Source organism: Oceanisphaera marina (assembly GCF_014643915.1).
GTDB lineage: Bacteria > Pseudomonadota > Gammaproteobacteria > Enterobacterales > Aeromonadaceae > Oceanimonas > Oceanimonas marina.
This window is the reverse complement of record NZ_BMKE01000026.1, coordinates 1-46,066: the sequence shown is the minus strand read 5'-3', so window position 1 is coordinate 46,066 and position 46,066 is coordinate 1. Positions and strand designations below refer to the sequence as shown.

Annotated in this window: 41 protein-coding genes and 4 tRNA genes; 20 read left to right on the top strand and 25 right to left on the bottom strand. The window is 53.3% G+C overall.

The window, feature by feature from the left end; translation table 11 throughout:
* Positions 1-517 precede the first annotated feature (517 nt).
* Genes rapA through IEW52_RS13640 form a run of 4 tightly spaced genes read left to right on the top strand, consistent with a single transcriptional unit; the run spans position 518 to position 5,829 of the window.
* Entirely contained in the window at positions 518-3,391 is a 2,874-nt protein-coding gene (gene rapA / locus IEW52_RS13655) for an RNA polymerase-associated protein RapA (RefSeq protein WP_188630630.1), read from the top strand.
* 12 nt (positions 3,392-3,403) lie between these two features.
* Positions 3,404-4,069: an RluA family pseudouridine synthase gene (locus IEW52_RS13650; RefSeq protein WP_188630629.1), complete on the top strand. Its 666-nt coding sequence runs from the start codon at positions 3,404-3,406 to the stop codon at positions 4,067-4,069.
* A 4-nt stretch (positions 4,070-4,073) separates the two neighbouring features.
* On the top strand, positions 4,074-4,925 hold the full coding sequence (locus IEW52_RS13645; protein ID WP_188630628.1) for a DUF3530 family protein: 852 nt from the start codon (positions 4,074-4,076) through the stop codon (positions 4,923-4,925).
* Positions 4,879-5,829: a D-2-hydroxyacid dehydrogenase gene (locus IEW52_RS13640; protein WP_188630627.1), complete on the top strand. Its 951-nt coding sequence runs from the start codon at positions 4,879-4,881 to the stop codon at positions 5,827-5,829. Before IEW52_RS13645 ends, IEW52_RS13640 begins: the two co-directional genes overlap by 47 nt.
* A 59-nt stretch (positions 5,830-5,888) precedes the next feature.
* Here IEW52_RS13640 and djlA read toward each other — a convergent pair whose 3' ends face one another.
* On the bottom strand, positions 5,889-6,695 hold the full coding sequence (djlA, locus tag IEW52_RS13635) for a co-chaperone DjlA (protein ID WP_188630626.1): 807 nt from the start codon (positions 6,693-6,695) through the stop codon (positions 5,889-5,891).
* A gap of 249 nt (positions 6,696-6,944) precedes the next feature.
* On the opposite strand from djlA, the gene lptD reads away from it, so the two are divergent.
* Genes lptD through IEW52_RS13605 form a run of 6 tightly spaced genes read left to right on the top strand, consistent with a single transcriptional unit; the run spans position 6,945 to position 13,632 of the window.
* Complete coding sequence (gene lptD / locus IEW52_RS13630; protein WP_188630625.1) at positions 6,945-9,299, top strand: LPS assembly protein LptD; 2,355 nt, start codon at positions 6,945-6,947, stop codon at positions 9,297-9,299.
* Positions 9,300-9,323: 24 nt separating this feature from the next.
* Complete coding sequence (gene surA / locus IEW52_RS13625) at positions 9,324-10,640, top strand: peptidylprolyl isomerase SurA (RefSeq protein WP_188630624.1); 1,317 nt, start codon at positions 9,324-9,326, stop codon at positions 10,638-10,640.
* Positions 10,637-11,626 carry a 4-hydroxythreonine-4-phosphate dehydrogenase PdxA gene (gene pdxA, locus IEW52_RS13620; protein WP_188630623.1) on the top strand — a complete coding sequence of 330 codons (990 nt, stop codon included), beginning with the start codon at positions 10,637-10,639 and terminating at the stop codon, positions 11,624-11,626. The genes surA and pdxA overlap by 4 nt, the downstream gene beginning before the upstream one ends.
* Positions 11,619-12,425, top strand: a complete 807-nt coding sequence (gene rsmA, locus IEW52_RS13615; protein ID WP_188630622.1) for a 16S rRNA (adenine(1518)-N(6)/adenine(1519)-N(6))-dimethyltransferase RsmA — start codon at positions 11,619-11,621, stop codon at positions 12,423-12,425. The genes pdxA and rsmA overlap by 8 nt, the downstream gene beginning before the upstream one ends.
* A 2-nt stretch (positions 12,426-12,427) precedes the next feature.
* Positions 12,428-12,802, top strand: coding sequence for a Co2+/Mg2+ efflux facilitator ApaG/CorD (gene apaG, locus IEW52_RS13610; RefSeq protein ID WP_188630621.1), 375 nt, complete (start codon positions 12,428-12,430; stop codon positions 12,800-12,802).
* Entirely contained in the window at positions 12,802-13,632 is an 831-nt protein-coding gene (locus tag IEW52_RS13605) for a symmetrical bis(5'-nucleosyl)-tetraphosphatase (protein ID WP_188630620.1), read from the top strand. The genes apaG and IEW52_RS13605 overlap by 1 nt, the downstream gene beginning before the upstream one ends.
* Before the next feature lie 82 nt (positions 13,633-13,714).
* Here the strand turns inward: IEW52_RS13605 and folA are convergent, their stop codons facing one another.
* The 4 genes from folA to rplU all read right to left on the bottom strand — a co-directional run bounded on the left by folA (position 13,715) and on the right by rplU (position 16,078).
* A complete protein-coding gene (gene folA / locus IEW52_RS13600) occupies positions 13,715-14,197 on the bottom strand; it encodes a type 3 dihydrofolate reductase (RefSeq protein WP_188630619.1) in 483 nt (160 codons plus the stop codon).
* Positions 14,198-14,200: 3 nt separating this feature from the next.
* Positions 14,201-15,373, bottom strand: a complete 1,173-nt coding sequence (cgtA, locus tag IEW52_RS13595) for an Obg family GTPase CgtA (RefSeq protein WP_188630618.1) — start codon at positions 15,371-15,373, stop codon at positions 14,201-14,203.
* Between the two features lie 118 nt (positions 15,374-15,491).
* Positions 15,492-15,749, bottom strand: coding sequence for a 50S ribosomal protein L27 (gene rpmA / locus IEW52_RS13590; RefSeq protein ID WP_188630617.1), 258 nt, complete (start codon positions 15,747-15,749; stop codon positions 15,492-15,494).
* Between the two features lie 17 nt (positions 15,750-15,766).
* Entirely contained in the window at positions 15,767-16,078 is a 312-nt protein-coding gene (gene rplU, locus IEW52_RS13585; RefSeq protein ID WP_188630616.1) for a 50S ribosomal protein L21, read from the bottom strand.
* Between the two features lie 237 nt (positions 16,079-16,315).
* On the opposite strand from rplU, the gene ispB reads away from it, so the two are divergent.
* Positions 16,316-17,290, top strand: coding sequence for an octaprenyl diphosphate synthase (gene ispB / locus IEW52_RS13580; RefSeq protein WP_188630615.1), 975 nt, complete (start codon positions 16,316-16,318; stop codon positions 17,288-17,290).
* Between the two features lie 246 nt (positions 17,291-17,536).
* Here the strand turns inward: ispB and IEW52_RS13575 are convergent, their stop codons facing one another.
* From IEW52_RS13575 to IEW52_RS13530, 10 genes are all read right to left on the bottom strand, one after another.
* On the bottom strand, positions 17,537-18,853 hold the full coding sequence (locus IEW52_RS13575) for an adenylosuccinate synthase (RefSeq protein ID WP_188630614.1): 1,317 nt from the start codon (positions 18,851-18,853) through the stop codon (positions 17,537-17,539).
* A 131-nt stretch (positions 18,854-18,984) separates the two neighbouring features.
* Positions 18,985-19,875 (bottom strand): protease modulator HflC, encoded by an 891-nt coding sequence (gene hflC / locus IEW52_RS13570; protein ID WP_188630613.1) that lies wholly within the window; start codon positions 19,873-19,875, stop codon positions 18,985-18,987.
* Positions 19,876-19,878: 3 nt separating this feature from the next.
* Positions 19,879-21,051, bottom strand: a complete 1,173-nt coding sequence (hflK, locus tag IEW52_RS13565; RefSeq protein ID WP_188630612.1) for an FtsH protease activity modulator HflK — start codon at positions 21,049-21,051, stop codon at positions 19,879-19,881.
* Between the two features lie 46 nt (positions 21,052-21,097).
* Positions 21,098-22,384: a ribosome rescue GTPase HflX gene (gene hflX, locus IEW52_RS13560; RefSeq protein ID WP_188630611.1), complete on the bottom strand. Its 1,287-nt coding sequence runs from the start codon at positions 22,382-22,384 to the stop codon at positions 21,098-21,100.
* A 75-nt stretch (positions 22,385-22,459) separates the two neighbouring features.
* On the bottom strand, positions 22,460-22,726 hold the full coding sequence (gene hfq / locus IEW52_RS13555) for an RNA chaperone Hfq (RefSeq protein ID WP_188630610.1): 267 nt from the start codon (positions 22,724-22,726) through the stop codon (positions 22,460-22,462).
* A gap of 35 nt (positions 22,727-22,761) precedes the next feature.
* Entirely contained in the window at positions 22,762-23,706 is a 945-nt protein-coding gene (gene miaA, locus IEW52_RS13550) for a tRNA (adenosine(37)-N6)-dimethylallyltransferase MiaA (protein ID WP_188630609.1), read from the bottom strand.
* Complete coding sequence (gene mutL / locus IEW52_RS13545) at positions 23,696-25,528, bottom strand: DNA mismatch repair endonuclease MutL (RefSeq protein ID WP_188630608.1); 1,833 nt, start codon at positions 25,526-25,528, stop codon at positions 23,696-23,698. The genes miaA and mutL overlap by 11 nt, the downstream gene beginning before the upstream one ends.
* 1 nt (position 25,529) lies before the next feature.
* Positions 25,530-26,843 carry an N-acetylmuramoyl-L-alanine amidase gene (locus tag IEW52_RS13540; protein ID WP_188630607.1) on the bottom strand — a complete coding sequence of 438 codons (1,314 nt, stop codon included), beginning with the start codon at positions 26,841-26,843 and terminating at the stop codon, positions 25,530-25,532.
* Positions 26,840-27,307: a tRNA (adenosine(37)-N6)-threonylcarbamoyltransferase complex ATPase subunit type 1 TsaE gene (tsaE, locus tag IEW52_RS13535; protein ID WP_188630606.1), complete on the bottom strand. Its 468-nt coding sequence runs from the start codon at positions 27,305-27,307 to the stop codon at positions 26,840-26,842. Before tsaE ends, IEW52_RS13540 begins: the two co-directional genes overlap by 4 nt.
* Entirely contained in the window at positions 27,273-28,814 is a 1,542-nt protein-coding gene (locus IEW52_RS13530; protein WP_188630605.1) for an NAD(P)H-hydrate dehydratase, read from the bottom strand. Before IEW52_RS13530 ends, tsaE begins: the two co-directional genes overlap by 35 nt.
* Between IEW52_RS13530 and queG the strand changes: the two genes are divergently transcribed.
* Complete coding sequence (queG, locus tag IEW52_RS13525) at positions 28,813-29,961, top strand: tRNA epoxyqueuosine(34) reductase QueG (protein ID WP_188630604.1); 1,149 nt, start codon at positions 28,813-28,815, stop codon at positions 29,959-29,961. The genes IEW52_RS13530 and queG overlap by 2 nt on opposite strands.
* Before the next feature lie 263 nt (positions 29,962-30,224).
* The gene (locus IEW52_RS13520; RefSeq protein WP_188630603.1) at positions 30,225-30,515 is read left to right on the top strand and encodes a hypothetical protein; all 291 of its coding nucleotides are present in this window, start codon (positions 30,225-30,227) and stop codon (positions 30,513-30,515) included.
* Between the two features lie 77 nt (positions 30,516-30,592).
* On the opposite strand, the gene IEW52_RS13515 is transcribed toward IEW52_RS13520, so the two are convergent.
* From IEW52_RS13515 to orn, 5 genes are all read right to left on the bottom strand, one after another.
* A tRNA-Gly gene (locus IEW52_RS13515) sits at positions 30,593-30,668 on the bottom strand.
* Between the two features lie 140 nt (positions 30,669-30,808).
* A tRNA-Gly gene (locus IEW52_RS13510) sits at positions 30,809-30,884 on the bottom strand.
* Between the two features lie 54 nt (positions 30,885-30,938).
* A tRNA-Gly gene (locus IEW52_RS13505) sits at positions 30,939-31,014 on the bottom strand.
* Positions 31,015-31,194: 180 nt separating this feature from the next.
* A tRNA-Gly gene (locus tag IEW52_RS13500) sits at positions 31,195-31,270 on the bottom strand.
* A gap of 158 nt (positions 31,271-31,428) precedes the next feature.
* On the bottom strand, positions 31,429-31,974 hold the full coding sequence (gene orn / locus IEW52_RS13495; RefSeq protein WP_188630602.1) for an oligoribonuclease: 546 nt from the start codon (positions 31,972-31,974) through the stop codon (positions 31,429-31,431).
* A gap of 88 nt (positions 31,975-32,062) precedes the next feature.
* Between orn and rsgA the strand changes: the two genes are divergently transcribed.
* From rsgA to IEW52_RS13475, 4 genes are all read left to right on the top strand, one after another.
* Positions 32,063-33,100, top strand: a complete 1,038-nt coding sequence (gene rsgA, locus IEW52_RS13490; RefSeq protein WP_188630601.1) for a small ribosomal subunit biogenesis GTPase RsgA — start codon at positions 32,063-32,065, stop codon at positions 33,098-33,100.
* A gap of 44 nt (positions 33,101-33,144) precedes the next feature.
* Entirely contained in the window at positions 33,145-34,005 is an 861-nt protein-coding gene (gene asd / locus IEW52_RS13485; protein ID WP_188630600.1) for an archaetidylserine decarboxylase, read from the top strand.
* A 63-nt stretch (positions 34,006-34,068) separates the two neighbouring features.
* Positions 34,069-37,413 (top strand): miniconductance mechanosensitive channel MscM, encoded by a 3,345-nt coding sequence (gene mscM / locus IEW52_RS13480; protein ID WP_188630599.1) that lies wholly within the window; start codon positions 34,069-34,071, stop codon positions 37,411-37,413.
* A 68-nt stretch (positions 37,414-37,481) separates the two neighbouring features.
* Positions 37,482-37,982: a DUF4136 domain-containing protein gene (locus tag IEW52_RS13475; RefSeq protein ID WP_229667959.1), complete on the top strand. Its 501-nt coding sequence runs from the start codon at positions 37,482-37,484 to the stop codon at positions 37,980-37,982.
* 1 nt (position 37,983) lies between these two features.
* Here the strand turns inward: IEW52_RS13475 and epmA are convergent, their stop codons facing one another.
* Together epmA and IEW52_RS13465 are read right to left on the bottom strand one after the other, a co-directional pair.
* Positions 37,984-38,958 (bottom strand): elongation factor P--(R)-beta-lysine ligase, encoded by a 975-nt coding sequence (epmA, locus tag IEW52_RS13470; protein WP_188630598.1) that lies wholly within the window; start codon positions 38,956-38,958, stop codon positions 37,984-37,986.
* Positions 38,959-39,116: 158 nt separating this feature from the next.
* Positions 39,117-39,545, bottom strand: a complete 429-nt coding sequence (locus IEW52_RS13465) for a VOC family protein (RefSeq protein WP_229667958.1) — start codon at positions 39,543-39,545, stop codon at positions 39,117-39,119.
* Positions 39,546-39,766: 221 nt separating this feature from the next.
* Here IEW52_RS13465 and IEW52_RS13460 point away from each other — a divergent pair, with 221 nt between their 5' ends.
* Positions 39,767-40,810, top strand: a complete 1,044-nt coding sequence (locus tag IEW52_RS13460) for a GMP reductase (protein WP_188630597.1) — start codon at positions 39,767-39,769, stop codon at positions 40,808-40,810.
* A gap of 585 nt (positions 40,811-41,395) precedes the next feature.
* Here the strand turns inward: IEW52_RS13460 and efp are convergent.
* Positions 41,396-41,962: an elongation factor P gene (gene efp / locus IEW52_RS13455; protein WP_188630596.1), complete on the bottom strand. Its 567-nt coding sequence runs from the start codon at positions 41,960-41,962 to the stop codon at positions 41,396-41,398.
* Positions 41,963-41,995: 33 nt separating this feature from the next.
* Here efp and epmB point away from each other — a divergent pair, with 33 nt between their 5' ends.
* Together epmB and IEW52_RS13445 are read left to right on the top strand one after the other, a co-directional pair.
* Positions 41,996-43,024: an EF-P beta-lysylation protein EpmB gene (gene epmB, locus IEW52_RS13450; RefSeq protein WP_188630595.1), complete on the top strand. Its 1,029-nt coding sequence runs from the start codon at positions 41,996-41,998 to the stop codon at positions 43,022-43,024.
* A 32-nt stretch (positions 43,025-43,056) separates the two neighbouring features.
* Positions 43,057-43,371, top strand: a complete 315-nt coding sequence (locus IEW52_RS13445; RefSeq protein ID WP_188630594.1) for a hypothetical protein — start codon at positions 43,057-43,059, stop codon at positions 43,369-43,371.
* Positions 43,372-43,457: 86 nt separating this feature from the next.
* Here IEW52_RS13445 and IEW52_RS13440 read toward each other — a convergent pair whose 3' ends face one another.
* The gene (locus IEW52_RS13440; RefSeq protein ID WP_188630593.1) at positions 43,458-45,392 is read right to left on the bottom strand and encodes an EAL domain-containing protein; all 1,935 of its coding nucleotides are present in this window, start codon (positions 45,390-45,392) and stop codon (positions 43,458-43,460) included.
* A complete protein-coding gene (locus IEW52_RS13435; protein ID WP_188630592.1) occupies positions 45,389-45,889 on the bottom strand; it encodes a putative pterin-binding protein in 501 nt (166 codons plus the stop codon). The genes IEW52_RS13440 and IEW52_RS13435 overlap by 4 nt, the downstream gene beginning before the upstream one ends.
* Positions 45,890-46,066: the final 177 nt, after the last annotated feature.

The following is a 46,066-nucleotide window of genomic DNA, read 5'->3' as shown; positions in this document are numbered from 1 at the left end:
CCGTATTGTTCGTCAAGCGTTGATTCAAACTTTGTTTCGTTCGTTTCAAACCCTTGTGACCGTTGGCGTGTTGCCCCGTGTCAGTGGATGCGCATTATAGGGAGCCAGAGATTTAGCGCAAGGGCTTTTGTGATAAAAACACGCCTTTCACACTCAACCGCTCAAACACCCAGCATCAACACATGTTATCTACAGAGTTACCCACAAAAAACCGCGGTAAGTCGACCGCTTTACGTCATACGAGATAAGCGACGAGCGAAGTGAGGTGTTCTTCTTTTACCTTACGGCGCAAGACGTATAACGGATATAACGGCGTTTTCTGAGGTAGTCTTTAATATCTATATATAGAGGGAGATATCCGAGCAAGTCAGAATGACAGCCACAGGAACGGTATTTATCCTTAAGCTTGGTGCTGAGCGTTTGGTGCTGTTCTTTTGGTTTTCGCGGGTGCGCCCGTGGGTTGCTTACGGTAAGATAGCGCCCCTTTTTTACTCCCCTCTTCAGCTTGGAGATTTGAATGCCTTTTTCCCTCGGCCAACGTTGGATTAGTGATACAGAAACCGATTTGGGACTCGGCGCCATCGTGGCTATCGATGTGCGTATGGTGACCATGCTATTCCCGGCCTGCGGTGAAAACCGTATGTATGCCATAGGTGATGCGCCCATTACTCGAGTCATGTTCAATCCGGGTGATGTTATCAGCAGTCATGAAGACTGGGAGCTGGAAGTCACTTCCGTTACCGAAGAAAGCGGCTTGCTAATCTACCACGGTACTCGCCTGGATAATGGTGAAGCTGCCAGCCTGAGGGAAACCTTTCTTAATCACTTTATCAAGCTGAACAAACCGCAAGAGCGACTGTTTGCCGGTCAGATTGATAAAATAGGCCGTTATAATTTGCGTTATCAGGCGCTGATGCATCAATTCAATCGCCGTCGTTCTCCACTACGTGGCATGGCAAGCGGCAAGGTCAGCCTGATCCCGCACCAGCTGCATATCGCCAAAGAAGTGGGCACTCGTTATGCGCCCCGCGTCTTGCTGGCCGATGAAGTGGGTTTGGGTAAAACCATTGAAGCGGGCATGATCATTCAACAGCAGTGGCTGTCGGGTCGAGCCAACCGTATTCTTATTCTGGTACCCGATGCACTTATTCATCAGTGGCTGATTGAGATGATGCGCCGCTTTAATCTGCATTTTGCCCTGTTTGACGAAGAACGTTGTGTTGAGGCCTTTGCCGATGCGGCCAACCCGTTTGATACCGAACAGTTGGTATTGTGCAGCCTCGACTTTATAACCAAGAAGCGTAAACGTTTTGAACAGTTGCATGAAAGCGACTGGGATCTATTGGTGGTCGATGAAGCTCATCACCTGATTTGGGATGCCGAGCAACCCAGCCGCGCATATCAGGTAGTGGAGGCGCTGGCCGAAGACACCGCCGGCGTCTTGCTACTGACCGCAACCCCGGATCAGCAAGGCCACGAGAGCCACTTCGCCCGACTGCGACTGCTCGATCCCGAGCGTTTCTATGATTACGACGCCTTTCTGGCAGAAGAAGAAGAATACCAGCCACTGGCCGCCGCCGCAGAAGCCTTGTTATCTGATGAAGCGATAGATGAAACAGCCTTGGCACGTCTGGCTCCGTTTATGGACGATATGGATGGCAGCGCGCTAAACGATGCAGCTGCACGCCAGCAGCTATTGGCACAGCTACTAGACAGACACGGCACCGGCCGTTTGCTGTTCCGCAATACTCGCCACGCCATTAAGGGCTTTCCGTCCCGTGTATTGCATTTGCATCCGCTGCCGTTACCCAGCCAATATAAAACCGCCATTCGTGTCGCCGGCATGATGGGTAGCCAGCAAGATACGGCGGCACAAGCCTTACAGGCCTTGTATCCGGAAGAAATCTATCGCCAGTTTGAAGGCGGTGACAGCTCCTGGACCCAGTTTGACAGCCGCGTGGAGTGGTTACTGGAATATACCAAGGCCAGACGTAACGACAAGATTTTGGTCATCACCGCCAAAGCAGGTGTAGCACTGGCATTGGAAGAAGCACTGCGGGTAAAAGAAGGCATTCGCGGTACCGTGTTTCATGAAGGCATGTCGTTGTTGGAGCGCGATAAGGCTGCGGCTTATTTTGCCCAGCAGGAAGGCGGCGCTCAGGTGATGATTTGCTCCGAGATTGGTTCGGAAGGGCGTAACTTCCAGTTTGCCCATCAGCTGGTGTTGTTCGATCTGCCGCTCAATCCCGATTTGCTGGAGCAACGCATCGGTCGTCTGGATCGTATTGGCCAGTTACACGACATTGATATTCATGTGCCCTACCTTGAAGGTACCGCGCAGGCGGCACTGACCCAGTGGTATTATCAGGGTATGGATGCCTTCGGCAAACCCAACGCCGTGGGTCATCCAGTGTATCAGCAGGTATCGGAGCCATTACTGGCGCTGCTTGCCGATCACGGACAGGACGAAACCGTGCTGGCACAGCTGATAGAAGAAACGCGCACCTTGACTCACCAGTTGAACAGCCAGATGGAGCAAGGCCGCGATCGATTGCTGGAGCTTAATTCCAGCGGGGTGATCCTCAAACGTGATCTGGCCGGTGAATTGAGCGAGGTTGATGAAGATCCCACTCTGGCCATCTTTGCCATCAAGTTGTTTGATGAAATTGGTATCCATCAAGACGACCGTGGTGAAAATGCCATTGTATTGCGCCCAACCGAGCAAATGCTGATCCCGAGCTTTCCAGGCTTGCCGGAAGATGGAGCCAGCATTACCTTCGACCGTGATACCGCATTGAGCCGTGACGACTTGCAGCTGCTGACCTGGGATCATCCCATGATCCGCGGCGGTATCGATTTGGTGTTGGGCTCCGAAATTGGTACCACTTCAGTGGCGATTCTCAAGAACAAGGCGCTGCCGGTCGGTACTCAGTTTCTGGAACTGATCTTTGTGGCCGAGTCGGCGCACAATGCTCAGCTGTATCGTTTCTTGCCACCCGCCCCTATTCGCTTGTTACTGGATAAAAACGGTAATGATCTGGCCGACAAGGTGACCTTTGAGTCATTTGATCGTCAGCTTAGCCCGGTGAACCGTCATTTGGCGAGCAAGCTGGTCAATGCTTCCCAGACCATTATTCATCATCTGTTACAACAGGCGGCCCCGAGTGCCGAGCAACAAATGCAGGTATTGGTCGATCAGGCGCGTAAACAAATGCATGAGTCGATTGGTCAGGAACTGGCTCGCTTGCAGCAGTTGGCCAAGGTCAATCCGAACGTGCGTGACAGCGAAATTACTCACGTACAGGAACTGCAGGACGAGTTGGACAGCTTGTTGAATAATACGCGCTTAAAACTGGATGCGATTCGCTATATAGTCGTCAGTCATCAATAAGGACATAAGTAAATGGCGTTATTGCATTACGATCCGCCGATGGATCCCCAGTTTGAGGTCTTGTATCAGGATGACAGCCTGATCGTACTGAACAAGCCAACGGGCTTGCTCAGTGTGCCGGGCCGTGACCCCGTTCATTTCGACAGCTTGTCGCTGCGGGTGATGCGGGTTTACCCTACCGCTCAGGTGGTACACCGTCTTGATATGGCGACCTCGGGGGTCATTGTGATGGCACTGCACCCCAAGGCGCACCGAGAACTGAGCCGGCAGTTTCGCGAGCGCGAAACCGCCAAGTGCTATTACGCCTGGGTGCATGGCAACCCCAAACGGAGTGCTGGCAGTATTGATTTACCCCTGTGTTGCGACTGGCCCAATCGGCCTCGACACATGGTGGATCATGAAAATGGCAAGGCGGCGCTCACTCACTGGCGCTGTCTGCGCCGGCTGGAAGACCGCAGCTTGATCAAGCTAACGCCCATAACGGGGCGCTCTCATCAGCTGCGTGTGCACATGAAAAGTATGGGGCACGTTATTTTAGGGGATAATCTGTATGCCGAGGGCGAAGCGCTTACCATGGCACCTCATTTACAGTTACATGCGGCCGAGTTGGAATTTCGCCATCCCAAGAGTAAAGAATGGATGAAGTTCACCGCGCCAGCTCCCTTTGATATTAGCTGATGTGATGATGTTCAGGCGCCAAGGATTAACGGGGTGGGCCTTGCTGGCCACCCTGCTGATATCGACTCCCGGTCAGGCCCAACTTGACTGGTCGGGTGTTGAACAATACAGCGTCAATGCTCGCCTGCTGCAATATCAAGCCCAGAGTCGACCTGCCGGCACCTTGCTTATCTGGCCCGAATTGAACCAGACCCACCACTGGCTGCCCATTGCCCACGAGTGGCAACGACGCGGCTGGCAAGTGCTGTTACTGCAAGCAAGAGCACAACAGCAACAATTTGATCCCACCAGTGAACAACCCTCACCTCGGCAAAACCAATGGCTCGAACAACTGGGCCTGCAGCTGAGCAACTTATTACCCGATCATCCCCTGCCTACTAAAGAGCTGGCTGGAGAAGAGGATAAGAACACAGAGCAAGCAGTGAGTTCCCCTTTGGTGGTGATCACCGAAGGCAGTGCCGCACTCTGGTTTCAGCAGTTGGTGGATGGTGGTGCAATTGCGCAGCCTCAAACATTGATTTTGTTTGACGCCTTGCCCTACCGCTTTAGTGAACAGCAAATGCTGGCCATCAGCCTGGCCCGCAGCCCCTACCCTATTCTCGATATCTTCAGTCGCCCCGACAGTCCTCTGGCCTGGCATAATCAACAACGCCGACAGCAGCAACTCAACCGGAGAGAGAAAACCGGTTATGCCATACAACGTTTTCATGACTCAGCACTGTTGAACAAGCAAATAGCGGGCTGGCTGGTACGGCTAGGCTGGATAGCTCTACCACCCAGTGCACCGGATTATTTAAAGGAGCAACGCCGTGAAATTGGTATTTCTAGATCGACAAACGCTGGCACCAGAAATTAGCCTGCGCACACCTGGCTTTCCTCATCAGTGGCAAAGTTATAACGCCACGGCTCCCGATCAGGTTGTTGAGCGTTTGCAAGACGCCGACATCGTATTGATTAACAAGGTGTGTCTTAACGCAGAGGTATTAATCCAGCTGCCCCGACTTAAGTTGGTAGCACTGGCGGCGACCGGGAGCGATAACGTCGATCTCGACGCCTGCCGCCAGGCAGGAATTGCCGTATGTAACATTCGCGATTACAGCAAAAATTCGGTACCGGAACACGCCTTGTCATTAATCATGGCATTGAATCGCAACCTGCATGCCTATCGCAGTTCTATCATCCAGGGTCGCTGGCAACAAAGCGGACAGTTTTGCTACTTTGACTATCCGGTGAGAGATTTGGCAGGACAAACACTGGGGCTAATCGGTTATGGCACCATAGCGCGTGATGTAGAAAAACTGGCATTAGCACTGGGCATGAAGGTAATAGTTGCGGCGCGTAAAGGGCAAACGCCCAGAGAAGGCAGGGTAAGCTTTGAGCAACTGTTAAAGGATGCCGATGTAATCAGCCTGCATTGTCCGCTTAATGAAAGCACCCGGCATTTAATTGCCGAGCAGGAATTCAAGCTCATGAAAGACGATGCGATCCTGATCAACGTCGGGCGCGGTGGCTTGGTGGATGAAACCGCCTTGTTGTGGGCATTAGAACAACAGCAAATTGGTGGTGCTGGATTTGATGTCGTCACGGCTGAGCCGCCGGCTGCGGATAATCCATTAATGCGCGCGCTCGCCTATCCCAACTTTATACTAACGCCACACATCGCCTGGGCCAGCCGAAACGCCATGCAACGCCTGGCAGATCAATTAATTGATAACGTAGAAGCCTTTGTCGCCGGCAAGCCACAACAACGGCTGGTCTAAAAACCGGGGACTCGGGATTAGGGACGAATCCCTGTTCCCCGGTCCCCAATCCCGGCTTGTCAGCGGATATTGCGCACGGCTTTAATGGTTTCCCAGGCTTGCTGGATGTCCTGGGCTTTTTCCTTGGCCATGTCCATCATCTCTTTTGGCAACCCCTGGGCCACCAATTTATCGGGGTGATGTTTCGACATCTGACGGCGATAGGCGCGTTTTACTTCACTGTCTTCGGCATTGTCTGCCACTTCCAGAATACGATAGGCATCGCGCAGGCGGTCTGCAGATGGCTGAGCTTGCCGACCTCCGCCAGCGTGGCCAGCACCTTGATGAAAACCGTGCAGCTGCGCTTCGGCAAACGCCAGTAACTGTTCCAGCTCGGCTTCGGAAAAACCCAGTTCACGAGCGATGGTCAAAAGCAAACGCCGTTCGGCCGGATGCAATTCACCATCGGCAAAGGCCAGCTGCAGCTGCACCTCCATAAAAAAGCGCAACAGGTTGCGACTGTCTTTGACTCGCCCACGAAACCGGCGCAAGGTTTCCTGCAAGGGAAAATCGGCATGTTTGCCTTCACGAAATGCATTTTGCGCCTGTACGCGCAGTTCACCCTGCAGGCGCATTTGCGTCATTAATTGCTCGGCCAGGCGAATTTCTTCACTGGATACCTGACCGCTCGACTTGGCCATGTGCCCCATGGTGGCAAAGGTGGTATAGAGAAATTCTGTCTGTGCGCTTTTGTTGAAAACCCAGGCATTCGCCAGCTTTTTATCGATGATATGGCCTAACCATAACCCCAGCAAGGCACCGGGCAGATTGCCAATCAAGAATCCGAAAATGCAGCCAATCAGTTTGCCTTTAATGTGTGCCAGCATCCTTTACCCCTCAAGCATGTACATCGAAACAGGGTATCGGCAGGCAATATCAAGGCTGTTCGGCAGCGAAAGCCGATGAAAAGCAGCTAAGCTCATGAGCGGGATCCTAAAAGAAAAAATGGGGCTAAAGCAGGCCATAGTGCTGGCCGCAAGAATGCTTTATCATAGCCCGTTACCATAAAGTAATGACACCAAAAGCTCAACTAGCCACAGAAGGCGGTGTCGCCACCAGGATGCGAGCGTCAACCCATGAGAATACGGATTATCGGCTTACCCCTGTTGCTGCTTTCGGGCTTCAGTCAGGCCCAAACAAATACTCAAAATAGCGCAACAGAAGCCGCCTCTGATTTTAGCCGCTGCTTTAGCCATGTTCCGCTTCGGGTGGACTCCGCTTCAGGCAATAATAACCAGGCCCCAATTACCGTCACCGCAGAGGTGCTGGATGCCACCCGCGATGGCAAAATATTGTACCGTGGTGATGTAGAGGTAGAACAGGCACAGCGCAAGTTTCGCGCCGACTATGTCGAGCTGGAACAATTGAGCCGCGACGTGCTGGCCGAAGGCAATATCCATTATACCGATGGCACTATCAGCGTAGACAGCGAACAGCGCCTGACCGGTAATCTCACCAGTAAAGATACCCAGCTTGAACAGGCACAATACCAATTTCACGGTGAACCGGGTCGAGGCCAGGCCGGCCGTGTTCTGTTAAGCGACAACACCAATCAAGTTGATTTAAAAAGCGCCAGTTACACTACCTGTCCTCCCAACTCGGAAGTATGGCAACTAAAAGCCAGCACGGTGCAGGTTGAACAGGATGAAGTCTTTGGCGAAGCCTGGAATGCTGTACTCTGGCTGGGCGACGCACCGGTGTTTTACTTTCCCTATCTCAGATTCCCGGTCAAAGACGAGCGCCTGAGCGGGTTTTTATATCCCACCTTCGATCTCGGTAGCGATAGCGGCACCGATATCAGCCTGCCTTACTACTGGAATATCGCGCCCAATTACGATGCCACCCTCACGCCACGCTATATGGAAAAACGCGGCACCATGGCGCAACTCGAGTTTCGCTATCTGCCAGTGGCAGGCCAAAGCGGCACTTTATACACGGAATATCTAGAAAGTGACGCGGTACGAGAAAAAGAGCAGGGCTTGGATGAGGCTAGATGGTTGCTCAACTGGCGTCACAATGCCCGCTTTGATGCCGAAGGACACTGGCGCGCCAGTGCCGATTATACCAAGGTTGCCAATGAGGATTATGGCTACTGGGATGATTTCAGTCCCCCGGTAGGACAAGTCGTCGATAATCAACTGATGCAGTCTTTTCGCGGTGGTTATTACGATAGACATTGGCAACTGACGACAGAAGTTCGTGATTATCAGATCCTCCAGCGCGATCTGGGAACTCAACCTTTTCAACTGGCTCCCAGCCTGGCGTTGAACAGTTATCAGGGCTTTGGCAAGTTTGATGTGGGCTTTGACGCCGAGTTGACCCAGTTCAAGAACGACGCCAATGATGCGTATGAAGCTACCCGAATTCATGCCGAACCCAAGCTGGTGTATTCGGTGGTGAATCAACCCGGCGCTCAGTTGACGGCCGACGTGGGCGCCTATTACACCCATTACGAGCAGGATATTCCCGACACGCTGTCAAGCTACTATCAAAACACTCAGGGATTTACTACGGATGAACTGGACAGCAGTGTAGATCGATTGTTACCACGCTTGCGACTCAACGGCACCCTGGTATTCGATCGGGAAACTCAGTGGTTTTCACAAGATTTTACCCAGACTCTGGAGCCGCAGCTGCAATATCTGTATGTGCCCTTCAAGGATCAGAACAATATTGGCCTGTACGACACTACGGATATGCGCCAGGACTATTACAGCCTGTTCAGCGATCGCCGCTTTGCCGGCCTGGACCGGATCAGTGATGCCAATCAAATCACCGCCGGTTTTACCAGCCGCATCTATGATGCCGACAGCGTTGAGCGGCTTCGTCTGGCACTGGCTCAAACCTATAACTTCACCTCGCCCAAGGTGCAGTTATTCCCCAATGACGAGCCCAGTGATACCAAAAGCTCTTTCCTGACTTTTGAAGGCGATCTTAATATAGATGGCGACTGGTTTTTGCATACCGAAGCACAGCATGACACCCGCAACCACCGACTTGCCGCCGGTAATATTACCCTTGAATACAATAATCAGGGCCGTCTGGCACAACTGGGCTTCCGTCACCTGAACCAGACCTACTTCCCCGACGCCAGCCTGACTAATGATCTCAACCAGCTTGGCGGGACATTCTCCTGGCCACTGGATCCACAATGGCGTCTGATTGGCGGTCATTATCGGGATATTGAACTCAATCGTAATATCGATAGTCTGATAGGACTGCGTTATGACTCATGCTGTTGGGCGGTAAGCCTGGTGTGGGAGCAATCGCAAAAAGAAGACTGGTCAACCAAGACCGAGTTACAACAGGAAACACTGATAGGACTGCGATTCGAACTCAAAGGCCTGAGCTCATTTGGTACCGGCAACGGTGATTTTTCACCCGGCACCAGCTTGTTGCCTTATTATCGTCCCTTTAATCTAAATAATTGATTTTCATTGCGCACAGGACTTGTCATGAATAAAAGATGTAAACAACTGTTGATTGCCGCCGGTTTAGGGCTGCTTTCAACCACCAGCCAAGCGGTTGAGTTGCTTGATAAAGTGGTAGCCGTAGTCGATAAAGACGTGGTGCTGGAAAGCCAGTTGACCGGCCTGGTCGATCAGGTGAAAAACAGCGCAAGAGCCGCAAAACAACCTTTGCCCGATGAACAGGCCATCCGCAAGCAGGCACTGGAAAGACTGATACTCGAAAGCCTGCAGCTACAGCTGGCCGAGCGTCTTGGGCTGCGTATTACCGACACTCAACTGGAGCAGGCGATTGCGAATATTGCCCGTAGCGAAGGTAAAACCCCGGAACAACTGCGCAACGGCATTAAAGCCCAGGGCATCACCTACAGCCAGTTTCGAGATCAGGTACGCAACGAAATTCTGCTGAGTGAATTGGCTCGCAATCAGGTACGCCGCCGCATCAATATTTCCGATCAAGAAGTAAAGCAGGTGGTACAAATGATCAAGGAGCAAGGTCAGGATCAAAATCGTTACCAGGTGGGTAACATCCTGCTGCCATTGCCAAGCACCCCCAGCACTGAGCAGCTTCGTCAGGCAAGCAGCCAGGCTGATCAGTTGATCAAGCAGTTAAAACAAGGCGCGGATTTCCGCCAGCTTGCCATTGCCAACAGTGCAGGACCCAAAGCTCTGGAAGGCGGCGACTGGGGCTTGCTGGGCATCAATGAAATGCCTTCGCTCTTCAGCGAAGCGGTGAAGAATAACCGTAAGGGTGATATCATTGGTCCTATTCGCTCCGGTGCCGGCCTGCATATTCTGACGATCTTTGATATGCAAGGTGCAACGGCACAAACCGTACAAGCGGTAGAAGTGCGCGCTCGCCATATTTTGCTCAAACCTTCCATCATCATGAGTGAAGACAAAGCTCAGTCAATGCTGACCGAGTTTGCCGGTTCTATTCGCGCAGGCACAGCCACTATGGCACAGCTGGCAGAGCAGTATTCCGAAGATCCAGGCTCGGCCATCAATGGCGGTGATTTGGGCTGGTCGGCACCGGAAATGTATGTCAGCAGCTTTCGTGACACGGTAAGCCAGCTGAAAGTGGGCGAATTAAGCGAACCATTTCGCTCCGAACATGGTTGGCATCTGGTCAAGTTAGAAGATAAGCGGGTGATGGATGCCACCGAGCAAGCTAACGAACAACGAGCTTACAAGCTGATTTTTAATCGTCGCTTTACCGAAGAAGTGCAAACCTGGCTGGACGAGCTGAAGGATGAAGCCTATATCCGTATTGTCGACACCAATTTATCAAACGGTGAACTGTGATTTGTAAACGTATCGCGATAACACCTGGCGAGCCTGCCGGCATTGGCCCCGAGCTGATGCTGGCCTTGGCTGCGCAAGACTGGCCTGCAGAGCTGGTCGTCATAGCCGATCCCGAGCTGATTCAGTCTCGAGCCAAGGCGCTTGGCAAATCTTTGACTCTGCTGCCCTATCGGCCCGAGCAGCCCCCTCAGCCTCAACGAGCCGGCACCCTCACCATCATTCCGGTCAAGTTGGCCAAACCAACGACGCCGGGTGTATTGAATGAAGCCAACGGCCTGTATGTCCTCGAGACGCTCAAGCGAGCTTCAGATGGTAACATGAGTGGTGAATTTGCCGCCGTGGTGACCGGCCCGGTACACAAGGGCATTATCAATAAAGCCGGGGTGTCCTTTAGCGGTCACACCGAATTTTTTGCCCAGCAGGCCAACGTGCCCGATGTGGTGATGTTGCTGGCCGCACCGGGATTACGCGTAGCTCAGGTGACCACGCATATTCCGCTGGCCTATGTCGCCAAGGCCATTACCGAAGACAGGTTGAGCAAAATTATCCGTATTCTGCATGCGGAGCTGAAAAGCAAGTTTGCCCTGCCCAACCCGCGCATTTATGTGTGTGGATTAAACCCTCATGCCGGTGAAGACGGGCATCTTGGCCGTGAAGAGCTGGATATTATCATTCCCACTCTCGACATCCTGAGAGCCGAAGGCATGGATCTTGTGGGGCCGCTGTCATCGGATACGGTCTTTCAACAAAAATATATGCAGGACGCAGACGCCTTTCTGGCCATGTATCATGATCAGGGGCTGCCGGTATTAAAATATATCGGCTTCGGCCAGGCGGTTAACATCACCCTGGGCCTGCCCTTTATCCGCACCTCGGTGGATCATGGCACGGCCCTGGAATTAGCCGGAACCGACCAAATCGATGCGGGCAGCATGCTGTGCGCGCTTAATCAAGCCATTGAAATGATAGAAAAACGCGATGAATAGTAAAGTTCACCAAGGGCATAAAGCCCGTAAACGCTTCGGTCAGAATTTTTTGCACGACGACTATGTCATTGACCAGATAGTCGATGCTATTCATCCTAGCGATGAATTTACCATGGTTGAAATCGGCCCGGGCCTTGGCGCCCTCACCGGCCCGGTTTGCGATCGCATTAACCGCCTTAATGTCGTGGAGCTGGACCGGGATCTGGCCGCTCGACTGGCCACCCACCCCTTCTTGAAAGACAAGCTGAGTATTCATCAGGCCGATGCCATGAAGTTCGACTTTACCCAGCTGAAAGAGCCGGGCAAAAAGCTGAAAATCTTCGGTAATTTGCCTTACAACATCTCGACTCAGCTGATGTTCCATTTGTTCGAGTTTGCGGCCTGTGTCGAAGACATGCACTTTATGTTGCAAAAAGAAGTGGTGAATCGTCTGGCCGCGGGCCCGGGTAGCAAGACCTATGGCCGCCTGAGCGTAATGGCACAGTATTACTGTCAGGTTGTGCCGGTACTGGAAGTCGGTCCGGAAGCTTTTCAGCCTGCCCCCAAGGTCGACTCGGCCGTGGTCAAGCTGCTGCCGTATGAAGTACCACCGCATCCGGTCACCGACATCAGCTGCCTGTCTCGCGTGGCCGCCGATGCTTTCGGCAAACGCCGCAAGACCATTCGCAACAGTTTAAGCCATTTGTTCAACGTAGAGCAACTGACCGCTCTGGGGCTGGATCCCACGGCCCGACCGGAACAGCTTACTCTGGTTCAATATGTCGTCCTGGCCAACGCCTTGGCCGAACGCAAGGAATAATTATGACCCCCGGCGCCATTCATATCACCACTCAACCACATTATTTAGCCGAGCGTTCCACGCCCGATGAGCAAAATTATGTGTTTGCCTACACCATTACCATTGATAACCGTGGCGATATGTCCGTTACGTTAATGAGCCGTCGCTGGTTGATTACCGATGCCAACGGCAAAATAGTAGAAGTGGAAGGCAGTGGTGTGGTGGGCGAACAGCCACGCATAGCGCCGGGAGAACAGTTTACCTATACCAGTGGTGTCAGTCTGGCAACCCCGGTCGGCGTCATGGAAGGCAGCTACACCATGGTCCAGGAAAACGGTGATGAGTTTCAAGCGCCCATCGCCGCATTCCGTCTGGCATTACCGAACTTGATTAACTGATGACCACCTATGTTATTGGCGATTTGCAGGGTTGCCTCACCGAGCTGAACAGCTTGCTGGCCGAGGTCGCGTTTAACCCCTCGCGGGACACGCTTTGGTTGACCGGCGATCTGGTGGCACGAGGACCAGACTCGTTAGGCTGTTTGCGCCGCGTCATGGCCTTGGGCAATGCGGCCACCACCGTACTGGGTAATCACGACTTGCATCTACTGGCAGTAGCCAATGGCATAGGCAAGCCCAAGGCGGCAGATAAAATCAGCCCCATACTGCAGGCAACCGACAGTGCCGACCTGCTGTATTGGCTACGTCAGCAGCCCTTGTTGGCGGAGTACACATCCGGCGCCGCACACCAGCAGGGTTTTGCCATGAGTCATGCCGGAATAGCGCCGCAGTGGAGTATAGAGCAGGCGCGCATCGCCGCCCGCACAGCTGAAACCGAATTACGCTCTCCCCATTATCAAGAGCGACTGCGGCAAATGTATGGCAATGAACCCGATTTTTGGCGCTCGGATTTATCCGATCTTGAACAATTACGCTTTACCATCAACAGCTTTACCCGCATGCGCTTGTGCCATAAAGACGGCCGGCTGGATCTGGCCCATAAAGCGACGCTGAGCCAGGCCCCCGAACATTTGACCCCCTGGTTCACCTTGCGTGACGATCATCAGGATCCCCCCCTGATCTTCGGCCATTGGGCCGCGTTGGAAGGACAATGCGAGGTGCCCGGTGTTCATGCGCTGGATACCGGCTGTGTATGGGGGGGAAGTATGACGCTGCTATGTTGGGAAACCGGCGAGCGTATCGCCACCGCCTGCCCTGTATACGCTTAAATAATGTGTGAAGGGGAAATAAAGTGAAGGGTGAAACGTAAGGCCTGAGATGGTTAACACCTCACTCTTCCCCCTCCACTCTTTACCTTCTTTCAAACACCTGAAACCGACATTGATATTCATTGCGCTCGTCCGCCGGGCGCACCTGTTCAGAGTCTAACGACCAGTCTGCTGCCTGAAACGGAAAATAGGTATCTCCGTCTAGTTCGACATCTATCCGGGTCAAATATAAACGCTGGCTTAAAGGCATAAACGCTTCATAAAGCTGACCGCCGCCCATCACCATCACTTCAGCCTCATCTTGCAGCAACGCCAACGCGTCGGCAGGCGAAGCCACTACCTCGGTGCCCTGCGGCGCCTCGGCCAGGCTGCGGCTGACAATGATGTTGCGCCGTCCCGGCAGGGGTCTGCCGATGGAGTTGAAGGTGTTACGCCCCATCACCACCGGCTTACCCAGCGTAGTTTGCTTGAAGTAGGCCAAATCGCACGGCAGATGCCACGGCATGTCATTATCTTTACCGATGACGCCATTACGCGTCATCGCCACAATCATCGACACCAGCATGGGTTATTCGCGAGTATAGATAACGTGGCCGTCATCTTCTTCGTCGTCCCAGTCATCATCGTCTTCATCCGCTTGCGGCTCAGCTTGCTTGCCGAGGGTGGCTTGATGATATTCATCCCATTTGAAGTTAACCGGCTCGCGCGCATCTTCCAGTTCTTTTTGCGTGCGTGGGTTTTCTTCCAGGAAGTCCATCAAGGCTTCCGTCAGCTCTTTAGTTCCGTCTTTGCTGATGGCGCTAATGCGGAATACCGGGCCTTGCCAGTCCAGATGCTTGATCACCCGCTCGATAATGGCCTCGGCTTCATCTTCCATGACCAAATCGAGCTTGTTGAAGATCAACCAGCGGGGTTTGTTTGCAACCGTTTCGCTGTATTGCACCAATTCATTGATGATAATGTCGGCGTTGTCGGCAGGATCCGTCTCATCAGCCGGTAACACATCAACCATGTGCAACAACACGCGGCAGCGCTCAAGGTGCTTCAAGAAACGAATACCCAGACCAGCCCCGTCGGCGGCACCTTCAATCAAACCCGGAATATCGGCTACGACGAAGCTTTGATGACCACTGCAACGCACCACGCCCAGGTTAGGTACCAGGGTGGTAAACGGATAATCGGCCACTTTGGGCTTGGCAGCAGAAACCGCACGGATAAAGGTCGACTTGCCGGCATTGGGTAATCCCAGCATGCCCACGTCTGCCAGCAGCATCAGCTCCAGCAGTACTTCGCGGATCTCGCCTGGAGTCCCGTTGGTCTTTTGCCGAGGAGCGCGGTTAACCGAACTTTTAAAACGCGCGTTACCCAAACCATGAAAACCGCCCTTGGCGATCAACAGCTTTTGCCCATGGCGGGTCAGATCACCCAGAATTTCGCCGGTCATCTCGTCTTTGGCCCGAGTACCGACAGGTACCTTGATCACTAAATCCTGACCACGCTTGCCGGTACAATTACTGCTACGGCCGTTTTCGCCGCGCTCGGCGCGATGAAAACGTTCAAAATGGTAGTCGATCAAGGTGTTGAGGTTGTCATCGGCCAGCATGTACAAATCGCCACCATCACCACCATCGCCACCGTCGGGGCCACCGTTGGGAATATATTTTTCACGGCGAAAACTCACACAACCGTTACCGCCGTCACCGGCTTCAACCCGGATTTGTGCTTCATCTACAAATTTCATGGTATTACTCTCCCATCCGCTTTCTGATCCCAGTGTATCTGGTTCGAATGCTGAATGTGCTTTTTATAAAACAAAAAGCCCCGCCAGTAGGCGGGGCTTTTTTAGTCCTGCTTGATGCTTATTCAGCTTCAATGCTTACGAACTTGCGGTTCTTGGGACCTTTAATCTCAAACTTCACCTTGCCGTCGGCAGTGGCGAATAGAGTGTGATCTTTGCCCAGGCCTACGTTAACGCCGGCGTGGAACTTGGTTCCACGCTGACGTACGATGATGTTGCCCGCCAGGACGTTTTCACCACCAAAACGCTTAACACCAAGACGTTTACTTTCTGAATCGCGACCGTTACGAGTAGAGCCGCCTGCTTTTTTATGTGCCATGGAACTTAACTCCCCTCTTAGGCGCTGATACCAGTGATTTTCACTTCAGTGAACCACTGACGATGACCCTGCTGTTTGCGAGAGTGCTTACGACGACGGAACTTGACGATCTTGACTTTTTTGCCACGACCGTGAGCTACGACTTCAGCTACTACCTTGCTACCGTCGATGTAAGGAACACCAACTTTAACGTCTTCACCTTGAGCAACCATAAGCACTTTGTCGAATTCGACAGAAGCGCCAGTTTCAACGTCCAACTTCTCTAGACGAATCACCTGCCCTTCGGCTACACGGTGCTGTTTTCCGCCGCTTTGGATTACCGCGTACATGATTATAACTCCGACTTATTGGCACTATTTACCCTCTTGAGGGCGTGCACTAAAACTGTTCTACAATGGTCGCGTATTGTACGCAGATTGTGAGAGTGAGACAAGAGTGCAGTAATAAAAAAATGCGTCTTGTCCAAGATGATACCAAAGCGTGACAGGGCGGCTTTATCCCTTTGACAAATAGTGTAAAATCTCGGCATCAATGACTTTAGACTGCGTCGTTTGGCTTATAACTTTATGTTAGATATCAATAAAATAAAACAATTGACCGAGCAAGACATGCAATCGGTGAATAATTTAATCATGTCACGACTGCAATCGGACGTGGCTTTAATCAACCAGCTTGGTTTTTATATTGTGGGTGCTGGCGGCAAACGCATGCGCCCACAGCTTACCGTGCTGGCGGCTCGAGCATTGGGCTATGAAGGCGAGGCACATATTACCCTGGCCGCCATTATCGAATTCATTCACACAGCCACCCTGCTGCATGACGATGTGGTAGACGAGTCGGATTTGCGCCGTGGTCGAGACACCGCCAATGCCCTGTTTGGCAATGCGGCCAGCGTTCTGGTCGGTGATTTTCTGTATACCCGCGCCTTTCAGATGATGACAGAGCTGGATAACATGAAAATCATGAATATTCTCAGCGATGCCACCAATATTATTGCCGAAGGTGAAGTACTGCAGTTGATGAACTGCAACGATCCCGATACCACCGAAGACAGTTATATGCAGGTGATTTACTGCAAGACCGCCAAACTGTTTGAAGCCGCCACCCGACTGGCCGCCGTGCTGACCCATCAGCCAGCTGATATTGAGCAGGCCATGCTGGATTACGGTAAATATCTGGGTACGGCGTTTCAGCTGGTAGACGACATAATGGATTACAGCTCGGATGCCGGTGACATGGGCAAAAACGTCGGTGACGACCTGGCTGAAGGTAAACCGACCCTGCCCTTGCTGCGAGCCATGGCCGTCGGTAATGATGCACAGCGCGAACGCATTCGCGATGCCATTGCCCACCGTACCGGCATGGATCACCTGGAAGAAATCATGGCGATTCTGGCGGACACCCGGGCATTGGAATACAGTCAGCAACAGGCAGAACTGGAAGCTCAAAAAGCCATCGACAGCCTGAATATACTGCCCGACTCCGAACACAAATCGGCGCTGATCGCCCTCGCCCATATGGCGGTAGATCGCAGCAGCTAAATGTGAACACAGTACCGTTGCGCTATATTGCACCGATGTAGGCACTGCTTTAGCTGTGCAATATCACGCAGCGATATCTTATATGTCGTCGTATTATCACCTTTATTCGACGACTCGTCGGGATGGTTTAGTGTATCAGAACCTGCGTTGCAGGTTTTAGCAGCTGAAGCAGCTACTACATTCGTGAATAGATAATAAAAACGCCAGCTCAATGAGCTGGCGTTTTTTAGATACGAAACTTAATCATCAGGCATCAAACGGATGACGCAGAATCATGGTTTCGTCACGATCCGGGCCGGTAGAGATAATATCTATCGGCACGCCGGTCAGAGTTTCAATACGCTTGATGTAGTTACGAGCGGCCTGAGGCAGGCCTTCGACAGTAACAACACCAAATGTCGTCTCACTCCAGCCAGGCATGGTCTCGTAAACCGGCTTCACGGTTTCATAATCTTCGGCGGCCATCGGTGGCACATCTTTCACTGAACCGTCAGGCATTTGATAGCCCACACAAATCTTGATTTCTTCAAGACCGTCCAGTACATCCAGCTTGGTCAGGCAAAAACCGGAGATAGAGTTCACTTGAATCGCACGCTTGATGGCAACCAGGTCTAACCAACCGGTACGACGCAAACGACCGGTAGTAGCACCAAACTCATGGCCCACAGTACCCAGGTGTTTACCGACTGCATCCAGCTTCTCTTGACCATCGTAAAGCTCGGTAGGGAAAGGACCTGAGCCAACGCGCGTGGTGTAGGCTTTGATAATGCCCAGTACATAATCCAGGTAGCAAGGGCCAAAACCGGAGCCGGTAGCAACGCCGCCCGCAGTGGTGTTGGACGACGTCACATAAGGATAAGTACCGTGATCGATGTCCAGCAAGGTGCCCTGGGCGCCTTCAAACATGATCTTCTCGCCATTTTTACGGGCGGTGTCCAGTACATCGGTCACATCAACGACCATGCTGGTCAGCAGCTCGGCATAGCCTTTGGCCTGTTCCAGCACATCATCAAAAGACACGGCCTCAACACCATAAAAACCGGTCAGCTGGAAGTTGTAGTATTCCACAATTTCTTTCAGCTTGATGGCAAAGGTGTCCATGTTGGCAAGATCACCCACGCGTAAACCGCGACGAGCCACTTTGTCTTCATAGGCGGGGCCAATACCACGACCGGTAGTACCGATGGCTTTGGCACCACGGGCCACTTCACGAGCAACGTCCATGGCGACATGGTACTGCAGGATCAGAGGACAGGCTTCGCTCAGCACCAGACGCTCGCGCACTGGTATGCCGCTGGCTTCCAAACCCGCCATTTCCTTTAACAATGCTTCTGGCGACAACACTACGCCATTGGCAATGATGCAGGTGCAGTTATCACGCAAAATGCCTGATGGAATAAGGTGAAGAACGGTTTTTTTACCGTCGATAACCAGAGTATGACCCGCATTGTGGCCCCCCTGATAACGCACGACATAACGGGCTTTGTCAGTCAGAAGGTCTACGACCTTACCCTTGCCTTCGTCACCCCACTGGGTGCCGAGTACCACAACGTTTTGTCCCATTTTTCCTTTCACTAACTGTTAAGTTATTAAAAACCGAGTCTATCAAATTTTGACCAAATTCGGAATATAGTAAGCCAAACTTGGCCGGAAAAACTCGGACAGAAAAAAGCCCGGCTGCCCGGGCTTTGGTTTTACTGGCTTTTTCCAGAAGGATCCTTGAGGAAACGGAAGAATTCGCCATCCGGTTTGAGGATCATCATGTCACCCCCATGCTCGAAACTTTTACGATAGGCTTCAAGACTCCGAATAAAACTGAAGAATTCCGGATCCGCAGAGTAAGACTCTGCATAGATGTTGGCAGCAGAGGCATCACCTTCACCACGCAGGGTGCGGGAGTTACGCTGTGCTTCTGCAATCATGACGGTTACCCGACGATCCGCTTCAGCCTTGATGATCTCGGCCTGCTCACGACCTTCGGATCTGTGTTCACGAGCAACCGCAGTTCGCTCGGCGCGCATCCGCTGATAGATAGAATTGGACACTTCGGTCGGCAGGTTGATCTGCTTGATCCGCACATCCAACACCTTGATCCCCAGCTCTGAAGACGATTCCAACAGGCCGCGCAGTGCGCTTTCCATCACATCGCCACGCTCACCAGAGACGATATCACGTATGGTGCGGCTACCAATTTCGGAACGCAGGCTGTTGTTAATGCGTCGGCGCAGCAGGTTCTCTGCTTGCAGACGATTACCACCACCCGTGGCCAGATAATAGTTGGCAAAGTTGTCGATGCGCCATTTTACGTAGGAGTCGATGATAAGATCTTTCTTCTCCGAAGTAACAAAGCGATCCACCTGATCGTCCAGGGTCTGTAAACGGGCATCCAGTTTACGAACCTGATCAATCATGGGCACCTTAAAGTGCAGGCCGGGACCATATACGGTGGGTTGCTCCGTCCCCTGCTCACGTTTCACCTTGCCAAATTGCAGCACTATGCCCCGCTCGCCTTCAACTACCACGAATACAGAGGCATAAAGTACGATAACAGCCAGGGCAAGAATAACCATTAAACCTTTTTTCATGGCTTAGTTTCTCCCTGTCGGACGGATGGAACTTCTATCGGTATTCGAGCTAGCTTGTCCGCTGTCCGAACCCGCTTGCTGTTGCAGGCCATTAATATAATCAGAAGTGATGATATTAGGATCTACCTTGGTCCTGCGGTTGGCGTTCTGCTCAAGCAACTTGTCCAGCGGCAGATACATCATGTTATTGCTGCCCTCTGGGGTATCGATGATCACCTTGTTGACCTTGCTGTAAATCTCTTCCATGGTCTCCAGGTAAATACGTTCACGAGTCAGCTCAGGCTGCAATTGATACTGAGGCAGCAGCTCGCGAAAACGCGCCACTTCACCTTCGGCACGCAAGGCAACCTGCTCTTTATAACCTTCGGCTTCCTGCAGCAGACGCTTGGCCTGCCCCCGCGCCTTGGGCTCAATCTCACGAGCATAGGCTTCGGCTTCACGAATAAAGCGTTGTTCGTCTTCCTGTGCCGCGATGGCATCATCGAAGGCATCTTTCACTTCTTCCGGCGGACGTGCAGGCAGGAAGTTAAGATCCAGTACCGCCAGACCTAACTGGTAGGGCTCGATAATTTCTTCCAGCAGGGCGCGGGTTTCCTGACGTACGCGCTCACGACCTACGGTCAGTACGTCATCCATGGTGCTGTGACCCACCACATAGCGCAACGCACTGTCCAGCGCCTGGTGCAGACTGTCGTCGGCATTGGTCACGTTGAACAGATAGTCTCGAGGCTCAAGCACGCGATACTGCACATCCATTTCAACCCGCACCAGGTTTTCATCTTTAGTCAGCATGAAACCAGAGGCAGGCTGTGAACGTACCGACTCAACGTCTACCGGAAATACCCGATCGATGAAGGTGGCTTTCCAGCTCAGGCCAGGCTCGACACTCTGGTAATAATTACCAAAACGTAATACCACGCCACGCTGTGCTTCACCTATGGTGTAGAAACCGCTCACCACCCACACCACCAGGGCAATCACCAGCGCCACTACTATGCCAAAGGAGCCTAAACCACCGCTGCCACCGGAATCGGAGCCGCGACGACCTAATAAGCCACCGAATTTATTACTCAGGTTACGAATCACCTGATCCAGATCTGGCGGACCTTGTTGCTTGCCGTTGTTCCCCCAGGGATCACGGTCTTTGCCACCATTTCCAGGCTCATTCCAAGCCATTTGTCTCTCCGTCTTTCTGATTTATAAAAGTAACTTTACCAAGCAATCAATCGCTTATAAAGCGCTCTAACGGCTCATCTTCCTGCTTACGCAAACGTTGCCAGTCGGCTTGCTGCAGCCGGATATCGACCACAAACTCACCCTGCTCGCCAAACGATTCGCTTACTACTCCTTTCATGGCATAAAGCCGACTGCGCAGCTTGGATGCCGACGCCGGTAACGTCAACCTGTGCTCTACCAACACCCCTGCCAGCAACTGATTAAGCGCATCAAGCAGTTGATCTATGCCCAATGCCTCCTGTGCCGACAGCCAGACGGCTCGCGGTTTTCCTTCTTCATCCAGCTCAACGCGACTACTGGGATTATCCAGCTTGTCTATTTTATTGAATACCATCAGCACCGGAACGTCATCGGCATCAATCTGCTCCAATACCGAATTGACCTCATCGATGTTTTCGCGCATTTGCTCATCGGCGCAATCCACCACGTGCAGTAACAAGTCTGCATCCCGGGTTTCTTGCAGAGTGGCTTTAAAGGCGGCGATTAAATCGTGGGGCAAATGACGAATAAACCCGACGGTGTCGGCCAGTATGCTGGTGCCGGCATCGGGTAACTCCAGCTTGCGCAAGGTGGGATCCAGGGTCGCAAACAGCTGATCCGCCGCGTAGACATCCGACTGGGTCAACCGATTAAACAGGGTCGACTTGCCGGCGTTGGTATATCCCACCAATGACAAGGTCGGCAGCTCGTTGCGTTTGCGAGCCCGGCGGCCTTGTTCACGCTGGCGTGATACTTTTTCCAGTCGTTTTTGAATATATTTGATGCGCTCACGCAACAAACGTCGGTCGGTTTCAAGCTGGGTTTCACCCGGGCCACGCAGTCCTATACCGCCTTTCTGGCGTTCAAGGTGGGTCCAGCCTCGCACCAATCGGGTCGACATATGGCGTAATTGCGCCAGCTCAACCTGTAATTTACCTTCGTGGGTACGAGCGCGCTGCGCAAATATATCCAGGATAAGACCGGTACGATCCAGTACCCGGCATTTTATTTCTCGCTCCAGGTTGCGTTCCTGGGCCGGGCTCAGGCTGTGGTTGAAAATAACCACATCTGCCTCATGCATCTGTACCAGACTGGCCAACTCGTCGACTTTACCGGTACCAATGAAAAACTTCGGTTGTGGTGAGGCTCGACTGCCAGTCAGTACCGAGCACACGGCAACGCCCGCCGAATCGGTCAGCAGCTCCAACTCTTCGAGATCTTCGCGTTCACTGTCATCGGCAAAGTTGACATGAACCAGAATGGCGGACTCACCACCTTGATAACGCTCAAACAAGGCGCGCCCTCCATTGTGTAATATCGTGGTGCTGTAAATAGCACAGCCGAGTCAGCATAGGATGATAACTCAAACTCAATCTTGATCCTGCTCGGGAGCAGCTGCATCGGCATTGGGCGACGTCGGCGTCAAATGATGCACGGGCCGCGCGGGTACCACGGTAGAAATCGCGTGCTTATAGACCATTTGGCTCACCGTATTTTTCAGCAAAATAACGAATTGATCGAATGACTCTACCTGTCCTTGTAGCTTGATGCCATTCACCAGATAAATAGAGACAGGGACCCGCTCTCGTCGCAGCGCATTCAAAAACGGGTCCTGCAAAGATTGTCCCTTAGCCATGTTGTTATCCTTATTTTTTGTCATTATGGAAATTGTTATTGTTGTATTTCATTATGGGCCTGCCTGATTTGTGCAATCACATCTTGGCCAACCGCTTTATTGTCTGTATCCAGCCATTGCAGATCCGGCCATCCCCTGAGCCAGGTCAACTGCCGCTTGGCCAGCTGGCGAGTGGCAGCCGTGCCACGCTCTATCATTTCATCATAGCTGACAACACCGCTCAGGTAATCCCACATCTGACGATAGCCAACACAACGAATGGACGGCAGATCCGGATGTAAATCACCCCGTTCATACAGGACTCGAACTTCCTGCTCAAAGCCCTGGTCCAACATCAGGCGAAACCGCTCGCCAATACGTTTGTGTAATTGGGAACGCTCGCGAGGCGCAATGGCAAACTGTAACACTTTGTAAGGCAAGGGATCACCCTTGCGCTGGGTTAATTCTGTTAGCGTGCTGCCAGAAATGCGATAAACCTCTAATGCTCGGGATACACGCTGGGGATCGTTAGGGTGAATTCGCGCCGCGGCAACCGGATCTATATCGGCCAGCTGCCGATGCAATGCCTCCCAACCCTGTTCTTGTGCCTGAGCTTCTATTTCCGCTCGCACGGCAGCATCGGCACTGGGCAGAGGAGACAAGCCTTCCAGCAAGGCTTTGAAATACAGCATGGTGCCGCCAACCAGCAACGGAATCCGCCCAGCGGCGGTAATGTCGGCCATCGCCGCCAGAGCATCGCGCCTGAAATCGGCGGCAGAGTAAGCGTCAATAGGATCCAACAAATCGATCAGCCGGTGCGGTACCGCCGCCTGCTCTGCCGCCGTGGGCTTGGCCGTGCCGATATTCATGCCTTTATAGACCAAGGCCGAATCGACACTGACCAGCTCGCAGGGCAAGACCTTGCATAGCTCCATGGCGAGGCTGGTTTTACCGGAGGCCGTTGGGCCCATCAAAAATATTGCCAGGGGCTTAGTCCCCATTTATCCACCTGTCTAATTGTTGTTCCACTGCCAGTGGCTGTAAAAAGGGCAAGCTGGCGGTTTCGGCTGGCAGTCGAGATTGCAGCCGTTGCCATAAGGCCACCGCGTCGGTCATGGACCAAGACTTGCGATGCGCACTGCCCTGGGCACTTAGCCACTGGCATAAGTCCGCCGGCGTCATGTCTTGATCCAGCCGGGTTAATAACTCGGGAAACAAGCGCGCCAAATCGGCATGGCGTAATGGTTGCGGCACCCGAGTCAGAATAATGGTGTCGCCGGTGGCCTTTTTCAACTCCAGTCCCAGTTTTTGCAACTGTGTTTGGTGCTGCTCCACCGCGTGCTGCTGCGCGGGCGATAAACTGAGTCGAATAGGTAATAATAGCGGTTGCGGCGTCAGGCCCTGTTGCCAGACCGCAAGCAGGGCCTGGCCATCGGCGTAGGCACTGGCCCGATTGAGATCACACAGCCAGAGTTGTTGTTGATACCACAGCACCAGGGCTTTTTCTTTGACCAGTTGCAATGGCTGCCCGCACTCTGAAGAAAACACCTGTGGGTCGGTTTTTGCTGAGGCCGCCCCCGTAAAAGCTGTCGTATTCGATTCTGTCGCCAGTGTGGTTAACAGGCCGTCTATGCCCTGCCATTCGCCACGGCTGATGCTGCTTGGGGCTTTTTCTCTCGCCACGCCACCATAGCCATGTCGAGGGGCCTGATATTTTACCGTCGCTGTCGTTGCTTCGCCGTGATGGGGCCGGGCTTCCTCCACACTCCAGGGGACGTCATCATGGTCGCCTTTTGAAGACGATGACTCAGCCGACGGGATCAGGGGCGCCTGTTCCAGGGCTTGCGCCAGTACCTGATAAATAAAATCATGTACCAGACGAGATTGATGGAATCGCACTTCGTGCTTGGCCGGATGCACGTTTACATCCACTTCTTTTGCGTCCAGCTCCAGGTACAACACAAAGGCGCCATGGCTGTCGGCGGGCAGCCGTTCGCCATAGGCCTGACGTACCGCATGATTGAGCAACTTGTCGCGCATCATGCGGCCATTCACATAGGTGTATTGTACGTCTGGCTGAGCACGGGCCGCGCCGGGTGGCGCCAGCCAGCCCCACAATCGAAACCCGTGGTGCTCGCTGTCCAGCCTGAGTGCCGAGTTGATAAAAGCGGGGCCGCACACGGCCGCCAGCCGCTTGTCTTGTTGAGAAGGTAAACGCCCGGCTCGATACTGGCGGATCTGCTTGCCGTTATGGCGTAATATCACGTCGAGATCGAAACGACTTAGCGCAATTCGCCGTACCACTTCGTCTATATGGCCAAATTCGGTTTTTTCGGTACGCATGAACTTGCGCCGTGCCGGAGTATTAAAGAACAAATCACTCACTTCGAGCGTGGTGCCCTGGGGATGGGAAGCAGGCATCAACTTTACTTCCATGTCCCGCCCCTCGGCCATGGCCTGCCAGGCTTCGCTCTGCTCGGCGGTTTTGGACGTTAACGTCAGCCGAGCCACCGAACTTATCGAAGCCAGCGCTTCACCACGAAAGCCCAGGCTCATGATCTGTTCCAGATCTTCCAGCGTACTGACCTTGGACGTGGCATGACGTGATAATGCCAGCGCCAGTTCGTCTTTACTGATGCCACAGCCGTTATCACGCAGCCGAATCAGCTTGGCGCCGCCCTTTTCAATGTCGATCTCGATACGGGTCGCGCCGGCATCCAGGCTGTTTTCAATCAGTTCTTTAACCACAGAGGCCGGTCTTTCCACCACTTCTCCGGCGGCAATCTGGTTCGCCAAACGGGCTGGCAAAATCTTGATCGCCATATCAGCTCCCCGGAATATCCAAGACCTGACCGATACGCACCACGTCGGTCTTCAGGCTGTTATGGCCTTTTAAACGACTCAAGCTGACTCCATAACGCTGGGCGATAAGCGACAGGCTTTCACCGGTGCGTACCGTGTGTTTTTTAGGCTGGCCCGTACTCTGAGTGGCCATCATGGTGCCGCTGGGCGGGTTCTGCCGATAAAAGGACTTAACGCCATTAAACACCGCTTGCGCCACTTTTTGCTGATGCGCCGCCGTTAGCAACAGCTGCTCTTCTTGTGGATTGGAAATAAAGCCCGCCTCAATCAGCAAAGAGGGAATATCCGGCGACTTCAGTACCGCCAGGCTGGCATGTTCCGGCTTGCTCTTGTGCAGGCGCACCACCTTGCCCATGGCAGACAATATATGCTCGCTGATGGCGTAACTGTCGGCGCGGGATTTATCCATCGACAAATCGAGGAAAGTACGGGTGAGATAAGGATTGCCGTCGGTTTGAGAAATCACCTCACCCACGCCACCCAGCAGCTCTGACTGGCGTTCCTGCTTCTCCAGCCAGCCCGCCATTTCGCGGTTGGCCCGATTGGATGATAACACCCATACCGAGGCACCTCGCGGCCCACTGTTGGCCACGCTATCGGCATGAATCGACAGTAATAAATCCGCACGCCCCTTGCGGGCAATTTCCGAACGTCGATTGAGGTTCACGTAGTAATCGCCGGTTCGGGTCATCACCGCCCGCATGCCGGGTTCTTTGTTAATCAGATCGGCAAGCCGCCGGGAAATCGCCAGCGTCACGTGTTTTTCCCGATTTTTCTTTGGCCCTATCGCTCCGGGGTCTTCACCGCCATGGCCGGCATCAATGGCGATCACCACCTCTTTCTGCCCCATGGGAGCCGGTTTGCGCGCTATCTGCTGCGGCGTATGAGTGGTATCGCTGTAGGGCAGATCAACCACCAGACGGTGACCATACTCGCCTGCCGGCGCCAAGGGGAATACCACAGGTTTGACGCTATTCTTCAGCTCGAAGACCAGGCGGTAGCTGCCGGCAGCAGGCGGGCTACTGTCGCGTATCCGGGTGATCAACTCGCTTTTATTGTTGATGGCGGCAAACTTCACCCTATTCTGAGTTTGGCTTAAATCCACCACCAACCGATGCGGATTGGTGAGCATAAAATATTCGTACCTGGGCGCCGAGCTCATATCGAGCACGATGCGGGTATTGTCTGGCGATGGCCAGACACGGATGCTTTCCAGCTGATTTGCCCAGGCCGATACGCTGAACCAAAAACAGATTAATGCCAGTATCGCCTTCACGCTGATAGTTTCTCCAACAGTGCTATCCCAACCGGGGTGTTCGCTTCAATTCGCGCCACTCGCCTTTCACCCTCATATTGCAGGGTAATGTCCATATCAGCGGCTGGCAGCATGCCATGACCGCGCTCGGGCCACTCAACAAGGCACAGGCTGTCTGGAGTAAAATAATCACGAATGCCCATATATTCCAGCTCTTCCGGATCCGCCAGCCGATATAAATCAAAGTGATACACCTGCCAGCCCCCCACCTGATAAGGTTCAACCAGAGTATAGGTGGGGCTTTTTACCTTGCCTTGATGCCCAAGCCCTTGAACCACGCCACGACTCAGCGTGGTTTTACCCGCCCCCAGGTCGCCATGGAGAAAAATAATGGTTGCCGCACCAAAAGACTGTGCCAGCTTGCTCCCCAGCGCCAGCGTTTGCTGCTCATCAGCCAGGGACAAATTCAGGATGTTTGTTGTCATAGTCGTCATTTTCATTGATTAGGCTTCTGAGTGGAGACAGTAAATCCGATGCCAGCAACCCCCGCATTCCCTGGGTTGCGGCCATATCGCCGGCCAAACTGTGTAAGCACACCGCCAGTGAGGCGGCATTGAAAGGAGTCAAACCTTGAGCCATGAAGGCGCCGATTATACCAGATAACAAATCGCCCATCCCCCCCGATGCCATGCCGGAGTTGCCATAATGACATAATCTGACATCACGCTCATCCACGATTAAGCTGCCGGCTCCTTTTAATACCACCACACCGCCATATTGTTGTTGAATAGCCCGGGCTGCCGCCTGCCGATCAGCCTCAATATCGGCCACGGTGCACTGCAGCAAGGTCGCCGCCTCTCCCGGATGAGGCGTAAGCACCCAGGGGCTTTGCGCGGGTAATGATATTCCTCGTTTGGCCAGCCACCATAAGGCATCCGCATCTATCACCATGGGCTTGTCGCTTTCGAGAGCAGCCTCAAATAATGCCAAAGACCAATCATCCCGCCCCAATCCGGGCCCCAATACCAGGGCATCGGCCCATTGCCAATCGCTAAACTCGGGAAAGACCGCCGTCATTAATTCGGGCCGCATCATGTTCAACAACTGCGCATGACTGTCATGACTAACCAGCCGCACCAAACCGGTGCCACAGCGTAATGCCGCCTCGCCGGCCAGGCGAATCGCACCATTCATGCCTCGGTTACCACCGGCAATCAATAATCGCCCAGCTTCGCCTTTATGGGCCCCTCTTCGCCTGGCTGGCAATGCTTGACGCTGCTGCTGCCAATGCATCAGGCTCGCCAAGGGGGGCTGTGCCAGCACTTTATTTAATAAGGTCTGCATGCCGAGATCTGCCAATAATAGAGTACCCACCACATCAGGTCCGCGCCCCGTCAGCAATCCCGCCTTCAGTCCAATCACACACAGGGTCTGATCGGCCACCACCGCCTCGGTCAGGATCTGACCGGTATCGGCACACAGGCCCGACGGCAAGTCGATAGCCAGCACCGGAGCCGAGCTTTGATTGATGCGACGAATATGTTGCTCGACCTCTGATCTTAGGGGGCCGCTTAACCCCGTACCCAGCAAGGCATCAATAATCAGATCTGGCTGACCATAAAGCTGGTCCAGCTGACCGATAACGCCACCCTGCGCCTGATAATAATCTCGCGCCGTGGCGGCATCGCCGCGTAAACGCCGCGCGTCTCCCATCTGTATCAGTTGCACCTGAATACCGGCCTCTATTGCCAGGCGCGCCACCACATAACCATCACCGGCATTATTGCCGCCACCGGTAAATACCCACCAGCAACGGGCCTGAGGCCAGGCGCTACGAGCTTGCTCGAACACCGCCTGACCGGCACGTGTCATCAGCTCGAACAAGGTCAGACCTGCACTGGCAGCCGCCAGCCGTTCGCCGACTCGGATCTGCTCCGAGGACCATACCGATTGTGTTAGACTATGGGACTTTTCCAGACTGATAATATCCATGACAGTTCCCGACTTTGAGACCTTAGCGCACGATATCAAGCTCTGGGCAGCAGAGCTAGGCTTTAGCCAGGTCGGTATTACCGATACCGACCTGGCGGAGCACGAACCCCTGCTGGCCGACTGGCTCGACAAGGGATATCACGGTGACATGGAGTATATGGCCCGCCATGGCATGATGCGTGCGCGCCCACACGAGCTGCTGCCCGGCACCTTGCGGGTAATTTCGGTACGCATGAATTATCTGCCAGAACAGGCGGCCATTGCCAGTGTGCTGAGCAACCCCGAATTGGGTTATATCAGCCGTTATGCCCTGGGTCGGGATTATCACAAGGTGATGCGCCAACGCCTGAAAAAGCTCTCGGACCGTATCGAACAGCGGGCACAGCAACTGGAGGCTCGGCCCTTTGTCGACTCGGCACCCGTACTGGAGCGTCCCCTGGCCGCCAAGGCAGGCCTGGGCTGGACCGGCAAACATTCGCTGTTGATCAATCATCAGCAGGGCTCGTTTTTCTTTCTTGGCGAATTACTGGTTAACCTGCCGCTGCCGACCGACCAACCGGTTGAAGAAGGCTGTGGCAAGTGTGTGGCCTGTATTACCGCCTGCCCCACCGGCGCCATTGTTGAGCCTTACGTGGTGGATGCCCGGCGTTGTATTTCTTATCTCACCATAGAACAGGACGGGCCTATTCCTGTCGAGTTACGCCCTTTGATGGGCAATCGCATCTACGGTTGTGACGATTGCCAGTTGATCTGCCCCTGGAATAAGTTTGCCAATGCCAGCCAGGAACCCGACTTTGCGGCCCGGGATAATCTGCATGCCCCCGAGCTGCTCGCCTTGTTCGACTGGGACGAGGCCCATTTTCTCAAGCAAACCGAAGGCAGTCCGATTCGACGCATTGGTTATCGTCGCTGGTTGCGTAATATTGCCGTCGCCCTGGGTAATGCGCCGGTCAGCCCCAGCGTCATGTTGGCGCTGGAACAAAAACGTCAGCAAGACGATATGGATGCCATGGTGCTGGAGCATCTTGACTGGGCATTGGCGCAGCAAAGAGCCGGGCTGGCCAAAATAGGCCGCAAGACAGAACGCTTGATCCGCGCCGTGGATAAAGGCATGCCCACCCATGCCCGTTTTGAGCACGACGAATAAGGTCTGTCCCTTAGGGGCAGCGGCAAGCTATAAGCCGTAAGCCCAAGCAACAACACTGCTAGGGTCGAATTCATTGGATCTCTTTTAACCGGAGCTGCCGTTCTTGGTCGAGTAAATTCGCCCCTGCACAAGGCAATGCTTTTACTTCAATCAGCATTAAAAATGAGCAACCGGGCACTCCTGCTTTGCTGATAGACTTTGCTTTCCCTTCATACTTGCACTAACTACTTAAATCAGGAACTTTGGCGAAAAGGAGGATGACGATGTCTTTCCATCTGGAGCGTCGTACGCTCTATACCGTATTGCGTGACTACATGGCGCAGCACGGCGATCTCAACAAGGATGCAGCACAACTTAGGATGGCCTTCAAGGATACTGAAGCCTTGATCGACTTTTCCCTCTATCAAGAAGATGTTGCCATTGATGTAGATGCGGCCAACCGGATAAGCAAAGTGGGCCTGGCATGGCTGGACTACGCAGCAGCACATCCCGATAATCCAGAGGGGTATGCCGATACCGCGCAGAGCACGCTGGAAGATACAGCTACGCCCTGAAATAACAAACATGCAGGCAATATACAGCCGAAAAGCAGACACAAAAAAGCCGACCAATGGTCGGCTTTTTTGTTATTTGGAGCGGGAAACGAGATTCGAACTCGCGACCCCAACCTTGGCAAGGTTGTGCTCTACCAGCTGAGCTATTCCCGCTAAACTTTCTTTAACTCTGCGAGCGGTCGCGGCGACCCTCTATCAACTTCAGCAAGGTTATGTTCTACCCGCTGAGCTATTCCCGCAATAAAGCTTAAAACACATACACGATATCGTTCTGGTAACGCTACCGTTTAATTTGGAGCGGGAAACGAGATTCGAACTCGCGACCCCAACCTTGGCAAGGTTGTGCTCTACCAGCTGAGCTATTCCCGCAATAAAGCTTAAAACACATACACGATATCGTTCTGGTAACGCTACCGTTTAATTTGGAGCGGGAAACGAGATTCGAACTCGCGACCCCAACCTTGGCAAGGTTGTGCTCTACCAGCTGAGCTATTCCCGCAGTAATCTTTAACTCTGTGCATGGGGCCGCGTCGCAACCCTCATCAACTTCAGCAAGGTTTAGCTCTATCAACTGAGCTATTCCCGCTAAACTTGCTTACTACTTTAACCTGCAAAACACCGGTCTGGTAACCCATGCCTTTCAATTTGGAGCGGGAAACGAGATTCGAACTCGCNAATTTGGAGCGGGAAACGAGATTCGAACTCGCGACCCCAACCTTGGCAAGGTTGTGCTCTACCAGCTGAGCTATTCCCGCACTCATTACTCTTAACTAACTTTTCGTAACCAGTGGCTTGCTTCACAATTACCAGTGGCTACGGGAGGCGAATTATACGAGCGGATTGATTGAATGCAAGAGTTTTTTGCCCCCGCCCTGTCATTTGGTTAATTCCTCGACAAAACAGCGATTTCAGCTTAAATCTTGAACACCATCTTGCGATAAAACTGTAATTCAGCAATGGACTCACGAATATCATCCAGTGCCTGATGACTGCCTTTCTTGGTAAATTGTTCCAACAACTCAGGCTGCCAGCGGCGTACCAGCTCTTTAACCGTACTGACATCCACATTGCGATAGTGGAAGAAGGCCTCCAGCTCCGGCATATGCCGCACTAAAAAGCGTCTGTCCTGACCAATGGAATTACCACACAGAGGTGAGCTGCCTTCTGGCACCCACTGTCGTAAAAAGGTAAGGGTTTCGGCTATCGCCTGCGCTTCCGTTACCCGACTTTCCTTTATGCGTGCCACCAGCCCGGATCCGGTGTGAGTGCGCACGTTCCAGTCATCCATCTTCGCCAGTTCGGCGTCGTTTTGATGAATCGCCAACACCGGGCCTTCTGCCAGAATGTTCAGCTCTTTGTCGGTAATGATACTGGCAATTTCGATAATCTTGTGTTCATCCGGGTCAAGACCCGTCATTTCCAGATCTATCCAGACCAGGTTTTCTGCGTGTACGCTCATATTATCTCGCAAAGCTCGGCGGCAATAGGGACAAGTTGAAACAGGAAAGTGTATCATAGCCACCAATAAATGCAGGTTTAGGGATATCATGACCAAGAGAAAAAAGCTCAGCAAAGGCCAGTCACGACGGGTCAGTGATAATCACAGCCGTCGTCTCAAGCGCAACGCCGCCGATACCATAGACGATAGTCAACTCGGGCCACAGCAAGAAGGGCTGGTGATCAGTCGCTTTGGCCAGCATGCCGATATTGAAGATAACGAACGGCAGATTCATCGCTGTAACCTCAGACGCACCCTGTCTTCGATTGTCACCGGCGATCGCGTAGTCTGGCGCCCGGGTCTGGATACCAGCCAGGGCATCAGTGGCGTGGTGGAAGCCGTGCATCCTCGACAAACCGTGCTGACTCGTCCCGATTTTTACGATGGCGTTAAGCCGGTGGCCGCCAATATCGACCAGATTGTGCTGGTATCCTCCGTGCTGCCAGAGCTTAGCTGCCACGTGATCGATCGCTACCTGGTGGCCGCAGAAGACGTGGAAATGCCGCCCATGATAGTGCTGAACAAGGTCGACTTGCTCAGCGACGAACAGCGCCAACAGGCAGAACAACTGCTGCAACGTTATTGCGACATTGGTTATCAGGTACTTTATGTAAGCTGCGATACCGGCGAAGGAGTTGAGCAATTAAAGCAGGCGTTCAACGAGCACACCAGTATCTTCGTCGGCCAGTCTGGTGTGGGCAAATCTTCGCTGGTCAATGCGGTCATGCCTCATGTGGGAGCGGTTACCGGTGCGGTTTCCGATAACTCGGGGCTCGGTCAGCACACCACCACCACGGCACGGCTGTATCATTTTCCCTCTGGTGGTACCTTGATCGATTCTCCCGGTATTCGCGAATTCTCGCTCTGGCACCTGGCACCGGAACGCGTCGCCTGGTGCTTCCGTGAATTCAGGGAGTATCTGGGCGGCTGCCGTTTTCGTGACTGCAAACACGGCATCGATCCGGGCTGCCTGATCCAGGAAGCAAAAGAAAACGGTAACATTCATCCCGAGCGATTGGAAAGCTATCACCGTATCATGTCGGCCATGGCCGACAAGCCGACGCGCCATCATCCCAATTCGCTCTGATTAACTCGTCTCACTATGATTAATGATTACTTTTCGGAATCACAATGACTGATCATTTAAAAATTTTGCTGCAGTATCTGATGCCCAAGCATCTGGTATCCCGCCTGGTTGGCCGCCTGGCCGCCACAGAAGGCACTCGTCTGCCCCAATGGCTGATCAAACGCTTCATTCGCCAGTACCAGGTCAACATGAGCGAGGCCTTGTATGAAGACCCCGCTCATTACGCCAGCTTCAACGACTTTTTTACCCGCGCCCTGAAAGCCGATGCCCGCCCCGTGGTTGAAGAGGAAAACCTGCTTGCCATGCCGGTAGACGGCGCTATCAGTCAGCTGGCTCCCATTATGCAAGGGCGCATCATTCAGGCCAAAGGCCACGATTACAGCGCCCGCACCTTGCTGGGAGGCGACAAGGCATTGGCCGAGCCGTTTATGGGCGGCGACTTTGCCACCATTTATCTGGCGCCCAAGGATTATCACCGCATTCACATGCCCATAGACGCCACCCTGAAAACCATGATTTATGTGCCAGGGGAATTGTTTTCGGTCAATCCGCTTACCGCGTCTCGCGTGCCCGAGCTGTTTGCCCGTAACGAACGGGTCGTCTGCCTGTTCGACACCGCCGCCGGCCCCATGGCCATGGTATTGGTTGGCGCTACCATAGTGGCCAGCATAGAAACCGTGTGGTCGGGCACCGTCACGCCACCCGCAGGAACGCGCATTCAACGCTGGGATTATGACCCGGCTACCGCGCCACGCCTGGCCAAAGGTGAAGAGATGGGACGCTTCAAACTGGGCAGTACCGTGGTGTGTTTGTTTGCTCCGGGCAAGGTTACACTATCGGAACAATTACAGCCCGGCACGCCCACCCGTATGGGCACCGAGTTTGGTTACATAAATCAGCACTAACACTGATTGCCGCGGCTGAATCATCAGCCGCGGTCTGATATTTCTTTTTGTTGAGAGCTCGCCGTGTTTGCCCCCATCCTGTTGTTACTCGCCTTATTACTCCCCACCCCGCTGTTGGCCGATCAGAGTGTTGCCGATATCGAGTCGCTGTTAGCCGAGGTGCCCGAAGGAGATCAACCCGAGCTGAAAAAGCTGCGCGAAGACTATAATCAGGCATTGCAGCTGGTACGTGAAGGGGAGCGCTACAAGGAACAGGCAGCCAGCTTCAAGACGTTTATGGATGACTATCCGTCCGAGTTGAAAAAGCTCGAGCAACAGCAAGCCAATCTCAAGCCGACCAATCTGGATTATATCGCCGGGCTGGATGAAGAAGCGGTGCAACAAGCCTTGGTCGAAGCCCAGGCGCAGCGGCTGGGGATTAGGCGGCAACGAGAAGAACTGACCAACGCTCTTAACCTGCAAGAGCTGAGCAACAGCGGCCTGCATGACCTGCTCGACGATCTGCGCCAGCAGCTACGTGATACCCAGCAATCGCTGGACAAGCTCCAGTTCAACGGTACCCGGGGTCGTCAGGAAACCGCCGTTCGCACCCTGATCATCGCGCGTGAGCAAAACCTGCAACACCGCATTCAGGCGCTGGAGCTCGAGCAGCTTTCCTCCAGCAACAAAGACAGCATCAATCGTCTGAAGCTGGATATATTGCATCGTCAGCTGCAAGACATCGACCTCGTCATCGAGGCATTGCAGCAACGACAAAATGAATTACGTCGCGCCTCTACCGAAGCCACCATTGCCGAAAGCGATCGCTTGCTTGATGAAGTGGAAACCGACTCGCAACTACTGGTTGAACAGCAAACAATCAACCAGCGTCTGTCAGCCCTGTTGAGTGAGAAAAGCCGCGAAGTAGAGGCGCTACAGCTGGAGTACCAAACCGTGGAGCGTGCCGCTTCAGAGCTGGCCGACATGAAGGTGAATCTTAAAGAGCAGCTGGAATGGTTACAGGTGAGCCGCGGCTTTGGCGAAAACCTGCGTAATCGTCTCAGTGAATTGCCTCAACCCTATTCACTGCCCCAGCTTGAAGCGCGCATCGTACAGAGCCGGGTCGATAAATACGGCTATCAGGAATCGCTTGATAGCCTGAGAAACAATAATTATCGCACCGAATTACTGCTTAGCGACAAGGCCCAGGGCATCACGGACATACAGCGGCTGCAGATTGACGAGCTACTGGCCACTCAGCAGCGATTGCTGGAACGGCTGATCAGCGCCTTCGATAACCAGATCCATGAACAAACACGCCTGAAGGTCGCTTACAGCCGCCAAAACAGTCAGTTGCAGGAGATTCGCGCCTTGACCGACGAACGTCTGTTCTGGCTGCCGGATCTGCGTCCCATCGGCAGCCAGTTCCCTACTGCCTTAATGGAAACCGTAGGCTGGCTGTTAACCTTGTCTACCTGGACAGCCCTGCCGCAGACCTTGCTGCAACAGAGTGTGGCTAGCCTGACTCTGTATGGTGTCAGCTCACTGCTCGTCATCTATCTGTGGATCATGAGCCGTCGCAGTCTACGGACCTATCTGGAAAAAATCAGCGCCCATATTGGCAATGTGACTCAAGACAGATATGACTATACCTTCAACACCCTGCTGTTAAGTTTGCTAACCGCCATGCCCTTGCCGGCGCTGTTGTCTTTGCTCAGCAGTGCCATCGACTCTCCCTGGGCTCCGCCCGTGGTGCTGGCCTTGGCACATGCCCTTTATCAGCTGATGCTGCCGGTGTTTATTTTACTGGTCGCCGGTAACTTGATGATGAGCAAAGGCCTGCTGATTACACACTTTAACCTACCTCATGACAGGGTACGACGCATTTGGCGCCAGTTTCAAAGCCTGATGCTGTCTTTGCTGCCCGCGTTATTGATCTTGTATCTGGCACGCGATTATCGGGAATACTCCCTGTACGATACCCTGGGGCGGCTGAGCTTTATCGTCATCTGCCTGTTAACCAGCCTGTTTTCCTGGCGCATGTATCGAGAAGATTTGCCCTTGCTGGTATCCCCTCCTCGCCAGGAGCGCTTAACCGTGGTGAACCATTTCCTGTGGGGAGTGTTGATCATCGCCCCGCTGCTGGCGTTGGTGGCCACCTTAATGGGCTACCTCTACACGGCGCACACACTGTTGCGGCAACTGGAAGTCTCGGTGCTGGTGGGCATGAGCTTCTTGATGTTTTACTACCTGGTGCGCCGCTGGATGCTGATCCAACGCAGACGACTGGCCTTTGAACGGGCGAAAAGCCGGCGAGCCGAGATTCTCGCCCAGCGCAAAGAAAAGGATGATCCGACAGAAACGCCTGCCAGTCCGGAAGCGGAAGCGGCGGCCGTGGCCGAAGTCGATCTTGATACCATAAGTGCCCAGTCGCTGGGGCTGCTGCGCTCGGCGCTGATGCTGGGGTACCTGCTCAGCCTGATGCTGTTGTGGTCGGAAATTAATACCGCCTTCAGCTTTCTCGACAGCATAGAGGTGTGGCAGGTATCCAGCACGCTGGCCGGGGAAGACGCCCTGCTGCCCATTTCACTCAAGGATCTGGTGATTGCCTTGTTTGTGGTGGTGCTCACCTGGATCACCGCCCGCAACCTGCCGGGACTGATGGAGCTGAGCGTCTTACAGCACTTGAATTTATCGCCAGGCACCGGGTTTGCCATTACCACCATCTCTAAATACATGGTGCTGATCATTGGTGCCTTTACCACCTTTGCCATGCTGGGTATCGACTGGTCGAAAACCCAGTGGCTGGTGGCGGCCCTGTCGGTGGGCCTGGGCTTTGGCTTGCAGGAAATTTTTGCCAACTTCGTATCAGGCATCATTATCCTGTTTGAAAAGCCGATCCGCATTGGCGATACCGTGACCATTCGCGAGCTGACAGGCACCATCTCTAAAATAAAAACCCGCGCCACCACCATAGTGGACTGGGACCGTCGGGAAATCATAGTCCCCAACAAGGCCTTCATTACCGAGCAATTCGTTAACTGGTCGTTATCTGACGCCATTACCCGCGTGCGACTCCTGGTTCGGGTGCGCCTGGATGCGGATACCGACCTGGTACAGCGCCTCACCTACGAAGCCATTGGCGAGTGCAGCCGCATTCTCGACACCCCGGTGCCAGAAGTGTTTCTGGTCGAGCTTACCGACTCGGCGCTGGTCTATGAGGTACGAGTATATGTAGAGGATATGAGCTATCGTATGCCTATGACTCACGAGCTGCATAACTTGCTGTTAACCCGCCTGCGCCAGCACGAGATAAAAATACCTCATCAGCAGGTCGATATTCGTTTATTGGGTGAACAGCCGATAACGGACATGCTGAAAGCCAGAGACTTCAACAAGGCAAGTGATTCAGGCAAAGCTAGCGACTAAGCGCTGCTGAGCTTGCTTTTTCAGCTCCGGTTGGCAATAACTATAAAGACATCCAACCGGAGCTGATCATGCGCATACTACGCCTGTTGATTATCGTATTGCTGCTCGGCGCTTGTACCCCTGCTTATGACTATGCAGAAGATGTTGATTTTACTCGTTTTAACAGCGTATCTTTGGCACCGGACAGTGATCTCGACTCGCTGGATGGCGCCCGCATTGCCGCTGCCGCGCGCGCACGGCTCCCCGCTCGAGGGCTGAAAGTAACGGCTCCCGAGCAGGCTTCGCTGTGGTTACACTATCAGTTAAAACCAGAAACCAGACTGCTGACGACCATGCCACGCATGCTGTCTCGCCATGGCCATGGCCGGGATGATGAAGAAAGAGTGTACGGGGCCGTACGCCAGCAAAAGCTGCTGCTCTGGCTGACACTCCCCGCAAGTGAGCGTGTGGTCTGGCGCAGCACACATTCATCGGCTTTTCCCGCCGAGCGGCTCAATGGAGCCGAGCGCAGCCGGCGTATTGAACAGCAAGTCGCCGAGCTACTGGCAACCTATCCCCCGGTGAAATAGCTCAGGCGCGGGTAACAGGAAAGGCAATCACCTGATCAAGTCGTTCGGCGCCCACGGCCAGCATAACCAGTCGATCGATACCCAAGGCTACGCCCGCACAGTCCGGTAAACCGGCAGCCAGGGCGGCCAGCAAGTATTCATCTATCGGCCGAGTGGCCAGGCCCCTTTCTTCGCGAGCCTGATTGTCCAGCTCAAAACGACGTCGCTGTTCACGCTCGTCACTGAGTTCATGAAAACCATTGGCCAGTTCAATACCCTTGAAATACACCTCGAAGCGCTCCGCCACTCTGGCGTCCTTCGGGCTGATGCGAGCCAGCGCCGCCTGACTGGCGGGAAAGTCATACACAAAGCAGGGCTCAAGCTGGCCAATCTGCGGCTCCACTCCCAGTGCAAACAACAGCTGCAGTATGGTATCGCGGTCTGTTTCTCGCGCCAGTAAATCATCGGCCCCCAGGCCTGGCCCTGCCTCGCGGAGCGCATCCAGTGACGCCGTCAGCGGGCACACGCCCAAGGTCTCGATAAAGGCTTGCTGATAAGTGATTCTGGTAGGAGACGCCGTGTTGAGCACCAATTGCAGTAAATCGGCCATTTCATCCATCAGCTGATGATGATCAAACCCGGGACGATACCATTCCAGCATGGTAAATTCCGGATTATGCAAACGGCCGGATTCTTCATTACGGTAGGCTTTGGCTATTTGATAAATAGCCCCATAGCCCGCCGCCAACATACGCTTCATATGAAATTCGGGTGAGGTTTGCAGATATAGCTCGATGCCAGCAGCCATGCCGGGGCCAACAAAATGCGTCTTGAAATTTTCCAGGTGCACATCAGTCACACCGGCACTGGCCATGGTGGGAGTATCCACTTCCAGTACCTGACGTTCGGCAAAAAAGCCGCGAATCAGACCCAGTAACCGGGCCCGTTGTTGTAATAGTGCAAGAGGGGCCGTTGGCGACCAGGCAGTAGACGTCATGGATTTCATCCCACAAAAATGAAAGGAATGTTACCCTTAACTCACCGGTTAGGCAGCCTTTTAATGAGGAAAGTACGGCGCCGAGCTCATTCAACATACTCATCACGTCCATGCCCTTCATGGGTACGTGAACTGACGCTCTGCAGGGGTCTGACAGCTTAAAGCTCAAGGCTGCCCAGGGGGCTACCTTTCAACTCCAGCTGGTTACCTTCGGGGTCGTAAAGGTAAAGTGACAGGCCTTCGCCCTGGGCCCCGTAACGGTTGACCGGCACTTCGTAAATGATCCCGTTTTTTGCCAGGTAGGCACCCAGCTCATCGGGCTGAAACGGCGTAATCTGCAAACAAAAATGATCCATGTTGGATCGACACTGATCCGCCGGCAGTCCATCGCCGCCTAACGGGCCACGAATATCCACCAAATCGATAAATTGAGCGCCGGCTCGAAGTTGATAAAGCCCGATCTCCGCTTTTTCTCGCTCCAGCTTGCAACCCAGCACCCGGCAGTAAAAATCCAGCATACGATGAGGGTTTCGTACCCGGAGTACCAAATGATCCAACCCCACTATCTCGAACAGTGCCATCGTCATCCCCTCCAGGCTACATTTGCTAACATCATGACGCAGTTTTGTACAAAATAACAGCAGCATTGCCGTTTATAAGTCTGACTCAAGCCAACGGAATAAATTAATTCCTGAATTATCGGTCAAGATAGTTGCAAAAAGATTTCATAAACCTAGAATGCTGAAAACCGGGGGCCTAAGAAACCCCCGGTTTTTTTGTGCCTGTCACTTACTGAGGTAATACCACAATGCGTATCGAAGAAGACTTGAAACTGGGCTTTAGCGATGTACTTTTTCGCCCCAAGCGCTCTACTCTTAACAGCCGGTCTCAAGTAGAGTTGAACCGCGAATTTGTGTTTAAGCATTCAGGACGCCGTTGGTCTGGTGTACCGATTATTGCAGCCAACATGGATACAGTAGCGACCTTTGAGATGGCCCAGGCCTTGGCGAAGCATCAGATCCTGACTGCGGTACACAAGCATTATTCTGTAGATGAGTGGCAGGCATTTGTTGCAGCCCAGAACAGCGATGTGCTCAAGCACGTGGTCGTCTCCAGCGGCACCTCTGAAAAAGACTTTGAAAAGCTGCAGCAGATTTTAACCCTGTCCGAAGAGCTGACCTTTATCTGCATCGATGTAGCCAACGGTTACAGCGAGCACTTCACGTCTTTTGTCAGCAAAGCCCGCAAGCAGTGGCCAGGGCACACCATTATTGCCGGCAACGTGGTGACCGGTGAAATGGTAGAAGAGCTGATTTTGTCCGGTGCCGACATCGTTAAAGTGGGCATAGGCCCGGGCTCGGTATGTACTACCCGCGTTAAAACCGGTGTGGGCTATCCACAGTTGTCGGCCATTATCGAATGTGCCGATGCCGCCCATGGCCTGGGTGGTCAAATCATTGGGGACGGCGGTTGTACCTGTCCGGGTGACGTGGCCAAGGCCTTTGGTGGCGGTGCCGACTTCGTCATGCTGGGCGGCATGCTGGCCGCACACGAAGAGTGTGGTGGCGAGCTGGTCGAGCGTGACGGTAACACCTTCATGAAGTTTTATGGCATGAGCTCTTCCAGTGCCATGGGCAAGCATTCCGGTGGCGTAGCCAAGTATCGTGCCGCCGAAGGCAAAACCGTTGAACTGGCCTTTCGTGGTCCGGTAGAAGATACCATTCAGGATATTCTGGGCGGCGTACGCTCAACCTGTACTTATGTGGGTGCACAGCGCCTGAAAGAGCTGACCAAACGCACCACCTTTATTCGCGTACGTGAGCAAGAAAACAACGTATACGGCAAGGAATAAAGCGGTAAGCTGTCAGCCATCAGATAACAGCAACCGACAGGCTTTGTCTGTTAATACCAATCTAAGTAAAAATATGATCGATTTTAAAGCTCGGAACGAAAGGCAACAGAATCACCTCCCGCAACACGCCATAAACCCATCCTTGGGGGCTCGGGAAATACCTTCCTTGGCATTTCACGGTCGTGGGAGCCGAACTCTGTTGCCTCTCCTTAAGCACCGAGTTGTCTGCTAAGCGTTCCCACAGGCGACGCCGCAGCACAGGGGCGGATGAAGGGGTCTACTCAGGCGACCATCACATGACAGGACGTCATGTGCTGAGCGTGCAGGGGGCGAGCTAGCCTCGCCGAGACGAATTATTTCAGCCTGACCGAACATCCAGTGAATGTTCGCAGTAGGCTGAAATGGTGAGTGGCATTATTGAGGCGTGTCGGTGGAGTAGCCCCTTCGTTCGACCTTTACAGGGTAGCTAAATAGATCAGTTAGTTTTCCAGATTGGTATAACTGCCAGAAGCTGATGGCTGACAGCTGTTTTACATAAAAAAACGGCGCCCAAAAGGCGCCGTTTTTTTATGTAACGCGATTCGCTTATTTTACGCGTGATACATATTCACCAGAGCGAGTGTCTACTTTCAACACTTCACCAATCTGGATGAACAGAGGTACACGAACCACGGCGCCGGTCGTCAGCGTGGCAGGTTTGCCACCCGTACCCGCCGTATCGCCCTTCAGGCCCGGATCGGTTTCGACCACTTCCAGCTCAACGAAGTTGGGCGGAGTAACAGAAATGGCGGCACCGTTCCACAGCGTCAGGGTGCATACATCCTGTTCCTTCAACCACAACCGGGTGTCACCTACCGCTTTATCGTCGGCAGCCAACTGCTCGAAGGTGTCGTTGTCCATGAAATGGTAGAACTCGCCATCGTTATACAGATAGGCCATTTCCATATCGACCACATCGGCCGCTTCCAGGGACTCACCCGACTTGAAGGTTTTTTCCAGCATCTTGCCATTAAGCAGACGGCGGATCTTCACGCGGCTGAACGCCTGACCTTTACCCGGCTTTACAAATTCGTTTTCAACGATGGCACACGGTTCGCCATCCAGCATAACTTTTAGGCCAGAGCGAAAATCATTGGTACTATAAGAGGCCATTTTACCCTCGTGAGTTAGACAGAGTTGCAGAAAATGCCGGCAATCATACCCCTAAAGCAGGGAAATTTACATATTAACTGGCAAAAAGAACTTGCCCAGGCCTTTACGACTCCCGAGCAGTTGTTACATTACCTGCAGCTTGACCCTGAATCCTGGCAGCCAGGATTCAGGGCCCGGCGGTTGTTTCCCATGCGTGTACCCCGTCCCTTTGCCGCCAAAATGCGCCCGGGGGATGCCAATGATCCGCTGCTGCGCCAGGTATTACCGCTGGTCGAGGAGTTCGACGAGGTGCCCGGTTTTGTAACCGATCCCCTCGATGAGCATCACAGCGCCCTGCCCGGCCTGCTGCACAAGTATCGTTCTCGCGTGCTGCTGGTAGTGCGCGGCGGCTGTGCCGTCAACTGCCGTTATTGTTTTCGCCGGCACTTTCCCTACGCCGATAACAGCCCCAATCAGGCGGGCTGGCACGAGGCGCTCGATTATATTGCCGCTCATCCCGAAATCAATGAAGTGATCCTGTCCGGTGGAGATCCGCTGATGGCCAAGGATGCGCAGCTGGCGACCCTGCTCGAGGGGCTGGAGTCCATCTCTCACCTGACCCGAGTGCGCATTCATACCCGGCTGCCGGTGGTCATTCCGTCGCGACTGACTGGCGACTTGCTGCAACGGCTAAGCAACAGTCGCCTGCAGGCGGTGATGGTATTGCATATCAACCATGCCAACGAAATTGACGATGATTTATGTCAACGGCTCGGAGCCTGGCGTCAGGCTGGTATTACCCTGCTGAATCAAAGTGTCTTGCTCGCCGGTGTTAATGATAACGCCAACGCCTTGTGTGAACTGTCGGAACGCTTATTTACCGCCGGCATTCTGCCCTATTATCTGCATCAGTTGGACAAGGTGGCGGGGGCGGCGCACTTTGCCGTTGATGACAAGACGGCAACCGCACTCATGACTGAGATGCTGGCGCGCTTACCCGGTTTTTTAGTCCCCAAACTGGTGCGAGAAATTGGCGGCGAACACAACAAGACCCCCATCGATCTTGGCCTGGAGCCAAGTTAACGCTTTTCAATAGAGAACAGGTAAACATAACCATGAATGATTCCGTTACCAGTAAATTGAACGACACCCTCAAAGAACTGTATCACCAGGCCATTGATGCGGATAAAAAGCTGGCCGAGTTGCGTAGCCGTGGCCAGGCCAAGTTCAGTGCCGTGTTACGAGAAGACAGCCAATTTATTACCCATGCCGATCATTTTTTACCCTACGTGGCCGAGCTGGCGGAAGAGCTGGAAATACTGATTACGGCAAGCGAAGAAGAAGCCCAGGGCCTGCTATCACGCATGGTACACAAAATTCAGTTGCTGGCCGAAACCATCAACCAGTTCATGCGCCTGCCTTCGGCGTGAGGCGTGGGGGAGAAATGAAGAGGGAAAGCCAAACCGGGTGAGCTGGTCTGGCTTTACTCTTTACCCTGTTCGGATTTTCTTACCGCTTACTGCTGACCGTATTGTTCAAGCCACGCCCTCACTTCCGTTGCCAGCAAGATTTCGCCTACCGTATCACCCTGAACAAGCAAGGGGCTGGCCAGGGTTTCCAGTACCGCAAGCTCGGCTGGGTGATCGACCCCGCAATGAATGATGGGTAACTGCAGCAACTGACCCATGGCAACCAGTGTTTCCAGCTGACGACGAGGCCCGCCTTCATGCTCGATACCACTGCAAAAGGTAGGATCAAGTTGCAGCCAGTTCAGCGGCAGTTGCGACAGATAGCCCAGTGCCGAGCAGCCACTGCCAAACTCGCTCATTATAATACGTATCCCCGCAGCCCGAATGCCTTCCATGATAATCATGGATTCGCGCGGATCTTTCATGGCCACGTTTTCGCTAATTTCCAGCACCAAGGACTCCGGGCTGACGGCGTATGATTCCAGCACCTGCAACAGGGACTGCTCGACGCCGGCTCTGAACAAGGCCGTAGGTATCTTCAAACTGATAAATAACGAGGCACTGCTGTAACGCTGCCATGTCGTCAGCTGAGCGCACACCGAGCGCAGCGCCCATAATGTCAGGCTTTCCGAACGCTGATATTGCTCGGTCACCCGTAACAACTCGGTGGTGGAAATAACCCCAAAACTCGGATGATGCCAGCTCATCAACACCTGTAATCCGATACATTGCCGACCTGGCCATTCGACCACCGGCTGAAGTTGCAGACTCAGGCTGCCACTGTCCAGTGCGGCGGGTAAATCCTTCGCCAGCTGCTGGCGACGCGACATTTCCTTGAGCAGGGAAGGGTCAAAAAAGACGTAGGGTGATTTGTTCTTTTTACACAGCTCCAATGCCAGTTCGCCTCTGGCTAGCAGATCCACCAGATTATCTGCATCGGCAGGATACAGAACCACTCCCATTATGGGTTCCATGTAAAAGTTATGTGCATCAATCACCGCTTTTTCGGCCAAGGCCTGGCGAAAACGAGACATTTGCGCCCGTACCTCTTCCAATTCCACCACGCCCCGCGCCACTATCATCACACCGTTCTGATCGGGCTGAGCGATAAATTCATGGGGCTGCAGACTGTGCTGTAAGCGCAAACAGCATTCCTGCAACAGACTGTCGATCACTTTAAAGCCAAAACGATGGTGGTATTCGGTAAAATCCTTTAACTCCAATACCGTCACGCTGAAAGGCACAGCTTGCTCAATCATGGGGGTCAGGTGTCGCTGCAAGGCAAACCGGTTGGGCAAGCCGGTTAGCGGGTCCTGCTGCTGCAACTGCCAATAGCGCCGCAGCTCACGAAACAACAACAGCAACAACAGTCCCAGAACGATAAACAGCCCGATTATCTGATGATAAAGCTGCTTGCCGAGTTTGCGATATGCCTGATCATACTCGGCATAAAAACGCACGTTGTCGTGCATGGTGGCGGTAACGGTGCGTGAAAGAGGCTCAAGATAGGGACTGAGTTCGGTCAGAATCAGCAGGTAGTCTGCGGCTCCGGGCTGCAATGCCTGTACCGACGGTTCCAGTTCGTGTACTCGCGTGTCGATCTGGCGGATCAGCAGCCATAAGTCCGGCCGCTCACTCAGGGTGTTCTTGAACTGATTGCTGAGCAGTATCGGGGTTCTACTCCATAAAATGTCATAGCGCAGCATAAACTCTTCCTGCGTTATGGCATCGGCATGGCGCAAGCGCACCGCATCTAAAAAGCGCCCCATTTCAAGCTGCAGCTGCATTAAAGACCAGGGAACTTCATAGGTACGCTGTTCCAGCAAGGCATTGTGCTGGCGAATATTCATCAGGGTATGAGTGGCATGGCTGCCCAGCCAGACAATGCCCAGCAACAGCATGCCCCCCAATGCGAGTTTGAACGGATGCACACGACCGTACTGGCCGTCTATGTGCGGATAGGAGGCAAATATTCGCTTCATTCAGGCTCCGAATATACCCGGATGACCCTGAGCTGCCAGACCATGAAGTGTAAAAAATCGGCCTGTTGCACCTTGGGAACCCGATCAAATGGCAATACTAACCACAAGGGTCCCTTGTTGCGCCGAGTCATAATCTGATCGTTTTCCTGCCACGCCAGAATAGGAGAAAAGGGCGCAATCTGGCTCCAATCAACAGTAACGCTGAAGTCGTTTAGCGCTTCCAGCTGCAAACCAAGCACACGGCGATTATTAAACAACAGCCCGAACAAGGCATTCATGTCTACACCATGATAATGCTGGGGGCCGGTAGACCAGGGGTGAGCGGTGGTAATATCAGACTGGGTCAGTGCTTGTAACTCACTCAGGGTAAAATCCATCTGATCATAATGGCGCTCGTTGATCCTGATATCTCCATACACACTCAATATCACCGGCTCGCTCAACGCCTGCACCTGCCACGACAACATCAGCATTACTATTCCACCTACCAGCTTCATACCACAGCTCCTTAAAACCGACAGGCCATCGTCTTATCTTTTAACATTACGCCTTGAATGCACTTTATAACAGTTAAGCAATCACGTATAACGTATGTGGAATTCACTTCCTACTCCCTTTAGCAACATTGAAACTTCAGTCAGTAGCTGATCTTTTCTCCAGGAAATAAAGCTGCG

Excerpts from the sequence above, each read along its gene's own strand:
- rapA (WP_188630630.1), top strand. The coding sequence starts at position 518 with ATGCCTTTTTCCCTCGGCCAACGTTGGATTAGTGATACAGAAACCGAT.
- IEW52_RS13650 (WP_188630629.1), top strand. The coding sequence starts at position 3,404 with ATGGCGTTATTGCATTACGATCCGCCGATGGATCCCCAGTTTGAGGTC.
- IEW52_RS13645 (WP_188630628.1), top strand. The coding sequence starts at position 4,074 with ATGATGTTCAGGCGCCAAGGATTAACGGGGTGGGCCTTGCTGGCCACC.
- djlA (WP_188630626.1), bottom strand. The coding sequence starts at position 6,695 with ATGCTGGCACACATTAAAGGCAAACTGATTGGCTGCATTTTCGGATTC.
- lptD (WP_188630625.1), top strand. The coding sequence starts at position 6,945 with ATGAGAATACGGATTATCGGCTTACCCCTGTTGCTGCTTTCGGGCTTC.
- surA (WP_188630624.1), top strand. The coding sequence starts at position 9,324 with ATGAATAAAAGATGTAAACAACTGTTGATTGCCGCCGGTTTAGGGCTG.
- rsmA (WP_188630622.1), top strand. The coding sequence starts at position 11,619 with ATGAATAGTAAAGTTCACCAAGGGCATAAAGCCCGTAAACGCTTCGGT.
- apaG (WP_188630621.1), top strand. The coding sequence starts at position 12,428 with ATGACCCCCGGCGCCATTCATATCACCACTCAACCACATTATTTAGCC.
- IEW52_RS13605 (WP_188630620.1), top strand. The coding sequence starts at position 12,802 with ATGACCACCTATGTTATTGGCGATTTGCAGGGTTGCCTCACCGAGCTG.
- folA (WP_188630619.1), bottom strand. The coding sequence starts at position 14,197 with ATGCTGGTGTCGATGATTGTGGCGATGACGCGTAATGGCGTCATCGGT.
- cgtA (WP_188630618.1), bottom strand. The coding sequence starts at position 15,373 with ATGAAATTTGTAGATGAAGCACAAATCCGGGTTGAAGCCGGTGACGGC.
- rpmA (WP_188630617.1), bottom strand. The coding sequence starts at position 15,749 with ATGGCACATAAAAAAGCAGGCGGCTCTACTCGTAACGGTCGCGATTCA.
- rplU (WP_188630616.1), bottom strand. The coding sequence starts at position 16,078 with ATGTACGCGGTAATCCAAAGCGGCGGAAAACAGCACCGTGTAGCCGAA.
- ispB (WP_188630615.1), top strand. The coding sequence starts at position 16,316 with ATGTTAGATATCAATAAAATAAAACAATTGACCGAGCAAGACATGCAA.
- IEW52_RS13575 (WP_188630614.1), bottom strand. The coding sequence starts at position 18,853 with ATGGGACAAAACGTTGTGGTACTCGGCACCCAGTGGGGTGACGAAGGC.
- hflC (WP_188630613.1), bottom strand. The coding sequence starts at position 19,875 with ATGAAAAAAGGTTTAATGGTTATTCTTGCCCTGGCTGTTATCGTACTT.
- hflK (WP_188630612.1), bottom strand. The coding sequence starts at position 21,051 with ATGGCTTGGAATGAGCCTGGAAATGGTGGCAAAGACCGTGATCCCTGG.
- hfq (WP_188630610.1), bottom strand. The coding sequence starts at position 22,726 with ATGGCTAAGGGACAATCTTTGCAGGACCCGTTTTTGAATGCGCTGCGA.
- miaA (WP_188630609.1), bottom strand. The coding sequence starts at position 23,706 with ATGGGGACTAAGCCCCTGGCAATATTTTTGATGGGCCCAACGGCCTCC.
- mutL (WP_188630608.1), bottom strand. The coding sequence starts at position 25,528 with ATGGCGATCAAGATTTTGCCAGCCCGTTTGGCGAACCAGATTGCCGCC.
- tsaE (WP_188630606.1), bottom strand. The coding sequence starts at position 27,307 with ATGACAACAAACATCCTGAATTTGTCCCTGGCTGATGAGCAGCAAACG.
- queG (WP_188630604.1), top strand. The coding sequence starts at position 28,813 with ATGACAGTTCCCGACTTTGAGACCTTAGCGCACGATATCAAGCTCTGG.
- IEW52_RS13530 (WP_188630605.1), bottom strand. The coding sequence starts at position 28,814 with ATGGATATTATCAGTCTGGAAAAGTCCCATAGTCTAACACAATCGGTA.
- IEW52_RS13520 (WP_188630603.1), top strand. The coding sequence starts at position 30,225 with ATGTCTTTCCATCTGGAGCGTCGTACGCTCTATACCGTATTGCGTGAC.
- orn (WP_188630602.1), bottom strand. The coding sequence starts at position 31,974 with ATGAGCGTACACGCAGAAAACCTGGTCTGGATAGATCTGGAAATGACG.
- rsgA (WP_188630601.1), top strand. The coding sequence starts at position 32,063 with ATGACCAAGAGAAAAAAGCTCAGCAAAGGCCAGTCACGACGGGTCAGT.
- asd (WP_188630600.1), top strand. The coding sequence starts at position 33,145 with ATGACTGATCATTTAAAAATTTTGCTGCAGTATCTGATGCCCAAGCAT.
- IEW52_RS13475 (WP_229667959.1), top strand. The coding sequence starts at position 37,482 with ATGCGCATACTACGCCTGTTGATTATCGTATTGCTGCTCGGCGCTTGT.
- epmA (WP_188630598.1), bottom strand. The coding sequence starts at position 38,958 with ATGACGTCTACTGCCTGGTCGCCAACGGCCCCTCTTGCACTATTACAA.
- IEW52_RS13465 (WP_229667958.1), bottom strand. The coding sequence starts at position 39,545 with ATGACGATGGCACTGTTCGAGATAGTGGGGTTGGATCATTTGGTACTC.
- IEW52_RS13460 (WP_188630597.1), top strand. The coding sequence starts at position 39,767 with ATGCGTATCGAAGAAGACTTGAAACTGGGCTTTAGCGATGTACTTTTT.
- efp (WP_188630596.1), bottom strand. The coding sequence starts at position 41,962 with ATGGCCTCTTATAGTACCAATGATTTTCGCTCTGGCCTAAAAGTTATG.
- epmB (WP_188630595.1), top strand. The coding sequence starts at position 41,996 with ATGCCGGCAATCATACCCCTAAAGCAGGGAAATTTACATATTAACTGG.
- IEW52_RS13445 (WP_188630594.1), top strand. The coding sequence starts at position 43,057 with ATGAATGATTCCGTTACCAGTAAATTGAACGACACCCTCAAAGAACTG.
- IEW52_RS13440 (WP_188630593.1), bottom strand. The coding sequence starts at position 45,392 with ATGAAGCGAATATTTGCCTCCTATCCGCACATAGACGGCCAGTACGGT.
- IEW52_RS13435 (WP_188630592.1), bottom strand. The coding sequence starts at position 45,889 with ATGAAGCTGGTAGGTGGAATAGTAATGCTGATGTTGTCGTGGCAGGTG.